This window comes from Clostridioides sp. GD02367, assembly GCF_045900275.1.
Lineage (GTDB): Bacteria > Bacillota > Clostridia > Peptostreptococcales > Peptostreptococcaceae > Clostridioides > Clostridioides difficile_A.
In genome coordinates this window covers 57,672-115,342 of record NZ_JBJODK010000011.1, presented here as the reverse complement: position 1 = coordinate 115,342, position 57,671 = coordinate 57,672, and the positions used below count along the sequence as shown (strand labels likewise).

Below are 57,671 nucleotides of genomic sequence, written 5' to 3'. Positions count from 1 at the left end.
TAATAAAGCTGTACTTATTGCTATATTTTTGAGGACAGAATCTACATCAAGATATTTTTCAATATCTTCACCTGTATCTAAAGATTTTAATAGTTTTGTAACTTTAGACCAATCAGCCGTTTTCTTATCACTTTCAATGATTAGATTTGAGTAACTATCTGGGTCATCACCCTCATATTGTAATGAGGCCCCTTCATCTGATTTGTATAAGTCTCCAGTTACATCTCCAAAATTATTTTCAAGATAAGATTCTTTTAACCCTTCTACTGCCAAATATAATCCATGATATTCACCATTTATAGAAACTTTGGCATATGCAAATTCTGGAGTAGCTAATCCCATCTCCTCACAGACACTATAAGTTAAAAATTCTCTCATATAAGATGGGTCAGAATAACAGTTATTAAGGTTTAATTGAGTAAGACCTTCCATACTTTGACTAGTATTATATTTATCGAAATTAATCTTATAGCTATATCTATCACTATCACTATTTGCTACGGATGTAAGACTTGAATTTCCTTTAGTTCTTATACCAACGTTTCCATATGTGTCTCCATTTACAGTTACTTTTGCAACTTTAAATTCTTCTTTTATCGCATTTTCATTCATGTCTTCCAAGTCACTTTCATCTATTTCTATATTAACTTCCATAACCTCATCTCTGTCAAAATATTTTTCAATATATACATTGCTATATAAGTCAACATTTTTATTACCATATATACTGTAAACTACAACTACTGCACATAAAAATATAACCATAATTGAGATAAGAAGGGTAAATTTTTTATCTTTCATAAAAGATTACTCCTCTCTATGCTACATAATCACCATTATAACTTACAAGAACTGCATTAGTAACTCCATCTACTTGGCTTAAGTCATTTATAAGACTTGTTTCTCCATCTTTCATTCTTACTTCAAATACCAACTCTATACCTTTTTCTGGTGTAACACTTTTTGATTTTATTTGATATTTAGAAAATACTTTTTTAATTTTATCAGTTGCAATGTCTTCTGAATTCTCATTATTACAATTTACCATCAATATATATGGTGTTTCAGATATTGTTTTGTTTGAAAAGAATATTAGAATCAATCCCATGATTATTGAACCCATAACAGCTAGTGGAATCAAACCTGCACCTAAAACTATACCTGAGCCTAATGACCAAAATAGAAATACCAAATCCATTGGGTCTTTAATTGCTGTTCTAAATCTTACTATAGATAAAGCACCAACCATACCTAGAGATAAAACTACATTTGATGTAACTGCTAATATTACGAAAGTTGTAAGCATTGTAAGTGCTACAAGTGACACATTAAATGGTCGAGAATACATAATCCCCATATAGGTTTTTTTGTAAATCATATATATAAACAAACCTACTAAAAATGCTGAACCTAGAGCTAAAGCACTATCTACAAATGAAAAACCTGATACATTTTCTATAAAACTTGATTTAAAAATATCGTTAAACGTCATAACTAAAATCATCCTTCCTGTTTTTTAATTTTTTTATTTTATTTAGATACTCTTTATATAAGATTTAAATTTCAACCCTATATATACAATCTACTCGATGCATACTTTGAAACTGCTGTAGAAGTAGTTTTATTAATCTGAACCAAATCTTTTATAAAATCTGGTATAAACTCATCATATTTAACTTCCAACACAGTCATATTTTCATCAATAACTGATACTGTTGGCAATTCTTTATTGAATAAATCGACTGAATTTACAGAAGCCTTAATATCACTATCGATTGTAACTCTTACATTTCCAAGTGGATAGACAAAAGCTTCTCTATCATAATCAACTATACTTTTTGCCTCCAATCTTTCACATTTTACTTTTAAATAAAACTCTCTTAATAAGCAGTTTGTCGATTCTTTTAAAAACTCAATGTCATTTTTTAATATCTTCTCTACTTCTTTTTTAGTTAAATTAGCTGATAGTTTTGACGTCATATTATAATGTTTTATTTTCTTCTCCAATTTTATATAAGAAGGGTCATTGTTATAAAATCTTATTCTAAACTTTTCTCTCATTGCAACTCCATTTAACTTATCTAAAAGTGCTTTATCTTCAGGAGTGTCAAAGTATAAACTTCTGATAAGATACTTTCCATCTTTTGATGCATTTCTATCTTTTTTCATTATTGGATAAAGTCTTGATTTTAAAGCTAGGACATCAGCTTCAGTTATTTTGTGTTTCATCTCAAACCTATAGTTTAACTTCTTATTCATTATTATCACCTCTCAATTCATTTAACTATGTTTGATTTATTTTATATTTAGAGTATACTTCACTTGACTTTGTTAAATCTCCGTAAAATAAGTGCATCTTTATGGCATATATGTGGCAAACAAGATTAAGCTGATGAGATATCTATGAATTTATTTATCTAAGTTTTAATAATAAATTACATTTTTATCTGGAAATTAAATTTTATATGGTATTAGATTCTATATAGTCAATGAATATTTGTTTTAGAAAGCAAAAAAGAAGATGTTACTTATAGATAAATCAAATATTTCGAATAAAAAATCAAGTTTATTATTCAAAATGATATAATCTATAGTTCCATCTTCTAAATTTATAATACCAAATAATTAAAAATATATATGCTTAATTATGTTAAAATTAGTTTTACTGCGCTCCAAACAAGTACTAGTGCCATAATAATATTAATTACTTTATAATGCTTGTTTATATATTTTTGTAAAATACCTCCTGCTAGAGCCCATGTCAAAGTACCAGATATGCCAACAAGACTACTACAAACTGCTGCTGATAATAAATATTCAACTGACTGTGACACAGGTATTACATACCCTGTATATACAGTAATAGCAAATATTATAATTTTCACATTAACAAACTGCAAAATAAATCCAGTCCAAAAGGATTCTTTCTTCACCTCACTATCATTGTTTGGTTTGCTCTTAGCTACTTGTATTGCTAACCAAATAATATAAAGTGCTCCTATGTACTTCATAATACCAGTAATCATTGGTATAAACTTTGATAATTCAAGGCATCCAAGAGCACATATAAACATAATACATATAAATCCCATACTAATTCCTATAACCACTGACTTTCCTTTTTTCCATCCATTATTGCTAATTGTGTTTAATGCAAGAATATTATTAGGTCCTGGTGTAAAACCTGTAACAAATGCGTATGGTAAAAAAGATAATAAAACTTCACTCAACACTTGTAATCACTCTCCTTTTATATTATAATACTATAAATTAAACAATAAAAAAAATCGAAATATTTAAATCTATACTTCAATTATATTGAATGAAATGAGGATGAACATGTATTTTAAATACCTACAAACTTTTAAAACTATAATAGAAGAAGGTAGTTTTTCTAAAGCAGCAAATAAACTCAATTACACACAATCAACAATAACATTCCAAGTACAACAATTAGAACAAGAGTTATCTACACACTTATTTGAAAAGATAGGAAGAAAAATGGTTTTAACTAAAGCTGGCAAAAATCTAATACCTTATGTGGATGATGTTCTATGTTCTGTTGATAAAATGAAGAATTTTGGTACTGACTTGTCTGAGCTACGTGGTGATTTACATATCGCAATGGGAGAAACTCTTATTTGTTATAAAATACCTCCTATTTTAAAACGTTTTCATGAAATGGCACCAAATGCAAGGCTATTTCTTCGCTCAATGAATTGCTATGATATTAGGAACTCTTTGCTTGCAGGAAGTATTGATTTAGGAATATTTTATAAAGATATTGGAGGCCTAGGAAATTCCATTTCTACCTATACTGTTGGAGAATCACCTTTGACACTAGTCGCATCCCCAAAAGTAAAAAAACAATTTCCTGATTTTATTACTCCAAACCAAGAATTAGATATACCTTTCATAATAGATGAGCCAGCATGTATTTTTAGACAAATGTTTGAATCATATTTGAATGAAAAAAATATTACTCTAGACCATACGATTGAACTTTGGAGTATACCTACTATTAAAAATTTAGTAAAAAATGATATGGGAGTGTCATACCTTCCTACATTTGCAGTAGAAGATGATTTGAAGACAGGAGAACTATGTGCAATAGATACAGAGTTAGATGATAGAAACATTGTAGCAGTATGTGGTCATCATAAAAATAAGTGGATTAGTCCCCTTATGCAATTATTTATTGATTTAGTTGTTTCAAATGAAAAATAGATAGACTTATTTAAAGTAAGTCTATCTATTTCTTATCATATTGATTATTTTAATTACACAACTTCTTCATCGTATTCACTTGAAAATTGGCTATTATAAAGTTCTTCATAAAATCCTTTATTTTCAATAAGTTCTTTGTGATTTCCTTGTTCAATAATAGTGCCTTCTTTCATTACCAATATTAAATCAGCATCACGAATAGTAGATAATCTATGTGCAATAACGAAGCTAGTTCTTCCCTTCATCAAGTTATTCATTGCCTTTTGAATCTCAACCTCTGTTCTAGTGTCTACACTAGAAGTTGCCTCATCAAGAATTAACACTGATGGGTCTGAAAGTATTGCCCTGGCAATTGTTAAGAGCTGTTTTTGACCTTGAGATAGATTAGAGGCATCCTCAGTCAATACAGTATCATAACCTTGAGGTAAAGTTCTTATAAAGTGGTCTACTCTTGCTGATTTTGCTGCACTTACAATCTCATCCATTGTAGCGTCTGACTTACTATAAGCGATATTTTCTTTTATACTACCATTAAATAACCATGTATCTTGTAGAACCATTCCAAACATAGTTCTAAGTTCTCCACGTTTTAAGTCTTTTATATTAACTCCATCAATAGTAATTCTTCCACCTTGTATCTCATAAAACCTCATAAGTAAATTTACAAGAGTTGTCTTCCCAGCTCCTGTAGGTCCAACAATTGCAATCTTATCTCCTGCGTTCAATTTAATATTAATGTCTTTCATAAGAATAGAATCATCACTATATCCAAATTTAACATGTTCAAATTCTACTTTACCTTTAGGCATGTTGATAACTTTTGAATCTTCTTTGTCCTTTATTTCTTCAACTTCATCCATAACTTTAAAAACTCTCTCTGCAGATGCAATTGCAGCTTGAAGCATATTTACGATATAAGATATCTCTGTAGTAGGCTCTGATGCTTGATTTACATATTGTATAAATGCCTGTATACTACCAAGAGTCATTGCTCCAGTTGATGCAAATACACCTCCCACAACTGCTATAATAACATACCCAATTTGATTTATAAATCTAATAATTGGAGTTATTGCATATGATGAGAACTGAGCTTTTCTACTAGCATTATAAAGATTTTGATTTAATTCTTTGAAATTTTGTATAGTATCTTTTTCTTTGCTAAATGCCTTGACCACTATTTGACCAGTAAACATCTCTTCTATATTGCTATTTAATTCTCCTAATGCTTTTTGATTTTCTGAAAATCTATTTTGTGATTTTCTTGCAATTATAACAGTAATACCTAAAGAAACAATCAATGTTACAGCTGATACTATTGTAAGTGGTATACTTATGCTTATCATCATTACAATAGAACCAATCACTGTGACCACTGCTGTAATAAGTTGCATTAACCCTTCTTGTAAACTATCTGCTACCTTCTCTAAATCATTTGTAACGATACTAAGTGTTTCCCCTTTTTTGTGAGAATCATAGTACTTAAGAGGAAGCTTATTTAATTTATCACTTAAATCTTTTCTCATGTTAAGAACTAAACTTTGTGCAACCCCTGACATAATATATTGTTGTATATATATAAATACTGCACTAATCAAATACAACCCTAGAAGTATTGATATTATACCTCCCATAGTACTAAAATTCACACTGAATTTTGTACCTGTTTGAACTGCAGTTTTAATCCCATTAAATAATTGGTCAATAGCTTTTCCCATAACCATTGGTGCTAAAACTGTAAGAGCTGAACTTACTAATACTGAGATAAAAATCATTAATAACTTAAATTTTTGTTTTTTCATATATTTCAATAATCTTTTAGTTGTCTTTTTTGCATTTTTAGCTTTTTCTGCTGACATATTATCCTCAAAACTAAGTACATCTATATCTTGTTTTTCTGTTATTTTTTCACTCATATTGCACCTCCAAATACACAGATTGATTCTTCACTCTATGCAAGTTCTTCTTTACTAAGTTGTGAATCTGCGATTTGCTTATAAACTTCACAATTTTCAAGTAACTCTTTATGTTTTCCTATACCTACAATTTCCCCATCATTCAAAACTATAATCTGATTAGCATCCATAATTGTACTTATACGCTGTGCTATAATTATAGCTGATGAATCTTTAATTTCATTCTTCAATGCTTTTCTAAGCCTTTTATCTGTCTTGAAATCTAATGCAGAAAAACTATCATCAAAAACATATATTTCTGGTTTTCTAACTAATGCTCTTGCAATAGATATTCTCTGTTTCTGACCACCAGATAAGTTATTTCCTCCTTGTGCTACGAACGAATCATACTTATCTTCCATATCAGAAATGAACTCATCAGCTTGGGCTATATTTGCAGCATGCTTTACTTCTTCAATACTTGCATCTTCTTTTCCATATCTTATATTTTCTTCTATTGTCCCACTAAATAAAAAGGCTTTTTGTGGTACAAATCCAATCTTGTCTCTAAGTTCTTTTTGTGGCATGTTCTTAATATCTTGACCATTTATAGATATTTCTCCAGATTGAATTTCAAAAAAACGTGGTATTATATTTGCAATAGTGGATTTACCAGAACCAGTGCTTCCTATAATTGCAGTTACTTCTCCAGATTTTGCTTCAAATGTTATATTGTTTAAAATAGGTTCCTCCGACTGGGAATATGAAAAAGTTACATTTTTAAATGCTAAATGACCTCTTTCTGAAGTAATATCTTTATATCCATTTCCATCTACAATTTCAGGTTCTATGTCTAAGATTTGGTTTACTCTATCTGCACAAGCTCCTGCTCTAGGTATATACATAAATACCATTACTCCCATAATTAAATAAAATAATATTAAGATACAATACTCAACTAGTGCCATTATATGACCTATCTCCATATTTCCATTACTTACTCTCATACCACCAAACCAAATTATACTCACTATACCTAAGTTCATTATTAACATTACAACAGGCATAAGTATTGCAAATATTTTATTTATTGAAATTGCTGTTTCAGAATAATCTATTGCAGTTTTATCAAATCTCTTTTTTTCAAAATGACTTCTATCAAAAGCTCTTATAACTCTTACTCCAGTTACTACTTCACGTAATACTCTATTCATATTATCCATCTTTATTTGCATCATTTTAAACAATCGGATAAGTTTTTTACCAACCAAAAATGCAGACAACATGAATAGAAACATTACTGCAACAATAATAATTGTCATTACTTTATCTATAGAATATGCTAAGAATAAACCAGAAACAGTTATAATAGGTGCTGGTAATACCAACTGAATAAACATAAACAAAGATTGACCTATTAAAGTAATATCACTAGTACTCCTAGTAATCATTGAAGCTGTACCTATCTTATTAAAATCCTTTATTGATAAGTCTTGTGATTTTACAAATACTGCCTCTCTGATATCTCTACAAAATACAGATGAGAGATTTGAGGATATTTTGCAAACTAAAACAGCTGATAAGGCTGTTATACCTGCTACCACCAACATCATTATACCTGTCTTTACAATATAATCTATATCTCCCTTTACTACACCATTATTTACTATACTTGCTGTAAGTGTTGGTATATATAAAGTTCCAAGAGTCTGTAAAAATGTAAACATCAGTACTGTAACAATTAAAACTCTATATGGTTTTAAAAAACGAATTAATTTTTTCATACAATCACTCTCCTTTATAGAATATTATGATAAACTATACTGTAACAGGATAGTCAAGGAGGAATTTTAATTATGAGTCAAATTTCGAAAAATTATTTCACAACTGGAGAATTTGCAAAGATTTGTGGAGTCAACAAAAAGACGCTTTTTCATTATGATGATATAGGTCTTTTCTCTCCAGAGTTAAAGAAGGAAAATGGATACAGATACTACTCATACCATCAACTCAGTATTTTTAATGTAATTTCTTCACTTAAGGAAATTAAAATGCCTTTAAAAGAAATTAAAACTTATATAGATAAACGGACTCCTAATTTGTTAATTGAACTTTTGGAAAAGAAAACTCTTGATATTAACAATGAAATTGAAAAATTGAATAATATTAAAGCTTTAATGGAATCTACTATTTCATTTACTAAAAAAGCATGTAACATAGATGCAAATACGATTACTTTAAAAGAACATGAAGAAGAGTACTTAGTCAAAACGAATCTTATTTATAAAGAACCCTTTATTGGAGATGATGATGAAAACTTTTTATATGAATGTATTAACTTTATGGATAGCTATGATTTAGGTGATGATGGTATGATTGGTTCAATCATTAAAGGCGAAGATATAATGAATAGAGATTTTGAGTCGTATTCATACTTATTTACAAAAGTTAATAAAGACTATAAGAAATATCCTACATCAATCAAACCAAAAGGGCTTTATGTAACTGCTTATCATAAAGGAAGTTATGAAACTATTAATAAAACTTATGAAAAACTCTTAGAATTTTTCAATCAGAATAATTTATATATGGGAGACTTTGTTTATGAAGAATATCTCCTATATGATATAAGTGTAAGAGATTCTAATGAATATCTAACTCAAATATCAGCAGAAATTAAAATGTAAAAGGAGATACTAAAGAATACAAAAGTTAATGTAAAGATTAATAATAAGAATAGCAAATTAAATAAATTCTTTATAATACTATTATCTAAAGCATACAAAAATTTATTTAAAAAGATGTAAGTAATTTTATATAAAATCACCTACATCTTTATTTATATTCAAACTAATTTCTAGAGTTATCTAATAGCCATTTATCTGCATCTTTATAAAGACTGTCAACCATCTCTGGTCTATCTATTCCAGGGAGTTCTTGATTTATTTTATATCCATCTGTACTAAGCATGTAAGAAAGACTTGCATATGAAGGTCTATAATCCTTTATATCTCCCTTAGAAATTTTGACATCCCCATCCTGATAAACAGGTAAAATTATATCTTTTTCATATATAGCATCCATAGATATTATATACCATATATCGTCTATCTTTTGAGTCTTATACAGAAACTTGACATCTGACTGAAGTTCAACTAAATTTCCATCTATTTCATTTCTAATATGGATAGCTCCCATTGTAATTGATACTGCCTTATCTTTATTTACCCAAACTAATGTATCACATATTTTATGTGGTGCATAAGATTTCATCTTACTTGACTCTTCTACGAACCCCTCTCCACTACCTTGATACCAAGATATTGAAACAGTAGATTCCTTTGCAAAGCATTTTTTCATTTCATCCCATAACGCATTATCTCTACAAAACCTTTCAAATTCTATAAGCTCTTTTACACTATTTTTATCCACTATATCTTCTATAGAATTCTTTCCTGGTCTACTTAATAACATATTCTCAATCTCCTTTTATATAAACTTCTTTTATTTTTAGCAATACTCAATTCATTATCTTACTTTATTACCCTTTATCCATACACCTTTTATATTTCTAGTTGCTACTATATTTTTAATTGGGTCACCTTCAACCATTACTAAATCAGCTCTTTTCCCCTCTCTTATTACTCCACGGTCATTAAGACCTAATAATTTTGCGGGTAAACTTGTTGCACTCTCAAGTACTTCAATTGTATTAAGACCTGCTTTAACTAATAATTCAAATTCACGATGAAGAGATTCTCCATGTTTCACTATACTAACAGAATTTTTATCATTGTTTGCATCAGTTCCAGCTAATATCATCACTCCAGCTTTTTTCAATGTAGCTGTATTTTCTATTGCTGTTTCTAACCTAACATCTTCTCTTCCTGTAGCTTTCTTTATATTTGATATTATACTTTCCATCATAACTATAGTTGGAATTGATATAAGATTTTTCTCTTTTATCCTTTTGGCTACATCCTCAGATAATTTACCTATAAAAGGAATATGATTTATTACATCAACATTTGCTTTTTCTGCATATTCATAAGCTATAGTTGTAGGTGCATGAGCAAATACTTTTTTCCCATGTTCATGAGATATCTCAACTACTCTTTTTATTGTCTCAAAATCAAAAGCCGTTTTAGATGTTTTAGGGTCTTCTATTATGATTTTTACAAAATCTGCTCCTTGTTTAATTTGTTTCTTAGCAAAATTTTCAGCATCTTCAATAGTATGTATTTTACTATCTTTAAACCCCATTCCCATGAGATGAGGGTGAGATTCTGGTGCAACAGGTTCATATACACTACGAATATCAGTTAATCCGTCTAAATTTCTTAAAGATTCTACTACATCTTTACTATTAGTCGCCATATCAAGCATAGTAGTTATACCCCAATCAGTTGCGTCCTCCAAGTTTTTTAAACTATCCAAATGTATATGAGAATCAATAAATCCTGGAAGTAAAGTGCATCCTTCTCCATCTATAGTAATATCAGCTATTGTTTTTGATGATATAACACCATCTTTTATTACAACACTCCTTTGTTCTGAAAGTTTTTCTCCATCAAATATTTTAACATTCGTAATTTTAGTTACTGCCATACTCCACACTCCCTTTATTTTTATTTATTAAAAATCTAATTCTTATTTAATTAAAAATTTCTTACTTTGATATTTTCTTAATTTATATAACTAATTATATATAAATTAATTTACCTAAACTATGTGTTATAACCTAAACTTTGATGTAAAATATACTATATTGATTGTGCTATAGTACAATAAAGTATAACTAGAGGGGGTTTAGCATGAAATTAGCAGATTTAATGAAGGATATATCTCAATATATCTCAGTATTAAAGCCATTTACAGATGAATATATAGACATTACTAGCTTGAATATTTATAAGAATAATCAAACTGAATTTACTACTGGATGTTTATATTTAGGAAATATATCAGATATTACTGTGGATTTGAACAATATAAATTTTTTAGGTATATTTATACAAAATGAAGTTAACATTGATTTAGAAAGATACAATTTAAACTCAAATATTTGTATCATAAAATCAAAAAAAGAAAAGTATGACCTTTTTAGTGAATTGTTAAATATTATGAATCAAGAAATACATCTTAGTTTATGCTCTCAAAGGTTTTTTGATGTAGTTTCTGAGAATAAAGGTATACAATATTTAATTGATATAGCACATGAAGAATTTGGCTATCCTATGATAATTCGTGACTCTACCTTTAAAGTTTTGGCTTATTCTTACGATGTTAGTGATATATTACAACTTACTGAAGATTCTAATGGAGACAAATATTTAGACGAAGAAACTATAAATTACATAAAATATCAAAATATACATAAAAAAATACATTATAATAAATCTATTAAAGAAGAAAATAAACCAGACAACTGGCTTGGTACATTAATCTCATCCGTATGTGTAGAAGAAATTGAAATAGCTCATATAGCTATCTGTGAATGGAAAATTCCATTTAATGAATTTCACTTCAAATTATTAGAATCACTTAATAAAGCTTTATCTCTAGAACTACAAAAAAATAATCTATTTAATATAGATAAAAAACTTATTCCTAATTATATACTTTCTGATTTGTTAGAAAAAAAATATCTAGATGATGATACTATAAGCAGAAGATTTCATTATTTAAATTGGACTAAGTCAAATTCATTAAACATAATGGTGATAGTGAACAAAGATAATAATTACTTTGACAGTAAAGTTCCTTTTATTATGCAGTCTTTAAGTGCATTTATACCATCTAATAATTGTGTAGTATATAAGTCTGCTTTAGTTGTTTTTATTAATGATTCTTTAATTCATAATTTAATTGAGCATGAAAATAAAGAATTTATTAATTACTTAAAACTAAATTCACTTTATGCTGGAATAAGCCCAAGATTTTCAAAGCTATCTGATAGTTGGAAGTATTATATTCAAGCCAAAAAAGCTAGTGAAATTGCTCAAAAATATAACATAAACTTTTCTCCATTTGGGAAAAGCATACCATATATCCTCTACGAGCTACTCAGTGCCAACTATGATTTATATGACCTCAATCATCCTGCTGTAACCAAACTAATTGAAGAAGATAAAAAAAATGGTTCTAATTTGTTAGAGACCTTAAAGCAATATATCTACTTTAATAATTCGCCAAGCAAAGCAGCTGAAGTTTTAAATATCCATAGAAATACTCTGTTTTATAGAATTAATAAAATAAAAGAAATTACAGGTATTACACTAGACTATGCTGATGAAATACTTCAGATTTATATTTCTATAAAAATGATTGAAATTAACTCAAGAAATAAGACCTGTTTCAACACATATACAGGCATGTAAAAGCATTTTGACACACTTAAATCACCATTGTAAAAGATATTTGATAGATTTTACCCTCTCAATATGACAAAATAATTATGAAAGGAGCGATAGCTACATGGAAATTGGAAAGAAACTGAAAGATGCTCGTATAAATTCTGGATTGACACAGGAAAAAGTTGCAGAAAAAATTAATGTATCACGACAAACAATTTCAAATTGGGAAAATGAGAAATCTTATCCAGATATTATAAGCGTTATCAAACTAAGTGATTTGTATTCCATTAGCTTAGATGAATTATTGAAAGGAGATAATAAAATGATTGAACATTTAGAAGAAAGTACAAATGTAGTTTATAGTAATAAAAAGTTAATAACTGCAATTATTATCAATATTATGTTACTTATTTTATTTGTGCTATTTAATAGATTTATACCAGACAACTACTACTTTATGGCTAGTGTATTTTGTATAGCAATAATAAGTTCATCAGCATTGTTCTACCAAATTATAAGAAAATTTTAGGAGGTGTACTCATTATGGAAGCGAATAAAACTATGCTTATTTTGATATGTTCTGCTGTAGCTCTTGTGGGTTCAGTTGGTGTTGTATATCAAATTTATCATATGACTGTGATTGATGCAAAAGCTCGTGGATTAAAACATCCTAAATTGTGGGGATTATTTGCTATGAATGGTAATAATTCGAGTGGTTTAATAATATACTTAATAGGTAGACGAAAATACCCTATTATAAATATGTCTAAAGAAGATTGCAAAGAAATTGAATCTAGAAAAAAATCAGTTGGAGTTGGATTGATTTTTTTGGCTATCAGCGCTATAGGTTTGGTAATCTGTATTACATTATTTTGAGTTAAAAAAATGCTAGTAAATGGCTAGATTAACTGTTTTTATTATCCACAAATAATAAATTATACTATTTTAAAACTATAAAAAGCAAGGAGAATTTATATGAAATTGTCTAATAAAAAGGAAGCGAAAGATGAAAAATCAGAAATGAAGCAGTATATAACTGGAGCAGGAGGTTGTATTGTCAGCAAATCAATTCTCAATGGTACATCAAAATTGAAGTGGCTTTTTAGAGAAGACAGTAAATTTGGAAATGGATGGATTGCTTTTGGAGATACAGATACACAAGAGTATATTGACAATCCTAAAAACATGACAATTATAGATTTTAATACTCTTATTAATATTGAACCAACTACTTTAAATATTTTTTATATGCCTATAGGAACAGACCTAGAATTTCGCTCTGATAAAAGTGGAAAATATTTTATTGACACAAACACAAGAAAAGAAATTAGAGAACTAGTTAAACATCCTGCACAAATAGCATTTGAAAAGAACCTAAAATTTTTAAATCAGGAAAATTATCCAGTAGAATTCTTTCAAAGCTTGTTTCAGAAAAGTGACAAACTTGAATCCTTAATTGTGGGAGAGACAGATTTTCCAAGTGGAGAAGTTGTCCTTGCAGACCCTCTTGCATACTTAGGTAGTGAATATGAAACTTATTTAGAAAGAAAAATACCATCTGGAAGTTATCCTGTAGAAATTTCTATCTGTCATTCTGAAATTGTCGGACTTAGAATTGTAGCAACTAGATTAATTATTAGTGACAAACAACCTATTAAGTATGAAATTGCTATGCCAAAAGGAAAGAAAATCGATGACTTTGGACAAGCAGGAGCATGGACTTTCTTTGGTGTAGATACAGGATTAGCTTGCTTTTCAGATGCAAAGGTTGCAGAAAAATACAAAGAATTTATAATAAAATGGCAAAATGAAAATCCAGATAAAAATAAATATAACGATTATTTTTCAGCACTTTTTGAAAAAAGCTATGAAATGTATCCAAATGTACAGAATAAATATGGCAATTTTTTGATTTGGCAATTACCACAAACACCTTATAGATTAATTATGCTAACAAGTGGTATGGGTGATGGTATTTATAGTGGATACTGGGGACTTGATGCAGATGGAGAAGCCACAGAACTTATAATACCATTTATGAATCCTACATATTTTTAAACCATAAAACTTATTGCCAATTTGGTTTTAATAAATGGAATTGTTTTAAAATACATAATACTTAATTATACATGAAAATAAGGCTATGCTTTTTATAGTCATAGCCTTTAACAAATACTTACAAATTCACTACATTAGTCAACTTTTTTAATAATTTAACTATATACTCAAACTATATCTTCTAAATTCACTGTATGTATAATTCTTCTTCAAATAAACAGTAAGAATTTTTTCCAGAGGCCTTCACATTATAAAGAGCTCTATCTGCATTTTTAAACAATTCTAAAAATGAATTTCCATTTTGAGGATGTCTTGCAATACCTATACTAACAGAAGCCTCAAAGCTAAAACTTAAATCATTGTAGTTCTCATAAAGTACTCTATTTAATTCTTTAGCTTTTTTATGTAAATTTACTTCTGAATGATAATCTTGCATATATACTACAAATTCATCTCCACCAATTCTTCCAACTAAATCTTCATTCCCAAAACTATCTTGTATCTTCTCAGCAAAAGTTTTTAATACAAAATCACCAAATGGATGCCCAAAATTATCATTTATTTCTTTAAAATCGTCCAAATCAATAACGAATAATGCATCTTTTTTATTACTTTTATTTGTGGATATAACTTCTTCTACTAATTTTTCAAATGTACCTTTATTGTATATATTTGTCAATGAGTCACTTTCTGCTCTAGTTTTCAACTCTTCGTATTTTTTTATATCACTATCTACATCTACAATTACGCCTACAACCTTCAAAAGTTCATTTTCGTCACTAAAAATCTTTGTTACTGATGTTCTACACCAAATGTATTCGCCATTAGACTTTTTTAAACGATATATTACTTGATTATGTTTGTTATTTTCTTTAATACTCTTAATAAAAGCTTCAAACGTACTATAATCTTCATGATGAACTAATTCTTTATCCATAACCTCTTTTAAAAGATTCTCACATTTACTGCTATATCCAAATTTTTCAGTCCATGCTTGAGATACAAATGATTTATTTTCTTTAGTATTCCATTCAAAGACTACAGAATCAGTCTGTTCAACAATAATTTTATAACGTTCATTACTGAGTCTTAATTCTTCCTTATGAATTATTTCTTGCTCAAGTATTTCATACTTCATAGATAATTTAGTTTTATCTACAATAGATTTAAATAGATAAAATACAATAAAATTAATATATAAAATACCAACACTTGATATTAAGTTTAGAAATTTTAAACTTTCAGAACTAAAAAACTTATTTATATCAAAGATAGAAATAGTCAGAAATAAACTTAATAAAGGTATTGCAAGTAAAGTAATCCAATACTTTATTGGCATATCTGAATGTACATCTTTTTTAAATAAACAAACAATCTTGCATATAAATAAAAAAACTATTTTAGATAAAATTGTAGCTACTATTCTTATAGCATTGTTTTTAAGCATTATTTCGAAGCCTTCTTTTATAAATAAAACAAAAATACTTGTGACTACAATTTCTGATAATATAAAGAATACATTTAATAAAACAGTAGCAAACAATCGTGTCTTTATATTTCCTTCATATAAAAATGATGATGAAAAAACAAGGATGAAAATTAAAGGAATTGTTATCGCAGGATTTAAGGTTATTAAATTACAGGTCCCTAAACATATTATAAAACCCAATCTAGCATATCTTATAGCTCTTGTGTATCCTTCTTTCTGCCCTAAAAAATCTGATAAAAACATATGGACAACAAAAGCTTCAAAGATAACTGTTACTAAATTTGTAATATCAAAAAGCAGTTGTTCTTTCATACATATTTTTTATAAAATAAGAAGCTTACTTAAACTAAATACACTTCAGATTTTATTTTTCCTTTCTGCATATATATTTAAGCATCTACCTTAATTGTCAACCATTATAATATATGTCAGCTTAATATTGTTCTTTTTTCAACAGTATACAATAGATATATGTAAAAAACAACTTCAAATATTGACATATTTTCTTTAATATATATCAATATTATCTTTATAACTTAAATACTATAGTAAACTTAGCTCCTTTTTTACCATTTTCAGCATATATACGTCCACCATGTTTATTTACAATAGATTTAACTATTGATAATCCAATTCCATGATTTCCCCCAACTCCCTTATAAAATCGTTCAAAAATATGAGGTAAATCGTCTTTATTAATACCAATCCCATCATCTTCAACTACAACAACTATATTTTTTTGATTATATTTACATACTATTTTAATTTCATTCTTAGCATACCTTAAAGCATTTTCTATAAGATTCATAAATGCTTTGGATACATTTTTTTCATCACATTCAAATAGAACCATTTCTTCATCAAACTCATAAATAAATTTTATACCTTTATTTGTCGCTCTTACATTTTGTCTAGAACCACAGTTTGAAAGTACTTCCCTTAAATCACATTCTACAAGGTCATAATCTTTAGTTATATTATCAATTTTAGATATATATAACAAATCTTCGACCATATCACTCAATCTATCACTTTCTTCAAGTATTATATCACTTGCATGTTTGCTATCTATTACATTATACTTTATGGCTTCTGCATAACCTTTAATGGACATAAGTGGAGTCCTAAGTTCATGAGAAGCATTTTGAAAAAATATTTTTTGTTCATTATCATACTTATCAAGATATTCAGCACTCTTATTCATAATATTTGAAAGTTCTACTAATTCCTTATCTGAAAAGTCAAAGTAAGTTCTTTTAAAATCCCCATGACCCATTTTTTTTGCAAAACCACACAACTCTTTTATAGGTTTAGCAATTTTCTCAGATAAAACTACAGCTGTAAATATTGCTAATATCCCAGCAAAACACATTACAAATATCAATACAATGTTTATCTTTTGAACTAGATTTAAAGTTTTTGATATATCTATAAAAAGAATCAAATACTTATCTTGTTCTCCATATATACTAGTTATTTTTACAGTCGAAATATAGTAATCCTTACTTCCAGTAGAGATACGTGTGTTTTCATCTGAGTTTAAGTCTAGTTTTTCATTTTGGATACACTTTTTAATCGATTCCATCTCATCAATATTCTTTAAAAAATCATCCTCTCTTGTTGGAAATATCAAGTTATACTTCGAATCAATCACCATAGCATCAGCATCTGATTGTGTTTCTGCCATCCTAACTTTATCTTGTACATTTCTCATAAAATTAGATAATGCTTTTGGCGGAAGCTTTCCATCATCTTGAGGAGGCTTGATAGGTCTAAAATTACTATCCATATGTTCTACTATTTCTGTAGATTTTGTTAGCTCTTCATTTGCAGTAGTTTTTATGTATGTATCAAGCAATACATTAAAAGATACTAATATTATCATAAAAACTACAATTATTAAACACAATATACTCAATAAAATCCTAGTTTTTATACTTATATTTTTCTTTGAAAATTTTAATTTAAGTATGGATTTAATCTTAGTTGTTCTCTTTTTATCATTTTTATTTTCCATCTGAATTTTTCTCCTTTAATCTAAACCCAAACCCCCAGACAGTTTCTATCAAAATATTTGTATCTAAAATTTTTTTACGTAGTCTCTTTACTGTATCATCAGCAGCTCTTGTCTCAACTTCAATATCATATCCCCATATTTTATTTAATAATTCATCTCTAGAAACTGCCCTGTCTCTATTTTCAAACAAATAGGTTAATAAGTTGTATTCATTTGGTGTTAAGTCTATATTGTCACTTTTATTTGTAACGATTTTATTCTTTTTATTTATTGTTATATCACCAAATTTCAATTCCATATCTACAGAATCACCATACTTATCATAAATTTGTTTCTTTTCAAATTCTATCCTTCTAAATATCGACTTTACTCTCATAACTAAAGACATTGGGCTAAATGGCTTTGTAAAATAATCATCACTACCCAAAGTTATCCCTGTAATATAATCTATATCTGTATCTCTTGCAGTAAGCATGATTATTGGAACGGTACTCTTCTCACGAAGTTTTGTACATACATCAAAACCACTTAAACCAGGCATCATTATATCTAGGATTACTAAGTCACACTCTTTTTTATTAAATTGCTCTAAAAGTTCATCACCTGTTTTAAAATCCATAACATCATGGCCTTCATTTTTTAAGAATGTCTTTACCAAATTTCTTATATTATCTTCGTCATCTGCTATATAAATTAACTTATTCATACACTCACTCCTTAATAAACTCTTAATTTAAATTAAATAGTATAAATACATTGATTAAACAATAAAATCCCAATCTGTAAGATAAATAATATTTTTTACTATATTTAAATTATATCAGCTTTTTATGCTACATTAGTTTTAAAATTGTTTAGATTTTAAGGCAATTTTAAGGCAAAAACAAATTATTATAGAATTTATCAGACTCAGTACAAATTGTTATAAAATAATAATCCAACTTCTAACTATATTTATTCATTTTCTAGCAAAACCGATATTTCTCAGACTTTTTGTTGAATATTCAAATAATTAATATTATAAACTAAATAACTTAAATAAAAATAGCTATCTTTAAATAAATTTTATTATTTAAAGATAGCTATTTTTTACTTAAATCTAATTATATTCTTATACTAATTTATAATCTTTTGGACTCAGTTTACTTGCTGCTGCTTCATCTACTATAACTATAGTATCTTTGTGAAGTTGAAGTATAGAACCAGGAACTTCTGGAGTTATATCTCCATAAACAGTTTTGTATACTGCATCAGCTTTTTCTTCTCCTGAAGCTAAAAGTAATATTTTTTTAGATTTTAATATTAAACCAATTCCCATACTTACAGCTTTTTTAGGGACATCTTCTCTTGATTCAAAGAATCTTGCATTAGCTTCTATTGTAGATTCTGTAAGTTCAACTACATGAGTTCTTTTTGCAAATTTATTGTCAGGCTCGTTAAAACCTATGTGAGCATTACGACCTATTCCAAGTACTTGTACATCTATACCACCAGCTGCATCTATAGAAGCTTCATAATTTATACATTCTTCTTCAATATCATCAGCCATTCCATTTGGTAGATGAGTATTCTCTAACTTTATATTTACATGATTAAATAGATTCTCTTTCATAAAATAATCATAGCTTTGGTCATTAGATACTGGTAACTTATAATATTCATCTAAATTAAAGCTTATTACATCTGAAAAATCTACTATGTTATCGTTATATTTTTTTACTAAATCTCTATACATACCTACTGGTGTACTTCCTGTAGCTAGTCCTAATATTGAATTTGGTTTTAAAACTATTTGAGCTGCTATCATCTCAGCTGCTTTTTTACTCATTCCATCATAATCTTTACATACTAATACTCTCATCTTGTTCCTCCTAAATTTTAGCTAATGCTTTAATTGATATAAATTCAATTTACTATTTTTTACGTTACTTTTACCTTCTTTAAAGTTTGTTTTTATATTATATATTTTTATATACTACTTCTCCCAAACAAAGAGTCATCTTGCAATCTAAATTCTCATCAAATATAGCTATATCTGCATCCTTACCTATTTCTAGACTTCCTTTTTTGCCATTTATACCTAAAGATGTTGCAGGATTTAAAGATGCTAAATTAATAGCTTCATTCACTTTAAGATTTGTATTATCTAAGAAGTTAAATACCATTTTATTTAAAGATAATACACTTCCTGCTAATGCTCCATTTTCAAGTCTAGCTTCATTCCCCTTAACAATTACTTTCTGACCTCCAAGGGCATAATCTCCATCTTCAAGCCCACCAGCTTCTATAGAGTCTGTTATCAAAATAAGTCTTTCTTTCCCTTTATTATTCAATATAAATTGAAATAAATCTTTATTTATATGGATTGTATCTGCTATTAATTCACTATATACATTAGTTGTAAGTGCTGCGCCAACAACACCTGGGTCTCTATGATTTAAACCAGTCATTGCATTAAACATATGAGTTACATTTGTCACACCTAAGTTTATAGCTTCTTTAGCTTGCTCATAATTTGCATTACTATGACCAATAGATAATACTATATCTGTACATCTTTTTATTTCTCTAGTAAAATCAAAATCAATGTCCTTCTCTGGAGCATAAGTTATAACTTTTATAACATCTTTATATTCTTTGATAAATTCATATTTTGAATTTATTATAAATTTTTCGTTTTGTGCTCCTTTATAATTTTCATTTATAAAAGGTCCTTCTAGGTGTGCACCTAATACCTGTGCTCCTTCAAGTTTTCTATTTTGGGCTTTTTTTATAATTTCAAGCGCATCATAAACATGTTCTTTATCCATAGTCATTGTAGTTGGAAGAAAAGAAGTTACTCCATGTCTCATTATTGATTTTGAAATTATCTCAATAGATTCATCAGTAGAATCCATCGTATCTTTACCCATATTTCCATGTATATGAATATCAATAAGCCCTGGAGATATATACTTTCCATCAACATCTATAACTTCACAATTATTTGGTACACTATCTGCTATATCAATTATTTTTTCATCAAATACGAGTACTTTATTTTCCAAGATTTGATTTTTTAATATTATCTTTCCATTAATTAAACATTTCATATTATTCACCTACTCACTCAATACTATTTCATATTGATATTTATCTGTTCTAAATATTGATATGGTATATTCTATAGGATTACCTTCTCTATTATAAGAATTTCTATGAAGTTTAAGAGCCAAAGCACCTTCTTCTGTCTCCAAAAGTTTACTTTCTTCATCAGAAAGTATTATTGGTTCCATTACTTGCTCAGCTTTTTGTATCTTATAACCATATTTTTCATTTAACACTCTATATAATGAAGAATTATCTAATATCCCTTTTGTAAGACCCTTACACATTTCTTCTGATAGATATACTATTTCCAATCCAAATGGCTCTCCATCAGTATATCTAAGTCTAACAATCTTATATATATTTGTTGTATTATCACTTATTCCAAGTTTTCTTTTAACTAAATCATCAGGTAGTTCCATTTCAAAGGATAATATATCAGTCTTTATATTTACTCCCTTTTCTTTCATAACATCAGTAAAACCTTTTACGTTTGAAAACTGATATTTCTTTTTTTGCTTTGCAACAAATGTTCCTTTACCTTGTACTCTATAAAGAAGTCCTTCTGTAACTAATCCAACAATCGTTTTATTTACTGTCATACGACTTACATTTTGTATGTTGCAAAGTTCTCTTTCTGGCATTATTGCATCGCCTTCTTTAAGTTCGCCAGTTTCTATCATATTTCTTATTATTGAACTTAATTGAGTATGCAATGGTATGTTACTAGATTTATCTACTATTTTCATATAGTCACCACTTTTCGATATGGTATATACCAATTTTGGTATATACCAATTATACTTTAAAAGAAATTTTATTTCAATAGTTTTTAACTTATTTTGTAAAAATTTTAGTAAAATCTAAAGACAAAAAAGAAATTGAAGTTTATACTATATAAGAAGCTAGAGAATTGCAAAATACATAGATAACTACATTATTTATTACAAATTTCACTAATACTAATACATATACTGTGAAAAACTACTATATAAGTATATTGTGGCTAAATTATAAATATAAAATGAGAGGATGATTTTGATTTGATAAACATAGGTGATTTTAATAAACTTACGGTAAAAAGAAAAACTGAATTTGGATATTTTTTGGATGGACAGACTAATAATACAAAAGACGATATACTTCTTCATAATAGACTAATTGGAAAAAATGAAATAAATATAGGTGATGAGGTAGATGTTTTCATATTTAAAGATTCTGATGATAGAACTGCTGCCACTTTAATTCCTCCTTTAGCTAAGGTTGGAGATGTAGCACACTTGAAAGTAGTTGACAATACAGATATTGGAACTTTCATAGATATGGGACTTTCTAAGGACATATTAGTTCCTTTTAAAGCTAAAACTTATCCATTATTTAGAGATGAAAAATATTTATTTTATATATATTTAGATAAAAGTAAAAGAATTGCTGCCACTACAGATATAGATTCGTATTTATCAACAGACCATACTTACAATGTTGGAGATGTTGTAACTGGAATTGTATATGGATTCCAAACTAATAATTCTGCCATGATATGTGTCGATAATAAATATGCTGGTGTAATACTTCATAATGAATACTTTACTGAATTAAAAACTGGCGATGTTCTTGAAAATTTACATGTTATAAAGGTATATGAAGATGGAAAACTAGGTCTTTCTCCTAGAGGAAATAGAAAAGATGAACTTGATACTTTAGAAAATAAAATCTTAAGTTATTTAGAAGGTTCTGATGGATATATGAGATTTAATGATAAATCTGACCCTAAAGATATTTCTATATTATTTAATTCAAGTAAAAAGAATTTTAAAAGAGCTCTTGGAGTGCTTATGAAAAAAGGATTAATCTATCAAGATGAAGAAGGAACTTATCTAAAGTAGGATACTTAGATTTAAATTCTTATACTACTATATACTGATTGTAACTACATTGTTTTTGTAAAAAAGTGTTGAACTCAATAAAATTTGCACAATAAAAAATCGAAGTAAAAATGAAAAATATTTTCTATTTACTTCGATTTTTTAAGTTTAACTATTTAGGAGAAATACACATGGATTTAGTTCAGTTAAAAATAAAAAAAGATAATTCTCTAATAAAGTACATTAAGATTATCAGAAAATTTGATAACTCCTTATCTGTTAATGTTATTAAGGAAACTTATCTTCACTAGAATTTCTGGATAATTGGCTAAAGACTCTTAATCAAATAAATCTTGAGGTAGAAAAAGACATAGATAGAAAAATAGAGTAGAAAAAATATATTTTATACTTTGAAATTTGAGAATAATGTAGATTTAAACATACAATAAACGCTAGACTCTAAACCAGCAAATAGTGGTATGCTATGAAGCATACCACTTGTTATTAATATCATATTCTTCTGCATATAATTCCTTGTAAACTTACCTAATACATTATAAATAAACCTACTAATGTATGCAGAATCAATATATTTATTATTAATTTTGTATAAATTTACTTCCAACGCTTTAATGTCGGAAAGAACTTGTTCATCATTGTTCTTGCTTCATCCTCAGTCATATCCTTATTAGTTTGAATCATATGAGGTACACAAATCTCTATCATCTCTTCCATGCTTACATCAGCTGTAAATTCACCATCTTTGAAACAATAACTACAATAATCAGTACTTTTACTTCCATCTTTATTTGTCCCATATAATTCATCAGTTTGTCCCATTGGCATTGCACAACATTGGCAAAATTTAATTTCTTCCATTTTAAATCACTCCTTGTACTTTTCTTTGGCTCTTAACCATATTCAAATTATATCAATACTAATATGACATGTTTATGTCATATTAGTAATAAAAAATGAAATAATTCCACTAAAATATTGTACTTTTAAGGTGATTGAAAACTTGAACTTTAATAACTATCCTTCTTTTTTATTATGTAGGATTGTAGACTCTTTTGACATCCATTTTTTTCATAGAACTCTTCTACTCCTGGCTGTGCACCAAAATATAGCATAGTTGGGGTATTCTCTTTGGCAAGCTGAAAAAGCTTGCTACCAATGCCTTGTTTCTGATACTCTGGAAGAACAAGCAATTCTGTAATTGTTCCAAAATAATAACCATCTGAAAGAATTCGCAGACATCCTACAAGCACTTTATCATTATAAGCAGTTATATTCAAAGTTTTTGATAATGCAGTCTGTGTTTCATCCATATCATAATCTCCTGGCCATATCCTATTGACGAATGGTATAAACGTTGAGGCATTAAGTTCTTGGTCATTAACTTTATATTCCATTATCTCTTGCACCTCCATAAATTTAAATTTATTAATTTATAATATTAACATTATATCATTCCCACATAGACACAACAATAAAAATCAGCATGCCTACATTTTCTAACACGTTTAATCATAAAGATATGTATGTAAAGGTAAGGATATATCAGTATAAGCCTATAATAAAAATGCCCCTATATCCGATAAAATAAGGATATATGAGCATATAAAAATTTATATTCTATTTACTTTAGTTTTTATTGCTGCTTCTTTAACTGCTTCAGTAACATTTTTTACAACATTTTTATTAAATACATCTGGTAATATATACTCTGGGCATATCTCTTCATTGCTTATAGTATTGGCAATTGCATATGCAGCAGCTATCTTCATCTCTTCATTAATCTCTTTAGCCTTAACATCAAGTGCTCCTCTAAATATTCCAGGGAAAGCCAAGACATTATTGACTTGATTAGGGAAATCTGAACGACCTGTTCCCATTATGAATGCTCCCCCTAGTTTCGCTTCTTCTGGCATTATCTCTGGAGTAGGGTTTGCCATTGCTAGTATTATTGGCTTTTCAGACATACTTTCAACCATTTCCTTTGTAAGAGCTCCTGGACCTGAAACACCTATAAATACATCTTTTCCTTTTATAATGTCTTTTAAAGAACCTTTTTCATTTCTTATATTGGTTACTTCTAACATTTCTTTCTGAACATAATTTAGATTTTCTATACTAGCCTCTAATGCACCACTTCTATCACATAATATTATATTTTTAACATTCATATTAAGTAGTATCTTTGCTATAGCTATACCAGCAGCTCCTGCTCCATTTATTACTATCTCTAAATCTTCTATTTTTTTATTTTCAATTAATTTTATTGAATTTATTATAGCTGCTGCAACAATTATTGCTGTTCCATGTTGGTCATCATGAAATACAGGTATACCTAAAGATTTTTTTAGTCTTTCTTCTATCTCAAAGCACCTTGGAGAAGATATATCTTCCAAATTTATTCCTCCAAATACTGGTTCCATCAATTCAATAGATTTAACTATCTCATCTACATCATTAGTCTTTAGACATATCGGAAAGGCATCTACATTTGCAAATTGTCTAAATAATATAGCCTTACCTTCCATAACAGGTATAGATGCTTCTGCTCCAATATCACCCAATCCTAGTACAGCACTTCCATCACTAACTACTGCTACTAGATTTCCTTTAGAAGTATATCTATAAACATCTTCTTTATTTTCATGTATTTTTAAACAAGGCTCTGCAACTCCTGGCGTATATGCTGTTGATAAATCATCCTTATTTTTAATTTCCACCTTGCTCTCTACACTTATTTTTCCTTTATTGATTTCATGCATTTCTAATGCCAATTTTGCATAATCCTTAGACATCAATTTTCCTCCTTAAATTATATACAACTATTTTTTAATCTTGATATTCATATAAATTTATAAACTTTATTTGCATTCATAAAGTGCTCGACCTTGCTCATATATATTATTTCCATAACTATCTATAGCTACTGTAAGCTTAAGGTCTTCTACTACAATCTTTCTTATAGCTTCCGCTCCTAAATCTTCATATGCAATAATTTCACATGATTTTATTGAATTTGAAATATATGCCCCAGCTCCACCTATTGCAGCAAGGTAAACTGCTCCATATTTTTGCATCCCTTCTATGACTTCATCACTTCTTTTTCCTTTACCTATCATAAGTCTAAGACCTCTTTCTAAAAGAGGTATAGTCAAGTCATCCATTCTATAGCTAGTTGTTGGACCAGCAGCTCCTATAACTTCTCCTGGCTTTGTAGGAGTCGGTCCTACATAATATATTCCTTGACCATATACATCAAAAGGTAATTCCTCACCTTTATTTATACAATCTATCAGCCTTTTATGAGCAGCATCTCTTGCTGTATAAAGTATACCATTCAAACTAATAGTATCTCCACAATTTAATTTAGCTATATCAATTTCACTTACAGGTGTAGTTATTTTTATCATTTTATTTTCCTCCTAAATTACTACCTTCTTATGTCTTGATGCATGGCAGTTTATATTTACAACAACAGGAAGACCTGCTATATGTGTAGGAAAAGTCTCTATATTTAAGCCTAAAGCTGTTGTAGTTCCACCCAATCCTTGAGGCCCTATACCAAGCTTATTAATAGATGCTAATAATTCACTCTCAAGTTTAGCTATATTTTCATCTTTATTAAATTCTCCGAGTTCTCTAAAAAGTGCCTTTTTAGCTATTTGAGCACATTTATCCACAGTTCCACCTATACCAACTCCAATTACCATAGGAGGACATGGGTTAGGTCCAGCTTCTGAAACTGTATCTATTATGAATTTTTTAATACCTTCTAAACCATCTGAAGGTTTTAACATTTTCATCTTGCTCATATTTTCACTTCCAAATCCCTTAGCTGCAAACTCTATTTTAACCTTATCACCCTTTACCATCTCATAATGGATAATAGCTGGTGTATTATCTTTTGTATTCACTCTGCTAATAGGACTTACAACAGACTTTCTTAAGTATCCTTCTTCATACCCCTGTCTTACTCCCTCATTTATAGCATCAGTAAGTGTATCTCCTTCAATTACAACATCTTGTCCTAATTCAACAAAAAATACAGCCATACCAGTATCTTGGCATATTGGTATATTTTTTTCTTTTGCTATTTCAGCATTTTCAACTAATATATTTAATATATTTTTTCCAACTTCACTCTTTTCACTTTTAGCTCTTTCTTTTATACAACTTAGAACATCTTCTCCTAAATATAGACTTGCTTCTATACAAAGTTTTTTTACATGTTCAACAATTTGTTCAGATTTTATTTTCCTCAATCGAACATCCCTCCATTACTTTATAAAAAATATTCGTGATTACATTTACACTTTACCATTATTCTTAAAATTTCTCAATATTTTTGTATAATTACATATAAGCAACTGAATATTTATTTAAGAGTTATTATTAATGTTATAAACAATATATATCCTATTATTAAGCACATAATCTCTATATTTTATATGTAATGCTTATTTTTTTATTACATCTACAAATTCTACCTGTATAAGCTTTTGTAAATCAAATGGTGACAGCTCTATTTGATAGCCTATTTTTCCTGCACTCACAATAATCGTCTCCAGATTTTTTGCACTTTCATTTACAAAAGTTCTATAAAGCTTTTTCATACCTATAGGAGAACATCCTCCTCTAATGTATCCTGTAAACTTATTTATATCTTTTACATGAATCATCTCCACACTTTTCTCTTTAGCTACCTTTGCGGCCTTTTTTAGGTCCAAATTTTCATGTACTGGTATTACATATACATATATATTCTTACTAACTCCTTGAGTTACTAGAGTCTTATACACTTCATTTACATCTCTTCCTATATCATGTGCTACCTCAACACCATCTACATGTTCACTTTTCACTTCATAAGACATTACTTTATAATCAATCTTATTTGAATCTAATATTCTCATAGCATTAGTCTTAACCATACATTCACTTCCCTTTTATAAAATACGAACATTACACATCTTTTCGAATATTCTGTACTATTTTAACGCAGCCTTATAGATTTTAAATAAGTATATTTTAAAATGACAATATTATTATAACTCTATATCAACTTCAAGACTTCATTTTTTTCCAATTCATTAGAATTTTTTAATATTTTTTTTATTCTAATTGGAGAATCTCCTAAAATGAATATTCTATCTGCTAAAAATAATGCTTCCTCTATATTATGAGTTACAAATAATACAGTTCTCTTTTCTTTTTTTAGTATCTTTTTAAAATTATCCATTATAATTTGTGTATTCTTTACATCAATAGATTTAAAAGGTTCATCCATTATAATATTTTTTGATGGGTATATAAACGCTCTGGCAATGTTTACTCTTTGTCTAAGACCACCACTAAGCATTTGTGGATAGAACTTTTTATATTCGCTAATTCCAACTAATTCTAAATACTCATCACAAATTTTATTTAGTTGAACCTTATTATAGTATCTATTTACGACTATCTTTATATTTTCTTCTACTGTTAACCAGTCTATAAGTCTATCATCTTGAAATATATAACTAGCTTCTAATTTATTTTCTACTCTATTCAATTCTTCTTTGATACTTAGATTGTCAGTATCATTTTTAATAATTCCACTTATTATGTTCAAAAGTGTAGTTTTTCCACAGCCAGATTTTCCAAGAATACAGTTAACCTCATTAACATAAAAATCAATATTAAAATTTTCAAATATAATACGATTGTCATACCTTTTATTTATATTTTCAATACTCAACTTTATCTTTTCCATAAAAAAGCTCTCCTTGCTAAAAACTTTTGAGTTATTTGTAAAATGGCAGAAATTAATAGAACGATAATTATCCATGCAAATATTCCAGATGTATTAAAATTAATTTTTTCAGTCTGTATCATAGTTCCAATACCATATGTAGGTTGACTATAGACCTCTCCTGCTATAGCAACTTTCAAGCTCAAAGAAAATGTTGACACTAGTATAGATATAATTTGAAATTTTATAGCTGGCAAATAAATTTTTAGTACCTTATCTATAAATCTTATTTTATATACACTTGCCATTTCTAATAAATTCTTATCTATATTCAATATAGCACCTAAAACGTTATCATATAATATAGGAAAAACTATAGCAAATCCAACTATAAAAGGCGTGCTATCTTTTTCAAACCAAATAAGTGCAAGTACTACCAATATCATAGTTGGTATTGAACGTGCTAACGCATTAATTGGTTTTAATAAGTTTCTAAAAAATCTACTTAAATAGGACATTATTGACAATATAATAGCAAAAACCACAGCAAATAAAAAACTAAAAAAACATCTTCCCATAGAATAAAGTATGTCTATATAGAAATTAGAATTAAGTATGATTTCTTTAATACTATTAAATACTTGAACTACTGTTGGCAAAAAGATATCATTATCAATTTTCAAAGCAATAATTTGCCATAAAAATAAGAGGATAACACAAGAAAGTGTTACCTCTAATTTATCTATAAATTGTTCTTTATTTTTTTTATTTTTCAACAGAGTATATTGCTTCATCAGGTACTTTGCCTCCTAATGTCTTATCATCAAAATCAGCCAATTTATCATAGTAGTTTTTGTAGTCTTCAAGCATATCTTTAACTGGAATATATTTTAAATTAGCTCTTTCAAGAGCTTTTCCTATTATCTTTGATTCAGTAGATATTTTTATTTTTTCAGAATATGCACCTAATTCTTCAGGATTTTTATTTGCCCAATCTATACTATTTGATAATTGACCTACAAAAGAATCAATAAAATCTTTATTATCTCTTAAGAACTCAGATTTCACAATTAATGTAGATTGTGGATAGCCCTCTTTTGAGCTGCTCATTTCCTTCCACGAGTCATTTAAACTTTTTATGATTTTTATATCTGGATTTTTAGACATCAAAGCACTAAGTGCAGGTTCTGGAACAATACCTGTTGTAATTTTACCAGTAGCCAATAATGGTACTAATTCACTTGCTGAATTCACATAATTGAACTTTATATCTGAAGAACTTATACCCTTTTGCAATAAAATACTCTTCATAGTTATATCTGGAGTAAGCCCTTTACCTGTACATCCAACTTCTTTACCAAGCAAATCAGAATAGTCTTTTATATTTTCTGTTGATACTAAATAAAGTGAACCCATTCCTACAGTACCAACGATATTATATGATGAAGTTTTATTATATGCTATTGCAGCCATATTTGATGGAACTATAGCTATATCTACATCTTTTTTCATCACTCTCGTAGAGATTGCCTCTGGTGTCTTCTCAATACTATACTCTGTTTCATATCCCTCTTTAATTTCTGGATTTTCATTTGCAAGTTTAGCTATTGCTACTGCTGGCAATCCATCTGGAACAGCCACTTTTACTTCTTTAACAACTGATAACTCTTTTTTTGGAGATTTACTTTGCTCTGATGAACATCCTACCAAAAAAGTCACACCGAATACTACTAATAATATTATAGAAATATACTTTTTCATCTTTTCCTCCCAAAGCTAACATCTTATAAAATAATTATATTTATTTATATTAATTTCTGTTAATTTATCGAATTATCCTTCTTATTTAAATCTTTTTATTTATATTATCTTCTAATATCTTTTCTTTTTCTTAGTTGAACTTTTTTGTTGATTCTTATTAGTTTTGTTATTTGTATTGGCTCTTTTGTTTTTATTTACACCTTTAGATGTATTTTTCTTAGAATTATTTCTATTAAAATAAGGCTTCTCATCTCTTGGCTTTATCAGACATCTATGCCCAAAACCAATTAAGTCTTCTCTCCCAGCTTCTACTAATGCAGAATATACTAATTCATAATTTCTAGGTGCTCTATACTGTAATAAAGCCCTTTGCATTGCCTTGTCACGTTTTGCCTTAGGCACATAAACTGGCTGCATTGTAAGTGGGTCTATACCTGTATAAAACATTGTCGTAGATAGAGTTCCAGGCGTAGGATAAAAGTCTTGAACCTGCTCTGGTTGATAATGAGTATCCCTTAAATACTCAGCTAACTCTATAGCACTATTTAATGTTGAACCAGGATGGCTAGACATTAAGTATGGTATTAAATATTGCTTTTTACCCAATTCTTCATTTATAGCAAAAAACTTCTGTCTAAACTTATCATAAGTTTTTCCTGCTGGTTTTTGCATATATTTTAAAACTTCTTCTGATATATGCTCTGGTGCTACCTTCAATTGACCACTTACATGATGCTCTATCAATTCTCTAAGGAATTTATTGTTTTTATCTGCCATTACATAATCATATCTGATACCAGAACGCACAAATACTTTTTTTATTTTAGGTAATTTTCTTACTGCTCTAAGTAAATGTAGATACTCACTATGGTCTGCATCTAAATTTTTACATGGTGATGGTGATAGACATTGTCTATTTTTACAAGCACCTTTAGTAATTTGTTTATTACATGCTGGCCTTCTAAAATTAGCTGTTGGCCCCCCAACATCATGTATATATCCTTTAAAATCATCTAAATTTGTTATTCCTATTGCTTCATCAATAATTGATTTTTCACTTCTACTTTGAACTGCTCTCCCTTGATGAAATGTTATTGCACAAAATGAACAACTTCCAAAACATCCTCTTGAGCTTACTATACTAAATTTAACTTCTTCTATCGCTGGTATACCACCAAATTTTTCATATACAGGATGGTATGTTTTTTGATATGGTAAACCATATACTTCATCTAATTCTTCTCTGCTAAGAGGCTTTTCTGGCTTATTTTGTACTAAATACTTACCTCCTTGAGGTTGAACAATTACATTTCCTCTAAATGGGTCTTGCTCATCATATTGAATTTTAAAAGCCTCTACATATTTCATTTTGTCTTCACATATTTCTTTATATGATGGAATTAATATATATTTATCATATATTTCATCCAAAGTATCTGCAACATAACATGTCCCATCAATGTGTCTAATATATCTTGGGTAATATCCATCATTAAGTGCATTTGCCACCTCTACAATCTGCTTTTCACTCATACCATAAACTAATAAATCAGCACCACTATCTATTAACATAGATTTTCTAACCTTATCACTCCAATAATCATAGTGTGCAAATCTTCTTAAACTGGCCTCAATACCACCTATGATTATTGCAACATCGCTATATGCTTCTCTTATTTTATTGCAATAAACTATAGTCGCTCTATCTGGTCTATAACCCATTTTTCCACCTGGAGAATACATATCTTTGTCTCTGTGTTTTTTACTAACAGAATAATGGTTAACCATTGAATCCATATTTCCTGCATTGACTAAGAATCCAAGTCTAGGCTTTCCTAACCTCATAAAGTCGTCTGTAGTCTTCCAATCTGGTTGTGCTATTATTCCAACCTTATATCCAGCATTCTCTAAAACCCTAGATATTATTGCTGTCCCAAAACTATGATGGTCTACATATGCGTCTCCTGTAACTAGAACAAAATCTAATTCTTCCCATCCTCTATCTATCATGTCTTGTTTACTTATTGGTAAAAACTTATTTTCCATATTATCACCTGCTCAATATATATTTAACAAATATTTTTCATACAAAAGTATCTTTTTATTTTGTTCTTAACGCTTAATTATATCACAAAAAATACTTAAAACCACAACTTAAATAATTTATATAGGCATTTTAAGTCTAATAAATTTAAATTGTGATTTTAAGTAAATTCATAATACTATATTTTAAACATTTTCTTCAGGCTCAAAACTACTTACTTCATTCCCAAATATTAAGCATGCATCTTTGCCATCAAACCATTTCAGAGTAGTTGTAGTTATATTTGCATTTATATCAAATTTTTTATTACGCATAAATGATTTACAAGTATCACTGCTATCTTTTAAATGCCTCATAGGACATTTTTTACAAGGTTTGTTTTGATTGTTTAAGATTGCCTTATAACATAAATCCCCTATATGAGTATTTGGTGCTGACTCAAGCATTTTTTTATTTATAAATAACAATTCATAAGTATTTCTATCAACAACATACGCCCATATATCCATATTGTCCATTACAGACTTTTGAATCTTTAAAGACTCTTCTAGCTTGTTTTGTATACGCATTTTTAATAAAAACATACTAAGTGTTTTAGATATAAAGGTTAGTGTATTTACTTCATCACTAGTCCACATACGATTATATGAACATTCATCAAAACCTACAAAACCTCTAAATTCATCACCCTCCAAAATTTTGCATTGTAATATTGAACGTATATCTTGTGGCTTAAGTATTTTTTTCTCATCACTACCCAAACTATCAATATCATTACAATAAAATAATCCATCTGCATTAAAGTTTAAAAGATAATTGCCTAAATCATCATAATAAATATTTTTAAGATTATCAATTTCTGAACTTATCCCCTCATTGCACCATTCAAATGTATTCTTACAAGCTAAATTATCATCTGAGTTTTCAAATATATAGACACGACTTACATTAAAATGCCTACCTACAATATCTAGAATTAAGTTTACTGCCATTTCTATATCGTTTGATTCATATAGTATATCAAATATATAGTTTGTTATATGTTCTTTAAAAGTCCTATCTATATTGACATTTTCATACGTATTTCTTGTATTAGTTATATATTGTGCTTTATCAATTCTTTTATCATATAATGTATAACAATTTTTACCTTTTCCTTTAGCTGAATAAAGAGCTATGTCTGCACGTCTAAATAACTGCATATAGTCCAGACCATCTTGTGGAAATCTAGCAATCCCTACACTTAAGGATATCTTATAATTGTTTCCTGCCCCTACAAAAGACCTTTCAAAGGCTTTAACCAATTCTTCAGCTTTATTTATAATATCTCTTATTTCAGAAACGTCTTTCATAAAAACAATAAACTCGTCTCCACCAATTCTTCCTACTATATCAGATGCCCTAAATAAATTAATTAAATCACTTGCAATTTCACTTAACACAGCATCCCCATATAAATGCCCTAAATTGTCATTTATTCCTTTAAAATCATCAATATCAATAATCATTAAAGCACCTTTTCTTTTTTTATCTAATGTTATGTACTCTTCTATAAGCGATTGAGATGCTTTTTTATTATATAAGTCTGTCAAAGGGTCTTTTTCTGCCCTTTCTTTCAATTTTTCAGCTTCTCGCTTTACCTCATCAATATCAGTCAAACTCCCTACAACCTTATAAGGCATTCCATTATCATCAAAAAGTGTTGTTGCCTTTATGCTAAACCAGGCATAAGTAGTATCCCTAATTCTAAGTCTAATTTCACACTCTTCATATTCACTACCTTCTGAAGTAAGTTTAATTAATGAAATAAATTTATCCATATCATCCTGATATATATCTACTGATTTAATTAGATTTTTTGTTGCATTTTCGGTTATAGGGTCATAGCCAAACTTATTATACCAGTTTGGTGAAATATTCATTTGGTCTTTTTCTATATCCCATTCTACTATGATATTTTGAGTCTGTTTTATAATAATCTCATGACGTTCTTCACTTTTTTTAAGCTGTTGTTCTAATAGTTTAGCAGAAGTAATATCTACAATAACACTACATAATACAGATTTCCCATCTTCATAAACTATTTTTCTACCTTTTAATAAAATCCATATAATAGTTCCATCCCTTTTCTCTATTCTTTGTTCACTCGCAAATGTATCACTTATTTTGAGTTGTTCATTAATACTATCAATAAGTCCTCTTCTATCATCTTTAAAAATCAGTTTTATTAATTTATTATTTAGTTCGTCTTTCAGTTGTTTACGTGTATATCCAATCATATTTAAATATCCTTCATTTAAATATATACTGTCAAAATCATCATTTATCTCAGTTATAACTATACCACCAACAATATTATTATTAATAGCTTCTATTTCAAATCGTTTTGAATTTAGCTCTTCTTGTGTCTTTTTAAGTTCTGTTATATCAGTTAAAACTCCCTGAATACACTCATTTCCTTTGTTATCCTTTATAGATTTACTTCTCTCTAAAATCCAAATTATACTTCCATCTTTTTTTACAATTCTATATTCAACTTCAATTTTATCTTGTTTTTCTAACTGATTTAGGATAGTACGATTAAACTTGTCTATATCTTCTTTGTAAATCATATCTTTAAATTTATTTTTAAATATTCTATTTAAATCTTCATCAGAGTAACCTGTAAGTTCTAGAAACCCTTGACTTACATATGACATAGTCATATCTTCATCTTTCAGACAGTTTTTAACACCTCCTAGTATATTATCTGTAAGTGCTTTAAACTTTTCTTTTTCGTTTATAATGACCCTAGTATTATTATTTATAATGTAGGCTATGTATACTATGAAAATCAATATAACTAGTAGTATTTCCAATGCGAATATATATACATCATAAGATATATTTTCTGACTGAATAGACACTATTTCATTTGGTACAACAGAAAAAACATACCAATCATTAATCCCAAGTGGTCGATAATTTAGCATAAATTTCTCATTATCTAAATTATAATTAGAATATCCCGATTTATCATTTTTCATATTTTCTTTTATGGTTTTTATACAATCTACTTCATTACAATTATCTTTGTTGAAAAGTTTAAATATACAGGATATCATTTTACTATTTGTACTTTGAGCAATTATATCTCCATTTTTTTTTGCAACAAAAACATCTGCCTTTTCATCAAATGCTGATAATCCTAATAATTCATTTAACTTTGTTGAATCATAAATTCCACTTAAAACACCCACTATTTTCCCACTTTTATAAATGGGTGCTGATAAAACTATTATTTCTTTTTTATCGATACTAGATTTTAAAGGCTCTGATATATTCCTTTCCCCATTCTTAGCTTTTTTAAAGTAATCTCTATCTTGAATATTACTGATGATTCCATCATTAGAATAACTTTTTCCATCCAATCTAGAAACAGTCATACTAGTTAAAGAACTTCGATTTACACTAGAATCCATTAAATCAATTACCATTTCATCATTTATATTGTTCAAATTTCCAATAAAATTAGCAATAGATTCAAGCATGTCAAATTGACCACTAAGTTTTGTCTTGAGATTAATTATATTATGTTCTGTAAACTCGGACAAATATGTATGTGTGGTTTCCTTTAACTTATTATCTAATTTAAACTTGAACTTAAAAATAGCACCACCCGTTAAAATAATTATAATAATAAACAAGATACTAATACCTAATATTCTTGGCTTTAGTCTGTTAATCATACTCACATCCTCATTATATAATTATGTTATTTAATTCTTCAGTAGGAAATTATCTTAAAATAGAAAAAATATTTAACTAAAACCGAGTATTCTTTATTCATTTTGCAAACATTTGCATTCATTCCTATTTTTAAGATTTTTTAATAAATATTTTATTTCTTCCTATATTAGAATTAAACAACATACTTTCAGATTTATTTATAAAACCTTGGTTCATACTTTACTCTTAATAAATATTAAGAACTCTAACTCTATTTTTAATTTATCAAAACTGATAATGTAATATATTCATTATTATTCATTCCTTTTCTAATTAATTACTATCCCCTTAATTTCATACAAAAAAAATAATATGTATTATCGGATAATAATTCTAGCATAACATTATAATGTCCTTTTATTTTTTCATTTTTATAAGTGTGAAAATATAATTTATTATTATAAAACATAAATTTTCATTCTAAATTATAACATAGAATACTGCTATCTATATATTAAAATTATCCATTTTCTAAAAAAGGTAACTATTATTAAAAATATTATCTTCTAGTGTTTATATATCATATATAACTTTGAACAAAAACAAGGGCTAAAAAGTGTAAATCTCACTTTTTAGCCCTTGTTTAATTATTCATTTATTTCATGTAGAAATAGCCCACATCTTACTTTAGGTTCAAACCATGTTGATTTTGCTGGCATTATCTTGCCTGCATCTGCTACTCTTATCAAATCCTCAATACTAGTTGGATACATTGCAAAAGCTATCTTCATATCTTCATTCACTCTTTTTTCTAATTCTTCAAGACCTCTTATACCACCAATAAAGTCAATTCTTTTATCTACTCTAGGATTCTCGATTCCTAAAATAGCATCAATAACATAGTCTTGTAATATAGAAATATCTAATGAATCAACAGGGTCTTCTATTTCTAATAAATTCTTATTAGCCTCCATTTTGTACCATTTATTGCCTAGATACATCCCGAAAGTTCCTTTTTTGTCAGGTTTATATTTTTCTTTTCCTTCTATTTCTTCTAGCTCAAAATTTTCTTTTATTTTATTTATAAATTCTTCCTCACTTAAACCATTTAAGTCTTTGATAACTCTATTATAATCCAAAACCATTAAGTTCTCATCTGGTGCAATCATAGCTATAAAATAATTAAATTCTTCTTTTCCAGTATAGTTTGGATTTTTAGCTCTCATTTCTTTTGCTACATTTTCTGCTGAAGCTGTCCTATGATGACCATCTGCAATATATAGATAATCTAATTTTCCAAATTCATCTACTAAATTACATATTATATCATCATTCTCAATCTTCCATACTGTATGCTCTATCTTGTCATCTGTTACAAAATCGTATAAAGGGTCATTATTATCCATAAAATCATTGATTATATCATCTATCAATCTTTGATGTTTATAAGTTACAAGTATAGTTCCCGTATTAGCATCACAGTATTTTATATGCTTAGTTCTATCAATTTCCTTTTCTGGTCGAGTGTATTCATGTTTTTTTATTGTTCCATTTAAGCTTTCATCAACTGATATGCATGCTACTATACCAACTTGAGCTCTACCATCCATGATTTGTTTATATATATATATACACTCTTTATCATCTTTTACTAGAATTTCTTGTTGTCGAAATTCATCTAAATTTTCTCGCGCTTTTAAATAAACTTTTTCATCATATAAATCTATATCTTCATCTAAATCAATTTCTGATTTATCTATATGCAAAAATGAATATGGATTCCCTTCTGCAATTTTTCTAGCTTCTTTACTGTTCATAACATCGTAAGGAAGTGCTGCTACTTTATCTACTATATATTTATTTGGTCTAATCGCCTTAAATGGTTTAATAGTTGCCATTACTCATTTCCCCCTAATTATATAAATATTTTATAATGCTACCTCTATTAGATTATTGAAGTCAAGAAAGAAATCTTGAATCACATTTACTATTTCTTCTCCTATTCTTTCTTGAGCTTCTACTGTAGATGCCCCAATATGAGGTGTAGGAGAAACTCTTGGATGATTTACTAAGTCTAGATTTAGTGTAGGTTCTTGTTCATAAACATCTATAGCAGCTGCTGATAATTTACCTTCATCTAATGCTTTTAGTAAATCTTTCTCATCAACTAAACCGCCTCTTGCACAGTTTATTAAATAAGCACCATCTTTCATCTTGTTTATTTCTTTTTCAGTTATTACTGCCCCCTTATTCTTATCAAATGGTATGTGTAAAGATAAGAAATCTGCCTTTTCTAAAACTTCTTCCATATCACAGAATCTATATTTGTTAAAGCCTTGTGCTTCACCCATTATGTCAGTATATATGACATCCATACCTAATAGTTCGGCTCTCTTTGCAACTTCTTTTGCAATTCTTCCAAAACCGATAAGTCCAAGTGTCTTTCCATTAATTTCTGTACCTTTATATTTTTTCTTCTCCCATTTTCCATCTCTCATAGTTACATTTGCAGTATTTATGAATCTTGCAAGTACAAATAATTGACCTATTGTAAGCTCTGCAACAGATATACTACTTGCATTTGGAGTATTCATAACTTTTATGCCATTAGCTTCTGCATATTTAACATCTATGTTATCTAATCCTACTCCACCTCTTACTATTAACTTCAATTTTTTGCCCTCTAATGCTTTATCTATTACATCCTTAGTAACTTTAGTAGCTGAACGTACTACAAGTACATCAACATCTTTAAGTTTATCTCCTAAAACATCTTTTTCATAAAACTGCTCTATCACATTAAAATTTAACTCTCTCAATTTTCTCGCTGCTTCTTTCTCTATTCCATCAGTAATTAATATATTATACATAACAAACTCCTCCAATTTTTATTCACTTAATTTTCCCAATTTTTATTTTTTAAAGTATTTTTATCCATAAAACACTTTATTTAGTTTAACTTTCTGTTTATATAATTTTCAAAATATTTTTTTATTAAAGTCATATCAAATTTCCCTATTCTTTGTTAAAAATTTAATATGTAATTTTTATAAAATATATTCTACTATATATTCTAAATTTCTATTAAAAATACATAATTTTATAATATTATTTATTAAAACCTAATATATCATCAATATTATCTAATAATTCTTGTACATCTTCGACAGTATAGTCACCCATATGTGAAATTCTAAAAGTTTTTTCTTTTAAATCGCCATAGCCATTTGCTATCTGGAATCCTCGTTCTTGTAATTTTGAATTTAAATTTGATACACTAATACCTTGAGTATTTTCTATAACAGTAAGTGTATTGGATAAGTGATTTTCATTGGTAAAAATTTGGAAGTGTTTTTTAGCCCAGTTTCTAACTAAGTTTGCCATGTCTTCATGTCTGTTAAACCTGTTATCTAAGCCTTCATCTAATATATTATCTAATTGGAAATCTAAAGCGAACATGTGAGAAAGAGATGGTGTTGAAGGGTATTGGTAGTTTTTCTTGATTAAGTATTCATACATTGCTAACAAATCAAGATATACTCCTCTAAAAGGTACTTGCTTAGCTCTATCGATTGCTTTTTGAGAAAATGTGCAAATAGACATTCCTGGTGGTAATCCCAGTGCTTTTTGTACTGATGTTATACAAATATCTATTCCAATCTTATCAACCTCGACTTTTATTCCACCGGCTGAACTTACAGTGTCTACACAGTAGACCACATCTTTATACTTTTTAACAACTTCTCCAATTTCTTCTATTGGGTTTCTTATTCCAGTTGAAGTTTCATTGTGAGTTACAGTTATTAAATCGTATTCTCCAGTAGAAAGCACCTTATCAACCATTTCTGGTGTTGTTGCCTCTCCTAATTCAACTTTAAATATATCCGCTGGGACATTATTAGCCACTGCCATTTTGTACCATCTATCACCAAAGGATCCACAGGAAAATACTGCTGCCTTTTTGGATGTACAGGAACGAATGGAGCCTTCCATTAAACCAGTTCCGGATGACGTGGATAAAAGTATCGTGTTGTTTGTATAGAATAGTTTTTGCATTTTTTCACTTATACTCTTTTGGAGTACAGATGCATCTTTTCCTCTATGTCCTATCATTGGTGTAGCCATCTTTTGCAAGACTTCTTCTTTAACATCAATAGGACCAGGAATAAATAATTTCTTACTCATTATAATTCCCCCCTTTTTTAGTTTGTAATATGGATAGCGTTTTTACTGTCCTTATTTTTAATAACTATAATATCAAGCTGAATTAACTATGTCAACATAAAATTTATTTTTTATATATAATTTTTATTATATATTTTATGAAATCATTCATTTTGCACATCATCACAAGTCTGAATATTCTGAAATATACTCTCAAAAAAAATAGACTTTTTAGCTATGTAAATTAATTTTTTTGATATGTAAATTTAATGCTATTAAGAGAAATCTTTTTAGTATAGCTAATTTATTTTTATTTTATATTTTTTATAGAATTTTTTAATTTTATGTTTTTTAGATATAAACTTTTTTTAATTAAAGTTCAATATATTCTACATTTTCTTTTGATTCTTCGAAAAACCATTCTTCATCAGAAAAGTCGCCTTCTGAAATTTGACCAATAGGCATTTTCATATATTTTCCAGTTGCTGTCACTGCTACATCTCCATTTGGTAGAATGATTTCACCTGTACCTTCAAACAATTTCCTATTTTCTTTAGTTATTCTTCCAACAACTTTTATAGTCGCATCCGTTGGCACTGGCTTTTTATATTTCAATTCTAAAGATACTGTCACTCCCCAAATTTGGTCATCATTTATACTTACAGCTCTTCCAATAGTCTCATCCAATATTGCAGCAGACATACCTCCATGTACTCTTCCTGGATAACTCTGATGCCAATCTTTTGTATTACAAATTGATACAAGTTCTCCATTTTCAAGTTCATAAAAATCTGCTTTAAGTCCTAGTTCATTTTGTGTTCCACAAACTAAACAAGATTTGCTACTATTTTGCTTCTTTAAAACCTTATACTTTGCCAAAAAATCCATCTCCTAACCTACATTGATAGTTGCTTAATATTAAATAATTCTAAAATATATTATATAATATTAATTAAATACCTGCAAACTTCTAATACTAAAAATAGACTATTTCGATATGATGACTTTAATCTTATGTATTACTTTCTAAAAAAAACACAATATGGTTTTATGTAATTAAAATTACTTAAAACCATATTGTACTCTAAAAATAAACTATATTAAAATAGATTTTTTACTAATTTCCCAAATCATACATTCAATCTGTATTATATAAATTAAATTATAATTCTAAATTTCATTTACTATTAATTCGCCCATTTCCTTAGTTCCTACAACAGTTCCCATACCATTATAAATATCACTAGTTCTATAGCCTTTATTAAGTACACTTTGCACAGCATCTTCAATACACTTAGCTTCCTCTTCTAAATTAAAACTATGTCTTAGCATCATGCTTACAGATAGAATAGTTGCAATTGGGTTTACAATATTTTTTCCTGCTATATCAGGTGCACTTCCATGTATTGGCTCATACATACCAAAACTATCTTCTCTAAGTGATGCTGATGGTAACATACCTATAGAACCTGTAATCATGGATGCTTCATCAGATATTATATCTCCAAATATATTATTAGTTACTATTACGTCAAACTGACTAGGGTCTCTTACAACTTGCATCGCAGCATTATCAACATACATATGAGATAACTCTACATCCTCAAACTCTTTAGCTAGTTCTTCCATTATACTTCTCCATAGTCTTGAACTTTCAAGCACATTTGCCTTATCCACACTTATAAGTTTTCCTTTTCTATCTCTAGCTATTTCAAAAGCTCTTTTTCCAATTCTTCTTATTTCATTCTCGTTATATGTCTCTACATCATAAGCATTTTCAATGCCATCAATAATTTTTCTTCCACGTTCTCCAAAATAAATGCCCCCTGTTAACTCTCTCACAACAATAAAATCAATGCCTTTCTCAACTATATCTGCTCTAAGTGGTGAAGCTTCTTTTATACTTTCATACATTGTAGCTGGTCTTAAGTTGGCAAATAATCCCAATGACTCTCTTAACTTTAAAAGACCTGCTTCTGGTCTTATATCACCCTTACATTTATCCCACTTTGGACCTCCAACAGCACCAAGTAATACAGCCTCACTTTTTCGACAAACTTCAACAGTTTTATTTGGTAAGGCCTCTCCAGTTTCATCTATAGCACATCCTCCAGCTAATACATATTCACAATCGAATCTATGGTTAAATTTAAAGCAAATTTTATTTAGAACCTTTATACCTTCTTCTATTATTTCTGGTCCAACACCATCACCTTTTATGACTGCTATATTATAATTCATAACCCACTACCCCCTGTTTACTTTTATTGAATTGATTAAGCCTTCATTTAGTATAATATTTTGCATAAACTCAGGAAATGGTTCTGCCTTATACTCTTTTCCTTTTGTTATATTTTTTATGACACCTGTAGAAAAATCTACTTCTATATTATCTCCTTCTTCTATATTGTTAGCAGCCTCTTCACATTCAAGTATAGGAAGCCCTATATTTATAGAGTTTCTAAAGAATATTCTAGCAAAAGTAGAAGCAATTACACAGGATACTCCACTTTCTTTTATTACAATTGGAGCATGTTCTCTTGATGAACCACAACCAAAGTTTTTAGTGGCAACTATAATGTCTCCTTTTTTTACCTTAGAAACAAATTTATCATCAATATCCTCCATACAATGCATAGCTAATTCTTTATAATCAGCTATATTTAAATATCTAGCTGGTATTATTACATCTGTATCTATATTATCTCCGAATTTAAAAACACTTCCATTAGCAATCATAAATTTTACCCCCTTTAAATTATCTCTGATGGTTTTGATATTTTACCAGTTATAGCTGATGCTGCTGCTACAGCTGGGCTTGAAAGATATACTTCTGAATCAACATGCCCCATTCTTCCTACAAAGTTCCTATTTGTTGTTGAAATTGATTTTTCTCCTGATGCAAGTATTCCCATGTGACCTCCTAAACAAGGTCCACAAGTTGGAGTGGAAACTGCTGCTCCTGCATCTATAAATGTAGTGATATAACCCCTTTCTATAGCTTCAAGATATACTTGTTGAGTTCCAGGGAATATCATTACTCTGACTCCATCTGCTACTTTTTTACCTTTCATGATTTCAGCTGCTACTTCAAGGTCTGATATTCTTCCATTTGTACAAGAACCGATTACAACTTGGTCTATCTTTATATCTTTATCAATCTCATCTACTGTTTTAGTGTTTTCAGGAAGATGAGGAAAAGCTACTGTCTCTCTTAATTCAGCTAAATCAATTTCATATACTTCATCATAAACAGCATCTTCATCTGCTTCATATACATTTACATCTTTCGTTATTGTTGTACACTTATGTGAATTTATATATTCCATAGTTTTATCATCTACTGAAAAAATTCCATTTTTAGCACCTGCTTCTATTGCCATATTACAAATAGTAAATCTATCATCCATAGATAAATACTTTACTCCATCTCCGCAAAACTCCATTGACTTATAAAGTGCACCATCAACGCCTATCTTACCTATTATATGAAGTATTACATCTTTACCACTTATCCATTTATTTGGTTTATTCTTCAATATAAATTTTATTGCTCCAGGTACCTTAAACCAACATTTTCCTGTGGCCATGCCTGCTCCCATGTCAGTTGAGCCTACTCCAGTGGAAAATGCTCCTAAGGCTCCATATGTGCAAGTATGAGAATCTGCACCTATAATTACATCTCCAGCTGTTACTATCCCTTTTTCAGGAAGAAGAACATGTTCTATTCCCATCTCTCCTACATCAAAGAAATTTATAACGCCTTTTGACTTCGCAAAACTTCTTGTAAACTTACATTGCTCTGCACTTTTTATATCTTTGTTAGGTGCAAAGTGGTCTAAGACCATTACTACTTTAGTCTTATCATAAACATCTTCAATACCTAATTTTTCGAACTCTCTAATGGCTACTGGTGATGTTATATCATTTCCTAAAACTATATCTAAATCTGCTTCAATTAGCTGCCCTTTCTTAACCTCATTTAAATTAGCATGTTTTGCTAAGATTTTCTGTGTCATAGTCATCCCCATCTTTTACTTCCTCCTCAATATAACTTTTATTTATCGCGTTCATAAGTGCATTAATAGCTGCTGTATTTATATTTTCTGATATACTTACACCAAAATAGACTTTATCATTGTGTTCTATCCCTACATAAGCGACACCTCTTGAATGTGAGCCTTCTTCTAATGCATGCTCCCAATAGTACCTGAATTTGTAATCTTTCATGCCACATTCTTTTAATGCATTATTAAACGAATCTACAGGTCCATTTCCTATACCAACAATTCTTTGTTCATTTCCCATGTAAGTTACTCTTGCGGTCATCTCAATCATATTAGTATCATTAGAATCATCATTTTCATAGTTTAGTTCATCCATTGATTTTATTTTATATTTTTTAACTTTATAAGGGCTCTCAACATCAATATATTCCTTCTTAAATAAGTTAAATATTGCTTCACTGCTAAGTTCTTCCCCTATTCTATCAGATTCCATTTTTACTACATTTCCAAAATCAGAATGCATATTCTTAGGTATCATAAATCCATAATCTGTTTCCATTATATAAACAGCTCCTCCTTTTCCGGATTGGCTATTTATTCTAATAATCTCTTTGTATTCTCTTCCTATATCATGAGGGTCTATTGGTAAATATGGAACTTCCCAGTAATCATTAGCTCTGTTTTTCATTGCTATCATGCCTTTTCTAATAGCATCTTGATGAGAACCAGAAAAAGCACAATGTACAAGATTCCCTGCATATGGATGTCTATCATGGACTACAAGTTTTGTACATCCCTCATATATTTCTCTTATCTTATCAATATTGCTAAAATCTAACTCTGGGTCTATTCCTTGTGTATAAAGATTAAGTCCGACATTCACTATATCCATATTCCCAGTTCTTTCACCATTTCCAAATAAGGTACCCTCAAGTCTATCTGCCCCAGCTAATAATCCAAGTTCACTTGCTGCTGTACAAGTCCCTCTATCATTATGAGTATGCAAACTTAATATGATAGAATCTCTACAACTTACATTTTCACAAAACCATTCTATTTGGTCTGCATATACATTTGGTGTTGCCATTTCCACTGTTGATGGAAGATTTATTATCACTTTCTTTTGTGGAGTTGGCTTCCAGACATCTATCACTGCCTCACATATTTCAAGTGCATAATCCATTTCTGTTCCTGTAAAACTTTCTGGTGAATATTCAAAAGTAAACTCTGTCTCTGGATATTTTTTTATCTCTTCATTGAACAATTTTGCCCCTTCAACTGCTATATCTATTATTTCTTGCTTACTCATATTAAAGACTACTTCTCTTTGAAGAATTGATGTAGAATTATATAAATGTATAATTGCTTTCTTACACCCTCTTATTGATTCAAATGTTTTTTCTATAAGATGAGCTCTGGATTGTGTAAGAACTTGTATAGTTACATCATCTGGAATCATATTCTCATCTATTAATTTTCTTAAGAATGTGTACTCTGTATTTGATGCTGATGGAAATCCCACTTCTATTTCCTTAAATCCTGTATCTAAAAGCATTTTGAACATTCTGACTTTTTCATCTACACTCATAGGTGTTGGTAGTGATTGATTTCCATCCCTTAAATCAACACTACACCAAATTGGAGCCTTAAATATCTCTTTGTCTGGCCATTTACGATTTTCTATTTGCATTTTTCCATACTTTTTATACTTTCCATATTTCATGTTATTTCCCCCTTTTATGTTTTTTGTATCCAGTATACCTTATATCGACGCAATCCTACCCCATTTAATTCATAAGAATAAATATTAATTTTATCATTAGAATAAAAATAACCCCATCTCTAGTAAAATTAGAGACGAGGTTTTGCTCGCGGTACCACTCTATTTAGCTTTCTAAAAAGCTCTCTTAGTAATAGCCAACATAAATAATTATAATGACTATATTTCCTATAACGTGGAATTACTCCGATTATCCTAAGACATAAATCTTAGGAAACAGCTCCTAGACAAGTTCAGAACTATCAACTACTAAATCACACCATACTTTAGCTCTCTGAAAGTTTCATTGTTCTTACTGCTTCTATTCATCGCTTTTTTAATCATTTAAATTTTCTAAATATTTTGATTTAATAGTTATTATATACACATTAAAATATATTGTCAACACAAAAAAAATAAATATCTATATTTTTTTATTTTTTATTTTTAACAAGTAATTTTATAAACCATGCTAACTATTGAAAACAGTATAGTGTTATCCCTTAAATTTTTTCAACTTTTCGTCTATAATATTTAATAATTTTTTTTCATCTTCAAAGCTCAGTGCACTCAATCTTATTTTATAATTAAAATCGTCTGTGTATATATTTAATACTTTTTTTACCACTTCTATTTTTTCTATTATTTTATAGTTAAACTTTTGATTTTTTTTGGATTTTATACTGAATATACATTGATTATTTATTAATATTGAATGATTATCAAGAGTAAGATACACTTTTCCCTCATATTTATTAAAAAAATCACGTCCTTGTTTAAAAAGAAAAACTGCTGTTACTATACATAAAAGATATAAGATTTTAGTTGAATATATAAAAATTGTAGCTAAAATTACAAGTGCTAAAAGCATATATATAACCATTCCTTTTTTAAAATAACCATTGTCATAATAATTCATATAGATAAACTTATTTTTACTCAAATTTTTTCACTCCCACGATTCTAAAAATTTATATCAAAAAACTCTATAATTTCGTCTTCATGATAATTTATGACCAATTCATCTGGGAAATCTACTGATTTTAAAACTTTCTCTGCATTTTCAAATTCGCCTATAGAATAACATATATGAGAGTCTGTACCAAGAATCACTCTTACCCCATGTGTTTTACATAACATTAGCATGTGACTTGCATTTTCCCAAGTTCCAGTTCTATGAGAGTTTGAACTTAATGAGGAATTATTTATTTCCAAAAGAATATTTTTTTCTTTAGCTTTCTTTACTATAGATTCATAATCTAAAGGATATCTACTATCATCTGGATGACCAATTATTTTTACTTTAGGTTTATCCATTACATTCAAAATAGCATTTGTATTTTCTTCTTTTGTTCCTGAAATTATACAAGGTCTATGAAGACTTGCAATTACATAGTCTAGATGCTGTAACATATCTTCCTGAACATCTAAATTTCCATCATAATCCATTATATTTCCTTCTATTCCTCTAAGGACTCTTACATCTTGTACTTTTCGTGGAAGTAGATGTAAATTATAAAAATAAAATGGATGTGGCCCTCCTGGCATATTAGGTCCATGGTCTGATATTCCTAGATATTTTATATTTTTATGAACTGCTTCTTCGACATTTTCTTTAAAAGTACTATGTGCATGTCCACTTATTAAGGTATGACAATGTACATCTATAATAGACTTTTTCATTAAGTTTCCTCCTGATATTTTATATAATTTTTTGTAGATAGCTAAAGGGCTATTTCAAAACTAAAGCTGTCATAATAGACAGAGTAATGTTTTAAAACAGCCCCATTTTAAATTATTTTATACTTCTAAATCTTTAAATTTATCTTTAAATAATTCTCCAATACTTCCTAAAGATTCCTCTACTTCTAGGTATTCTGTTATATCTTCTTCTGGCTCTCTAGTCGCTTCTTTTACTGAAACTAACATTCTTTTAGTCTTTGGTTTAAAGTCAAGAATTTTAACTTTAACTTCATCTCCAATATTAACAATATTAGTAACTTTAGCAACTCTAGTATCGCTCAATTCAGATATCGGTAAATAAGCATCTACACCTTCTTTAATTTGAACAAAAGCTCCCTTTTCTATTATTCTAAGAACTTTAGCATTAACAACATCATCAATTTTCACTTCTTTTGCTATTAAATCCCATGGGTCATTATTTATGTCTTTTAATGCTAATGCAATTTTTTTAGTATCTTTATTTACATCTAACACATAAACTTCTACTTCTTGACCTTCTGAAACAACATCTTCAACATTTTCAACCCTTGCCCAAGCTAAATTATTTATATGTGCTAATCCTTCAATTCCACCAATATCCACAAATGCTCCATAAGACATTATCTTCGTTACTTTACCATCTCTTTTTTGTCCAACTTCAAGAGAATTAAATAATTCTTCTTTTGCTACTTTAATACGAGCTTTTTCTTCTTCTCTTTCTTGTTTGATTCTAGCTCTTTCAGCTTCTTTTTCTGCTTTAATTTGAGCTCTTCTTTCTTCTTTCTCTTTATTTATACGTTCTTGTAATACATCTCTATGAGATGCTACAAGTCTATTCTTTCTAATATCAAAGTCTCTTATATAAACTTCTAAATTAAGACCAACAAATTTAGATGTATCTGTAATAAACTTTGTATCAAGTTGAGAGATTGGTATAAAAAATGTATATGTATTGTAATTAGCAAATACACCTTTGTCTATATTTTTTTCAACATTTACAGTTATTATTCTATGTTCATCATAAGCTTTTTGTAATTCTGCAAAATCATTTCTTTTATCAAGTTGTAATTTAGATAAAGTTATTGTCCCATCTTTTTGAGATACTTTTGTTATTACAGCACTTACTTCATCACCTATATGGTATAAGTCTTCTATATATTGATTTTTTTCTATGTTTAATTCACTTATAGGTATTATCCCATCAAACCCGTAGTCTAATCCTAATTGTACTTCATCATTTCTCACTGCAATTATTTTTCCAGTTATTAATTCTCCAACTTTCACTTTGCTGAATACTTGTTCTTGCTGGTCAAGTAATTCTTGCATTGTTAAATCATTTTCCATTATATAAACATCCTTTCCTTTTATTAATTATCATATCTGTAAATATTATACCATTAATATTGCAAATACTTACATTTTTCTTATTGTAATTTTAAAAATTAATTCAACTTTATATCTTTATACATTATAGAAAATATCTTATTAAATTAAAATACAAATTCTAATTTTTATCTATTAAAATATTTTCATGGAAATTTTATATTATATATATTATTCTTCTGTCGTTTTAGATTTTGATAGAGAGCTTTTATAAAATATAAAGAAACAGATTGCTGTTATAGTAGCTGCTGTTATATCTGCAATTGGCTCTGCTAAAAGTACTGCAAAAAGTTTTTCATTAAAAAATGTTGGAAGTATAAATATTAAAGGTATCAAAAGTACAACTTTTCTAAGAAGAGCTAAAATCAAAGATATTTTTGCTTTTCCAAGTGCTAAAAATGTTTGTTGACAAGCTAGTTGAATTCCAAACATAAAAGAACCTGCAAAATATATTTTTATACTCCAACTAGTCATGCTAAGTAACTGCGGATTCTTATTAAATATACCAACAAAAAATGCAGGGAACATCATAAGTAGAATCCACAAAATAGTAGAATATGTAAAACATGACAATAGGCACAATTTAAATGTCTTTTTGACTCTATCAAGTTGTCCTGAACCATAATTGTAACTTATTATTGGTTGTGCTCCTTGTGTAAAGCCCATATTAGGAAGCATAAGAATTTGCATTATACTACTCATTATAGCCATTGAACCTACTGCTAAATCTCCTCCATACATCTGCAATTTACTATTTAATGCTATAAGTACTAGACTTTCTGTAGATTGCATTATGAATGGAGATATTCCTAACCCCAAGACTGGTAATATAATACTTACTTTAGGTATCATATACTTCTTTTTTATCTTAAGTATACTTTTCTTTCCAAATAGAAACACCAATACCCAAATAGCGGAAACACCTTGTGCAATTATAGTGGCTAATGCAGCTCCTTTTACACCCATATTAAGACCAAATATAAAAATTGGGTCAAGTATTATGTTTATCAAAGCACCTATAGCAACTGTAATCATACCAGTTGTAGCAAATCCTTGGGTATTTATAAAAGTGTTCATTCCCAGTGAGATTTGAACAAATACTGTACCTATTAAATAAATTTTTAAATAATCCATTGAATATCCAATAGTAGATTCACTTGCCCCAAACATCCAAAGCAAAGGCTCTTTTCCAATCTGAAAACCTATAGTTAAAAGTATTGCTAAAATCACTAATACAGAAAAACTATTACTCATTATTTTCTCTGCACCATCATTATCTTGTTCACCCATTTTTATAGCAGCTAATGGTCCTCCTCCCATACCAATTAAATAACTACATGAAGTTATTATAATTATTATCGGAAATGCTACTCCGACACCTGCCATAGCAACTTCTCCACTTTCCATTCTTCCAATGAAAATCCTATCCACTATGTTGTATAAAACATTTACGATTTGTGCAATAATAGCGGGCGTAGCAAGTTTAAATAACAATTTTCCTACACTTTCATTTCCTAAATTAGTGCTTGAATTTTCCACCTTAAAACCTCCTTAGTCTATTAATTAAAATTTATTGTGATTGAAATTTTATTCTATATAAAAAATTTATTTTATTAGTAGGAAAATTTTTAGTACTTTCCTCACAAATAATACTATACTATATTTCTTTAGCCATAGTAAACATTTTAGAGCAAAATGAATTTAAATGATACTCACAAAAAAACTATCCAAACATATTGCTTGGATAGTTTTATATTATATGTAGAGAAAGTGCTGAAACTATAACTCCTGATAATAAATTACCAATAAATACTCCTACAAAGGCATCTTTTATTCTCATTTTTAGTATAGAAGCTATAGCAGATGCGGTCCATGTTCCTGTAGTTGGAAGTGGTATCCCTACAAATAGTATTATACCTATCATTGAAACACTTTTTAATTTTTTCATTCTTGAATTTATTTTTCTATCAATTGTATCTGCAATCCCTTTAAATAATTTTTTCCCTCTTAAAAATTGCAATACATGCCTAAATGTTAATATCAAGGGAATCGATACCAAAGTAGAACCAATTACACTAAATACATAAACCCACATAGGATTTAAACCCATTGCAATACCTATAGGAATGGCTCCTCTTAATTCTGTTACAGGAACCATAGATAAAATTAATATGTGTAAATATCCCAAACTATTCCCTCCTATTCTAAGTGACATTAAGTTATGAATTTATTCGTTCTATAACCTCACCATTCTTTTTACTAACCAAAAAAGCATTTTTAGCTAATGAAAGCATAGGTAAATCACTCTTAGAGTCCGAATATGCATATGAATTTTCATAATCAATCTCTATCCCAAGCTTATCTAATACAGCCTTTATTCTATGTATTTTTTCAATTCCCTTACAGTTTTCCCCCACAAATTGGTTTTTATATCTTGAATTTTCATAAAACAACTCAGTGCCTATGACCTCATCTGCAAAACCATAATCTTTAAAGTATTTCATATACGCATATGGAGATGCTGTTATCATAATTATAATATTATGTTCTTTTTTGTTTTTGTAAATAATTTTTTTCATAGACTCGTTAATTTTTTTCATAATACAGTCATCAAAAAAAAAATTTAAATCTTCTTCACTAAAATCTACTATTGGATGAAAGATTGCCTCTTTTGCTCTTTTCAAAGGTACTATTCTAAGTAAGTACATAGCTAGAGTAAAAACAATATATGGCAACTTTATAATAGTTTTAAATGTTTTATTTTTTAAAGAATAAATAAAAAAATCTAACATGCTATCAGTATTTATAACAGTATAATCTACATCGAGTAATAATACACTTTTCTTCATAAGTATTTCCTCATCCTCTCACTAAAAAATTAATATTATTAAACATGCAATTATCCACAATATTACGTTTATTTTTAAAGCCCAGTCTTTTAATACAATCTCGGTAGGATTTCCTTCATTTGTAGTGTTAATTATATAATTATATCTAAGTACACCATAAACTACAAATATTGTTGTAAATATCATACGTGGTTTTTCTGGATTACTTGTAGAATACAAAGCATAACACACAATTGTAGAACTTAACATAACTACCATCATTTGATTTAGATTTTCTATGTCATAATCTTCTAGTATCTTTCTATGTTCAATTGCATCATCTCTTAAAGTCTCTATTTCTTTTTTACGTTTTCCAAAAGCTAAGTACAAAGATAAGAAAAAGGTACATAATATTATCCAATTTGATAAGTTTACATCTATGGCTACACACCCTGCATAAACCCTAAATATAAATCCAAGAGATATTGAAAACACATCTAATAATATTATATTCTTTAATTTAAGAGAATATAATATATTATTTATCAAATAAAGAACAAGAATTATAGTCAATCTGAAATTAACAACTATTGATAAACTAATTGAAATCAAAGCTAATATTACAAATAGTATATTAGCATTTTTTTTACTTATTCTCCCACTTGCAACTGGTCTATTACGTTTTTTAGGATGTTTTTTATCTTTATCCATATCTATAGCATCATTCAATGCATATACTGATGATGATATAAGACAAAAACATACAAATGCAATAAATGTCTTTAATAGTAAATTTGTATTTAGTATGTTATTTGAAAAAATTATAGCCGAAAATACAAAGAAATTCTTTATATATTGCTTTATTCTCATTAGTTTTATATAATCTGAAATTTTAGTAAGAAGCTTTACATTTGTATTTGTCTGTTTCATAAACTTACTACCCTTTCAATATTATTTTTTAAACAGGATATGACTTTATCCCTATATTTAAAATTTCTATAAATCCATTTACATTACTAATTATTATAGTAACCAGTAACAATGATAGAAATATATTGTACATATTTTTTTCATTTTTTCTAAGTGCTTTAGTGAAATAAGCCAATAAGACTATAACTGCAAAACTAAAATTTATAGCCATTATACTTGAATTAACTAGATTATATCCTATTATTCCATGTAAAACTAAGTTGAATATAATTATTCCCATACATAGTTTAGGAACTCTTTTTTCTGAGTTTTCAATAACTGACAAAACACAAAAACAAAATGCTAATAATGTAAGAATAACTGGTATTGTCGCAACTTCTCCATTTTGCAAAAACAGACCTTTTTTAAGCTCTGCTCCAGGAAAATAAAAAACTGAATACAACAATCTTTCTATAATCATTGCAATTTTTTCTAAAATTGGCCCACTTCTTATAAATTTCGTGTCATACTGTATTACATTGCCAAGGTTCATAAAACTCTCATAAGATTTCGTTGAAACTACACAAATATATGCTATTAAGATAAATGTAGCTAAATGTTTTAACATTTTTCCTAATTTTAGCTTAAATTCAAATATAATATTAAAAAAATACAAATATATATTGCTAATAGTTATTCCAAACAAAGGGATAGCAGCTAATTCAACCAAATAAGAATTTTTTCCTTTCATCTTATTTGCAATAAGTATAAAAAATATTAACGAAAACTGACTATATATAAATCTCTCTACATTCAAAGTCATAAATAGTTGTGGGAAAGAAAATATCATTATCATAGTAAGTAAAATTAAAGTTAACCTCTGCATTTTTATCTTTTTAATATGATTAAAAACTAAAGTTATAGACATCGCGCTAGTTATTATTTGTAGACAAATCAATCCAAATCCATAAGCGCTATTAAAATCGGCTGTTCCTGGATTTGCTATTGATGTACAAAATAAGTATATTGGATATGCAAAAATTGATATAATTGCTGAAAATAATATGTGTTTGCTATTATCTTGATTTATAGCAAATACATTTAAATTGAATAAAACGCCAGTATCTGTATCTAATAACACATCATAAGTATTGTTCAAATCATAAAATATAGTGGTTTTTGAAAAAAATATCTTAGTTATTATTAGATAGGTTATTACAACTAATATAAACAACAACATCTCATTTTTGTATTTTAATATTTTACTCATCAATATATATCACCATCCATTCATTATATAGGATTTGTTACTACCTATAATTTATTCCCTTAATTTTAATAGTCGCCTTTATAATATCCTTACTTGTTTTATTTTAATTGAATAAGTCTTTATTTACAACCACAATATTCACTTTATTAATGCTATATTTAAATAGATACTATATATATAGTATTTATTAGTAAAGTACAAAAACATAATTTAAGGAGACAATATTATAGCTTGTCTCCTTAGATACTAAAACCATATTCTAAAGTATTCCTAAATAATGAATTTCTAGCATAATATAAATTAATTACACTGTAACATTATTAACTCCATCTTCTTCCCATTTTTTAATCTCTTTTAATCTATCGATTATAGGTAAATGCTGAGTACATTCAATTTCACATTTTCCACAAGATATACATTCTTCAGCTTTTGCATCACTATTCATTGTATAATTCCAATGTCCTAATCCATAAACTAATTTTGTCATCTCTTCATCACTCTTTTTAAACATCTGCTTTTCATTATAAAAAAGCATATAAGCTGGAGTATTAATACCTTTTGGACATACCTTACAGTACCCACATCCTGTACATATTTCATTCATATTTTGATTTAATCTTGTTTCAATGTCATGTATATCTTCATCTGAATAAATTCTATTTTCATCTGCAATCTTACATGCATCATCTATATCTTGCTTTTTATTAAATCCTATCAAAGATACGCTTATTTGTGGAATTCCTATATTAAACCTTAAGGCGGCTTCTATAGTGCTTTCATCCTCTTTTGCTAAAAAAGAAAGCTCTTTATTGTATTTTGGAATAGTTCCACCACTTAATGGATTCATAGCTACAACACCATATCCATTATCAACAGCATATTTAGCTCCTTTTAATCTATATGGAAAGTTTAATATATTGATTCCCATAGTTACACCTTCAAACTTATTTTCATCAAGAATCTCTATAACTTCGTCTCCTGGCTGATGTGATGAGAATACTATATGGTCAATCAATCCTTCTTCTTTACATTTTAATAATCCTTCATATTGACCTCCAGGTCTCATAGCTAGTTCGTAATGCTCCATCTTTCTAATATTCCATACATGATAAAAATTTATTTTAGATACGCCTAATCTCTCTATTGATTTTTTTACAGCTGCTATAGCTTTTTCTGATGTATCACAAACTTTTGGTTTTTCTTTAGTTGATACATAAAAATCAGTTTTACCTTCCGCCATCATTTGTCTAAAAGCTAGTCCAAATATATCTTCACTTCTATCATCACAGTACCCTGGTGCTGTATCAAAGTAATTAATACCTTTTTCATATGCATATTTAACTAAATCGGCATTTTCTTGATTGCTTTTCTCTAAATCAAACCTTAATCCACCATAACCAACTACTGAAACCATTTTCCCTGTTTTCCCATATTCAACGTATCTCATTATAAACTCCTCCTTAGATATATTAAGACTTCTTCTCTTTACAAAAAATATTATACCATAAATATTTTTTATAAATTATTTATGGTATAATATTTTTTTTATAAATTATAAAATTTTACGATTGACATTTTATAACCAAATTAAAAGCTATAAAAAGGTTCAATATGAACTATTACTTGAGCATTTTCATTAATCTCTTCTTGGATTTGTTTTTCAATTTTATGTGTTAAATCATGAGATTGCTCTATACTTATAAAGGGGTCTACCATCACATGCATATCAATATAAATAGAACTTTTACTTCCCCTACTTCTGATATTGTGGACATCTCTTACTTCATTAAATTCAAACACAATTTCTCTTATATAATCCTCCTCTACAGCTACCCTATCTACTAAAATTCCAATAGATGGCTTAAATATTCCATAAGCTGAGTAAATTATAAATGCAGAGATTATAATAGGTACTATAGATTCTATTATTACTGGGAATCCTAATTTTACACCAATTAGAGTAACTAATACTCCTAGAGATACAAAAATATCACTTCTTGTATGCAGTGAATCTGAAATCAAGACATAGCTATTCAGTTTAGTTCCAATCCTATATTCATACATACATACAAAAATATTTATAAAAAGTGTAATTACTAAAGCAATTAGACTTTCTATAGTTATAGAAGGTGTAATTGGATTGGATATTCTTGACACTGCACTAAGAATTATCTTAATTGCTATAACAAACAACATTCCACTAATAAATAAGCTAGTTATAATTTCAAATTTTTTATGTCCATAAGGATGATTTTTATCTTTTGGTTTAGACGCAAAGAAAATGCCTATCAGTCCTACTATATTTGATGCTCCATCTGACAGAGAATGGAATCCATCAGCTGTCATACTATAACTCTTGATTTGATTACCAATAATGATTTTTAATAATGCTACTGCAAAATTAGCAAATAAAATTATCCATAATACTTGCTTTACTTTCTTATAATTATCCATAATAATCTACCTCCTCCCTTCGATTTAATCGAAAAAAGACTATGTATCAATATTAATTAACTAGACAATAAAATTATATATAATCACATTTATTATATTTATATTCAAAATTGGTTGTACTTGTTCATTCAATTTGAAACTTAATTCTAAATAAAAAATTCAGTCATTGTTTTGATATACATAAAAATAAGTTATAGACAATATATAAAATATTATCTATAACTTAAGTCTTTGATAGGAACTATTAATTTTTTATACTAAACCTTCTTTAACTAAGAATGAATGAGCAACGTCCTCTGGTGATTTACCAAGCTCATCAACTTGATAGTTAAGTTCTCTCATAGTCTCTTCATTGATTTTACCTGAAAGCATATTCATAACTTTTTCTAACTCAGGATATTTCTTTAAAGTATCTTCTCTTACTAATGGAGCTGCATAATATGGTACAAAGAAGTTTTTGTCATCTTCTAGTATCTTAAGATTGAACTTTTTAATAAGACCATCAGTTAAGAATGCGTCTATAACTTGAGATTCATTATTAGCTAAAGCTGTATATCTTAAACTTCCATTCATTGCTTTTACATCTTTAAACTTTAATCCGTAATCTCTAGCGATTCCTATAAGACCATCTTCTCTATTTTCAAACTCTAAAGTTGGCGAGAAAGTAAAGTCTTTACCATATTTAGTCAAATCAGAAATAGTATTTATTCCATACTTTTCGGCAGTCTCAGGCATCATGGCTAATGTATAAGTATTATTAAATCCAAGAGGGTCAAGTAAAGTTAACTGATTTTCTTTTTCCATAGTATCTTTTACAACCTTATATGCTTCATCAGCATCTTTAATTGGAGTATGTTTCATTACATTTACCAAAAGTGTACCTGTATAATCCACATACATATCTAGTTCACCAGATTTA

51 protein-coding genes and 1 other annotated feature (2 of these 52 cut by a window edge) are annotated in these 57,671 nt (G+C 28.3%); of the genes, 7 read left to right on the top strand and 44 right to left on the bottom strand.

Features of this window, described 5'->3' with window-relative positions:
* The 4 genes from Q3223_RS14530 to Q3223_RS14515 all read right to left on the bottom strand — a co-directional run.
* Positions 1–801, bottom strand: partial view of a CotH kinase family protein gene (locus Q3223_RS14530; protein WP_223153193.1) — the 5' end (the start) only. 1,080 nt of this gene lie to the left of the window's left edge; only the first 801 of its 1,881 coding nucleotides appear in the window; it begins with the start codon at positions 799–801; the stop codon falls past the left edge of the window.
* A gap of 16 nt (positions 802–817) precedes the next feature.
* Positions 818–1,492, bottom strand: a complete 675-nt coding sequence (locus Q3223_RS14525) for a DUF4956 domain-containing protein (protein ID WP_407812130.1) — start codon at positions 1,490–1,492, stop codon at positions 818–820.
* A gap of 77 nt (positions 1,493–1,569) precedes the next feature.
* Complete coding sequence (locus tag Q3223_RS14520) at positions 1,570–2,259, bottom strand: polyphosphate polymerase domain-containing protein (RefSeq protein ID WP_407812129.1); 690 nt, start codon at positions 2,257–2,259, stop codon at positions 1,570–1,572.
* A gap of 386 nt (positions 2,260–2,645) precedes the next feature.
* Positions 2,646–3,233 carry a LysE family transporter gene (locus tag Q3223_RS14515; RefSeq protein ID WP_223153194.1) on the bottom strand — a complete coding sequence of 196 codons (588 nt, stop codon included), beginning with the start codon at positions 3,231–3,233 and terminating at the stop codon, positions 2,646–2,648.
* A gap of 106 nt (positions 3,234–3,339) precedes the next feature.
* Here Q3223_RS14515 and Q3223_RS14510 point away from each other — a divergent pair, with 106 nt between their 5' ends.
* Positions 3,340–4,227, top strand: a complete 888-nt coding sequence (locus Q3223_RS14510; RefSeq protein ID WP_054269566.1) for a LysR family transcriptional regulator — start codon at positions 3,340–3,342, stop codon at positions 4,225–4,227.
* A gap of 53 nt (positions 4,228–4,280) precedes the next feature.
* Here Q3223_RS14510 and Q3223_RS14505 read toward each other — a convergent pair whose 3' ends face one another.
* Positions 4,281–6,143, bottom strand: a complete 1,863-nt coding sequence (locus Q3223_RS14505) for an ABC transporter ATP-binding protein (protein WP_219674237.1) — start codon at positions 6,141–6,143, stop codon at positions 4,281–4,283.
* Positions 6,144–6,178: 35 nt separating this feature from the next.
* Positions 6,179–7,906 (bottom strand): ABC transporter ATP-binding protein, encoded by a 1,728-nt coding sequence (locus Q3223_RS14500; RefSeq protein ID WP_074178261.1) that lies wholly within the window; start codon positions 7,904–7,906, stop codon positions 6,179–6,181.
* A 72-nt stretch (positions 7,907–7,978) separates the two neighbouring features.
* Between Q3223_RS14500 and Q3223_RS14495 the strand changes: the two genes are divergently transcribed.
* Positions 7,979–8,809 (top strand): MerR family transcriptional regulator, encoded by an 831-nt coding sequence (locus Q3223_RS14495; RefSeq protein WP_407812128.1) that lies wholly within the window; start codon positions 7,979–7,981, stop codon positions 8,807–8,809.
* 163 nt (positions 8,810–8,972) lie between these two features.
* Here Q3223_RS14495 and Q3223_RS14490 read toward each other — a convergent pair whose 3' ends face one another.
* Both Q3223_RS14490 and Q3223_RS14485 read right to left on the bottom strand, forming a co-directional pair.
* On the bottom strand, positions 8,973–9,596 hold the full coding sequence (locus Q3223_RS14490) for a hypothetical protein (RefSeq protein WP_223153196.1): 624 nt from the start codon (positions 9,594–9,596) through the stop codon (positions 8,973–8,975).
* 54 nt (positions 9,597–9,650) lie between these two features.
* Complete coding sequence (locus Q3223_RS14485; protein ID WP_243194096.1) at positions 9,651–10,730, bottom strand: amidohydrolase family protein; 1,080 nt, start codon at positions 10,728–10,730, stop codon at positions 9,651–9,653.
* A 206-nt stretch (positions 10,731–10,936) separates the two neighbouring features.
* Here Q3223_RS14485 and Q3223_RS14480 point away from each other — a divergent pair, with 206 nt between their 5' ends.
* From Q3223_RS14480 to Q3223_RS14465, 4 genes are all read left to right on the top strand, one after another.
* Positions 10,937–12,502, top strand: coding sequence for a PucR family transcriptional regulator (locus Q3223_RS14480; RefSeq protein WP_407812127.1), 1,566 nt, complete (start codon positions 10,937–10,939; stop codon positions 12,500–12,502).
* Between the two features lie 97 nt (positions 12,503–12,599).
* Complete coding sequence (locus Q3223_RS14475) at positions 12,600–13,007, top strand: helix-turn-helix domain-containing protein (protein ID WP_407812126.1); 408 nt, start codon at positions 12,600–12,602, stop codon at positions 13,005–13,007.
* Positions 13,008–13,021: 14 nt separating this feature from the next.
* The gene (locus tag Q3223_RS14470; protein WP_407812125.1) at positions 13,022–13,354 is read left to right on the top strand and encodes a hypothetical protein; all 333 of its coding nucleotides are present in this window, start codon (positions 13,022–13,024) and stop codon (positions 13,352–13,354) included.
* A 99-nt stretch (positions 13,355–13,453) separates the two neighbouring features.
* Positions 13,454–14,536 carry a DUF2185 domain-containing protein gene (locus Q3223_RS14465; protein WP_054269558.1) on the top strand — a complete coding sequence of 361 codons (1,083 nt, stop codon included), beginning with the start codon at positions 13,454–13,456 and terminating at the stop codon, positions 14,534–14,536.
* A gap of 187 nt (positions 14,537–14,723) precedes the next feature.
* Here Q3223_RS14465 and Q3223_RS14460 read toward each other — a convergent pair whose 3' ends face one another.
* The 6 genes from Q3223_RS14460 to Q3223_RS14435 all read right to left on the bottom strand — a co-directional run bounded on the left by Q3223_RS14460 (position 14,724) and on the right by Q3223_RS14435 (position 21,878).
* On the bottom strand, positions 14,724–16,337 hold the full coding sequence (locus Q3223_RS14460) for a sensor domain-containing diguanylate cyclase (RefSeq protein WP_219674232.1): 1,614 nt from the start codon (positions 16,335–16,337) through the stop codon (positions 14,724–14,726).
* A gap of 217 nt (positions 16,338–16,554) precedes the next feature.
* Positions 16,555–18,042 carry a sensor histidine kinase gene (locus tag Q3223_RS14455; RefSeq protein ID WP_407812124.1) on the bottom strand — a complete coding sequence of 496 codons (1,488 nt, stop codon included), beginning with the start codon at positions 18,040–18,042 and terminating at the stop codon, positions 16,555–16,557.
* Positions 18,032–18,748 carry a response regulator transcription factor gene (locus Q3223_RS14450; RefSeq protein WP_054269556.1) on the bottom strand — a complete coding sequence of 239 codons (717 nt, stop codon included), beginning with the start codon at positions 18,746–18,748 and terminating at the stop codon, positions 18,032–18,034. Before Q3223_RS14450 ends, Q3223_RS14455 begins: the two co-directional genes overlap by 11 nt.
* A 405-nt stretch (positions 18,749–19,153) precedes the next feature.
* A complete protein-coding gene (nagB, locus tag Q3223_RS14445) occupies positions 19,154–19,903 on the bottom strand; it encodes a glucosamine-6-phosphate deaminase (protein WP_284181744.1) in 750 nt (249 codons plus the stop codon).
* A 97-nt stretch (positions 19,904–20,000) separates the two neighbouring features.
* Positions 20,001–21,134 (bottom strand): N-acetylglucosamine-6-phosphate deacetylase, encoded by a 1,134-nt coding sequence (gene nagA, locus Q3223_RS14440; RefSeq protein WP_074178268.1) that lies wholly within the window; start codon positions 21,132–21,134, stop codon positions 20,001–20,003.
* Between the two features lie 9 nt (positions 21,135–21,143).
* The gene (locus Q3223_RS14435; protein WP_054269552.1) at positions 21,144–21,878 is read right to left on the bottom strand and encodes a GntR family transcriptional regulator; all 735 of its coding nucleotides are present in this window, start codon (positions 21,876–21,878) and stop codon (positions 21,144–21,146) included.
* 294 nt (positions 21,879–22,172) lie between these two features.
* On the opposite strand from Q3223_RS14435, the gene Q3223_RS14430 reads away from it, so the two are divergent.
* Positions 22,173–23,015 carry a S1 RNA-binding domain-containing protein gene (locus Q3223_RS14430; protein ID WP_054269551.1) on the top strand — a complete coding sequence of 281 codons (843 nt, stop codon included), beginning with the start codon at positions 22,173–22,175 and terminating at the stop codon, positions 23,013–23,015.
* A gap of 594 nt (positions 23,016–23,609) precedes the next feature.
* On the opposite strand, the gene Q3223_RS14425 is transcribed toward Q3223_RS14430, so the two are convergent.
* The 30 genes from Q3223_RS14425 to Q3223_RS14280 form a co-directional block, all read right to left on the bottom strand.
* The gene (locus tag Q3223_RS14425) at positions 23,610–23,873 is read right to left on the bottom strand and encodes a zinc ribbon domain-containing protein (RefSeq protein ID WP_054276162.1); all 264 of its coding nucleotides are present in this window, start codon (positions 23,871–23,873) and stop codon (positions 23,610–23,612) included.
* A 149-nt stretch (positions 23,874–24,022) separates the two neighbouring features.
* A complete protein-coding gene (locus tag Q3223_RS14420; RefSeq protein WP_407812123.1) occupies positions 24,023–24,409 on the bottom strand; it encodes a GNAT family N-acetyltransferase in 387 nt (128 codons plus the stop codon).
* A 216-nt stretch (positions 24,410–24,625) separates the two neighbouring features.
* Positions 24,626–25,807: an NADP-dependent malic enzyme gene (locus Q3223_RS14415; RefSeq protein WP_407812122.1), complete on the bottom strand. Its 1,182-nt coding sequence runs from the start codon at positions 25,805–25,807 to the stop codon at positions 24,626–24,628.
* Positions 25,808–25,873: 66 nt separating this feature from the next.
* Complete coding sequence (locus Q3223_RS14410; protein WP_054269547.1) at positions 25,874–26,422, bottom strand: Fe-S-containing hydro-lyase; 549 nt, start codon at positions 26,420–26,422, stop codon at positions 25,874–25,876.
* A 12-nt stretch (positions 26,423–26,434) separates the two neighbouring features.
* The gene (locus Q3223_RS14405) at positions 26,435–27,274 is read right to left on the bottom strand and encodes a fumarate hydratase (protein WP_054269546.1); all 840 of its coding nucleotides are present in this window, start codon (positions 27,272–27,274) and stop codon (positions 26,435–26,437) included.
* 195 nt (positions 27,275–27,469) lie between these two features.
* Positions 27,470–27,943, bottom strand: coding sequence for a Cys-tRNA(Pro) deacylase (gene ybaK / locus Q3223_RS14400; protein ID WP_054269545.1), 474 nt, complete (start codon positions 27,941–27,943; stop codon positions 27,470–27,472).
* Positions 27,944–28,065: 122 nt separating this feature from the next.
* The gene (locus tag Q3223_RS14395) at positions 28,066–28,764 is read right to left on the bottom strand and encodes an ABC transporter ATP-binding protein (protein WP_054269544.1); all 699 of its coding nucleotides are present in this window, start codon (positions 28,762–28,764) and stop codon (positions 28,066–28,068) included.
* Positions 28,752–29,537, bottom strand: coding sequence for an ABC transporter permease (locus tag Q3223_RS14390; RefSeq protein WP_054269543.1), 786 nt, complete (start codon positions 29,535–29,537; stop codon positions 28,752–28,754). Before Q3223_RS14390 ends, Q3223_RS14395 begins: the two co-directional genes overlap by 13 nt.
* Positions 29,509–30,504, bottom strand: a complete 996-nt coding sequence (locus Q3223_RS14385) for an ABC transporter substrate-binding protein (RefSeq protein WP_054269542.1) — start codon at positions 30,502–30,504, stop codon at positions 29,509–29,511. Before Q3223_RS14385 ends, Q3223_RS14390 begins: the two co-directional genes overlap by 29 nt.
* 111 nt (positions 30,505–30,615) lie before the next feature.
* Entirely contained in the window at positions 30,616–32,550 is a 1,935-nt protein-coding gene (locus Q3223_RS14380) for a YgiQ family radical SAM protein (RefSeq protein ID WP_407812120.1), read from the bottom strand.
* Between the two features lie 183 nt (positions 32,551–32,733).
* Positions 32,734–36,276, bottom strand: coding sequence for a diguanylate cyclase domain-containing protein (locus tag Q3223_RS14375; protein ID WP_219674220.1), 3,543 nt, complete (start codon positions 36,274–36,276; stop codon positions 32,734–32,736).
* Between the two features lie 627 nt (positions 36,277–36,903).
* The gene (locus Q3223_RS14370) at positions 36,904–38,154 is read right to left on the bottom strand and encodes a DUF1015 domain-containing protein (protein ID WP_054269539.1); all 1,251 of its coding nucleotides are present in this window, start codon (positions 38,152–38,154) and stop codon (positions 36,904–36,906) included.
* A gap of 30 nt (positions 38,155–38,184) precedes the next feature.
* Positions 38,185–39,126, bottom strand: coding sequence for a D-2-hydroxyacid dehydrogenase (locus tag Q3223_RS14365; protein WP_054269538.1), 942 nt, complete (start codon positions 39,124–39,126; stop codon positions 38,185–38,187).
* Between the two features lie 238 nt (positions 39,127–39,364).
* Positions 39,365–40,441: an alanine--glyoxylate aminotransferase family protein gene (locus Q3223_RS14360; protein ID WP_021383755.1), complete on the bottom strand. Its 1,077-nt coding sequence runs from the start codon at positions 40,439–40,441 to the stop codon at positions 39,365–39,367.
* 351 nt (positions 40,442–40,792) lie between these two features.
* A complete protein-coding gene (locus Q3223_RS14355) occupies positions 40,793–41,308 on the bottom strand; it encodes a PaaI family thioesterase (protein WP_054269537.1) in 516 nt (171 codons plus the stop codon).
* 282 nt (positions 41,309–41,590) lie between these two features.
* Entirely contained in the window at positions 41,591–42,661 is a 1,071-nt protein-coding gene (gene leuB, locus Q3223_RS14350; RefSeq protein WP_054269536.1) for a 3-isopropylmalate dehydrogenase, read from the bottom strand.
* 6 nt (positions 42,662–42,667) lie between these two features.
* Positions 42,668–43,159 (bottom strand): 3-isopropylmalate dehydratase small subunit, encoded by a 492-nt coding sequence (gene leuD / locus Q3223_RS14345; RefSeq protein WP_054269535.1) that lies wholly within the window; start codon positions 43,157–43,159, stop codon positions 42,668–42,670.
* A gap of 14 nt (positions 43,160–43,173) precedes the next feature.
* Positions 43,174–44,451 (bottom strand): 3-isopropylmalate dehydratase large subunit, encoded by a 1,278-nt coding sequence (gene leuC / locus Q3223_RS14340; RefSeq protein WP_407812119.1) that lies wholly within the window; start codon positions 44,449–44,451, stop codon positions 43,174–43,176.
* Entirely contained in the window at positions 44,408–46,150 is a 1,743-nt protein-coding gene (gene leuA, locus Q3223_RS14335; RefSeq protein WP_407812118.1) for a 2-isopropylmalate synthase, read from the bottom strand. The genes leuC and leuA overlap by 44 nt, the downstream gene beginning before the upstream one ends.
* A 127-nt stretch (positions 46,151–46,277) precedes the next feature.
* Positions 46,278–46,525, bottom strand: a binding site (T-box leader).
* 157 nt (positions 46,526–46,682) lie between these two features.
* Entirely contained in the window at positions 46,683–47,129 is a 447-nt protein-coding gene (locus Q3223_RS14330; RefSeq protein WP_407812117.1) for a hypothetical protein, read from the bottom strand.
* A gap of 20 nt (positions 47,130–47,149) precedes the next feature.
* On the bottom strand, positions 47,150–47,869 hold the full coding sequence (locus tag Q3223_RS14325) for a phosphatase (protein WP_054269531.1): 720 nt from the start codon (positions 47,867–47,869) through the stop codon (positions 47,150–47,152).
* A 117-nt stretch (positions 47,870–47,986) separates the two neighbouring features.
* Positions 47,987–49,252, bottom strand: a complete 1,266-nt coding sequence (locus Q3223_RS14320; protein ID WP_054269530.1) for a 30S ribosomal protein S1 — start codon at positions 49,250–49,252, stop codon at positions 47,987–47,989.
* Positions 49,253–49,462: 210 nt separating this feature from the next.
* Positions 49,463–50,830, bottom strand: a complete 1,368-nt coding sequence (locus tag Q3223_RS14315) for an MATE family efflux transporter (protein WP_054269529.1) — start codon at positions 50,828–50,830, stop codon at positions 49,463–49,465.
* Positions 50,831–51,041: 211 nt separating this feature from the next.
* Positions 51,042–51,479, bottom strand: coding sequence for a small multi-drug export protein (locus Q3223_RS14310; protein ID WP_074178277.1), 438 nt, complete (start codon positions 51,477–51,479; stop codon positions 51,042–51,044).
* A 31-nt stretch (positions 51,480–51,510) separates the two neighbouring features.
* Entirely contained in the window at positions 51,511–52,140 is a 630-nt protein-coding gene (locus Q3223_RS14305; protein WP_407812116.1) for an HAD family hydrolase, read from the bottom strand.
* Positions 52,141–52,161: 21 nt separating this feature from the next.
* On the bottom strand, positions 52,162–53,049 hold the full coding sequence (locus tag Q3223_RS14300) for a decaprenyl-phosphate phosphoribosyltransferase (RefSeq protein ID WP_243194111.1): 888 nt from the start codon (positions 53,047–53,049) through the stop codon (positions 52,162–52,164).
* A 28-nt stretch (positions 53,050–53,077) separates the two neighbouring features.
* Positions 53,078–54,298, bottom strand: a complete 1,221-nt coding sequence (locus tag Q3223_RS14295; protein ID WP_223153215.1) for a DUF6080 domain-containing protein — start codon at positions 54,296–54,298, stop codon at positions 53,078–53,080.
* Positions 54,299–54,602: 304 nt separating this feature from the next.
* Positions 54,603–55,745 (bottom strand): aldo/keto reductase, encoded by a 1,143-nt coding sequence (locus Q3223_RS14290; protein WP_074178278.1) that lies wholly within the window; start codon positions 55,743–55,745, stop codon positions 54,603–54,605.
* A 140-nt stretch (positions 55,746–55,885) separates the two neighbouring features.
* Positions 55,886–56,752, bottom strand: coding sequence for a cation diffusion facilitator family transporter (locus tag Q3223_RS14285; RefSeq protein ID WP_054269524.1), 867 nt, complete (start codon positions 56,750–56,752; stop codon positions 55,886–55,888).
* A gap of 252 nt (positions 56,753–57,004) precedes the next feature.
* Positions 57,005–57,671: the final stretch of a glycine betaine ABC transporter substrate-binding protein gene (locus Q3223_RS14280; protein ID WP_054269523.1), read on the bottom strand. Its footprint extends 881 nt past the window's final position; 667 of the gene's 1,548 nt are visible here — the last part of the coding sequence; the start codon falls outside the window, past its right edge — the gene reads right to left on this strand; it ends in the stop codon at positions 57,005–57,007.

Excerpts from the sequence above, each read along its gene's own strand:
- Q3223_RS14525 (WP_407812130.1), bottom strand. The coding sequence starts at position 1,492 with ATGACGTTTAACGATATTTTTAAATCAAGTTTTATAGAAAATGTATCA.
- Q3223_RS14520 (WP_407812129.1), bottom strand. The coding sequence starts at position 2,259 with ATGAATAAGAAGTTAAACTATAGGTTTGAGATGAAACACAAAATAACT.
- Q3223_RS14510 (WP_054269566.1), top strand. The coding sequence starts at position 3,340 with ATGTATTTTAAATACCTACAAACTTTTAAAACTATAATAGAAGAAGGT.
- Q3223_RS14505 (WP_219674237.1), bottom strand. The coding sequence starts at position 6,143 with ATGAGTGAAAAAATAACAGAAAAACAAGATATAGATGTACTTAGTTTT.
- Q3223_RS14500 (WP_074178261.1), bottom strand. The coding sequence starts at position 7,906 with ATGAAAAAATTAATTCGTTTTTTAAAACCATATAGAGTTTTAATTGTT.
- Q3223_RS14495 (WP_407812128.1), top strand. The coding sequence starts at position 7,979 with ATGAGTCAAATTTCGAAAAATTATTTCACAACTGGAGAATTTGCAAAG.
- Q3223_RS14490 (WP_223153196.1), bottom strand. The coding sequence starts at position 9,596 with ATGTTATTAAGTAGACCAGGAAAGAATTCTATAGAAGATATAGTGGAT.
- Q3223_RS14485 (WP_243194096.1), bottom strand. The coding sequence starts at position 10,730 with ATGGCAGTAACTAAAATTACGAATGTTAAAATATTTGATGGAGAAAAA.
- Q3223_RS14480 (WP_407812127.1), top strand. The coding sequence starts at position 10,937 with ATGAAATTAGCAGATTTAATGAAGGATATATCTCAATATATCTCAGTA.
- Q3223_RS14475 (WP_407812126.1), top strand. The coding sequence starts at position 12,600 with ATGGAAATTGGAAAGAAACTGAAAGATGCTCGTATAAATTCTGGATTG.
- Q3223_RS14470 (WP_407812125.1), top strand. The coding sequence starts at position 13,022 with ATGGAAGCGAATAAAACTATGCTTATTTTGATATGTTCTGCTGTAGCT.
- Q3223_RS14465 (WP_054269558.1), top strand. The coding sequence starts at position 13,454 with ATGAAATTGTCTAATAAAAAGGAAGCGAAAGATGAAAAATCAGAAATG.
- Q3223_RS14460 (WP_219674232.1), bottom strand. The coding sequence starts at position 16,337 with ATGAAAGAACAACTGCTTTTTGATATTACAAATTTAGTAACAGTTATC.
- Q3223_RS14455 (WP_407812124.1), bottom strand. The coding sequence starts at position 18,042 with ATGGAAAATAAAAATGATAAAAAGAGAACAACTAAGATTAAATCCATA.
- Q3223_RS14450 (WP_054269556.1), bottom strand. The coding sequence starts at position 18,748 with ATGAATAAGTTAATTTATATAGCAGATGACGAAGATAATATAAGAAAT.
- nagB (WP_284181744.1), bottom strand. The coding sequence starts at position 19,903 with ATGAGAGTATTAGTATGTAAAGATTATGATGGAATGAGTAAAAAAGCA.
- nagA (WP_074178268.1), bottom strand. The coding sequence starts at position 21,134 with ATGAAATGTTTAATTAATGGAAAGATAATATTAAAAAATCAAATCTTG.
- Q3223_RS14435 (WP_054269552.1), bottom strand. The coding sequence starts at position 21,878 with ATGAAAATAGTAGATAAATCTAGTAACATACCATTGCATACTCAATTA.
- Q3223_RS14425 (WP_054276162.1), bottom strand. The coding sequence starts at position 23,873 with ATGGAAGAAATTAAATTTTGCCAATGTTGTGCAATGCCAATGGGACAA.
- Q3223_RS14420 (WP_407812123.1), bottom strand. The coding sequence starts at position 24,409 with ATGGAATATAAAGTTAATGACCAAGAACTTAATGCCTCAACGTTTATA.
- Q3223_RS14415 (WP_407812122.1), bottom strand. The coding sequence starts at position 25,807 with ATGTCTAAGGATTATGCAAAATTGGCATTAGAAATGCATGAAATCAAT.
- Q3223_RS14410 (WP_054269547.1), bottom strand. The coding sequence starts at position 26,422 with ATGATAAAAATAACTACACCTGTAAGTGAAATTGATATAGCTAAATTA.
- ybaK (WP_054269545.1), bottom strand. The coding sequence starts at position 27,943 with ATGGTTAAGACTAATGCTATGAGAATATTAGATTCAAATAAGATTGAT.
- Q3223_RS14395 (WP_054269544.1), bottom strand. The coding sequence starts at position 28,764 with ATGGAAAAGATAAAGTTGAGTATTGAAAATATAAATAAAAGGTATGAC.
- Q3223_RS14390 (WP_054269543.1), bottom strand. The coding sequence starts at position 29,537 with ATGAAGCAATATACTCTGTTGAAAAATAAAAAAAATAAAGAACAATTT.
- Q3223_RS14385 (WP_054269542.1), bottom strand. The coding sequence starts at position 30,504 with ATGAAAAAGTATATTTCTATAATATTATTAGTAGTATTCGGTGTGACT.
- Q3223_RS14380 (WP_407812120.1), bottom strand. The coding sequence starts at position 32,550 with ATGGAAAATAAGTTTTTACCAATAAGTAAACAAGACATGATAGATAGA.
- Q3223_RS14375 (WP_219674220.1), bottom strand. The coding sequence starts at position 36,276 with ATGATTAACAGACTAAAGCCAAGAATATTAGGTATTAGTATCTTGTTT.
- Q3223_RS14370 (WP_054269539.1), bottom strand. The coding sequence starts at position 38,154 with ATGGCAACTATTAAACCATTTAAGGCGATTAGACCAAATAAATATATA.
- Q3223_RS14365 (WP_054269538.1), bottom strand. The coding sequence starts at position 39,126 with ATGTATAATATATTAATTACTGATGGAATAGAGAAAGAAGCAGCGAGA.
- Q3223_RS14360 (WP_021383755.1), bottom strand. The coding sequence starts at position 40,441 with ATGAGTAAGAAATTATTTATTCCTGGTCCTATTGATGTTAAAGAAGAA.
- Q3223_RS14355 (WP_054269537.1), bottom strand. The coding sequence starts at position 41,308 with ATGGATTTTTTGGCAAAGTATAAGGTTTTAAAGAAGCAAAATAGTAGC.
- leuB (WP_054269536.1), bottom strand. The coding sequence starts at position 42,661 with ATGAATTATAATATAGCAGTCATAAAAGGTGATGGTGTTGGACCAGAA.
- leuD (WP_054269535.1), bottom strand. The coding sequence starts at position 43,159 with ATGATTGCTAATGGAAGTGTTTTTAAATTCGGAGATAATATAGATACA.
- leuC (WP_407812119.1), bottom strand. The coding sequence starts at position 44,451 with ATGGGGATGACTATGACACAGAAAATCTTAGCAAAACATGCTAATTTA.
- leuA (WP_407812118.1), bottom strand. The coding sequence starts at position 46,150 with ATGAAATATGGAAAGTATAAAAAGTATGGAAAAATGCAAATAGAAAAT.
- Q3223_RS14325 (WP_054269531.1), bottom strand. The coding sequence starts at position 47,869 with ATGAAAAAGTCTATTATAGATGTACATTGTCATACCTTAATAAGTGGA.
- Q3223_RS14320 (WP_054269530.1), bottom strand. The coding sequence starts at position 49,252 with ATGGAAAATGATTTAACAATGCAAGAATTACTTGACCAGCAAGAACAA.
- Q3223_RS14305 (WP_407812116.1), bottom strand. The coding sequence starts at position 52,140 with ATGAAGAAAAGTGTATTATTACTCGATGTAGATTATACTGTTATAAAT.
- Q3223_RS14300 (WP_243194111.1), bottom strand. The coding sequence starts at position 53,049 with ATGAAACAGACAAATACAAATGTAAAGCTTCTTACTAAAATTTCAGAT.
- Q3223_RS14295 (WP_223153215.1), bottom strand. The coding sequence starts at position 54,298 with ATGAGTAAAATATTAAAATACAAAAATGAGATGTTGTTGTTTATATTA.
- Q3223_RS14290 (WP_074178278.1), bottom strand. The coding sequence starts at position 55,745 with ATGAGATACGTTGAATATGGGAAAACAGGGAAAATGGTTTCAGTAGTT.
- Q3223_RS14285 (WP_054269524.1), bottom strand. The coding sequence starts at position 56,752 with ATGGATAATTATAAGAAAGTAAAGCAAGTATTATGGATAATTTTATTT.